Source organism: Acinetobacter gerneri DSM 14967 = CIP 107464 = MTCC 9824 (genome assembly GCF_000368565.1).
GTDB lineage: Bacteria > Pseudomonadota > Gammaproteobacteria > Pseudomonadales > Moraxellaceae > Acinetobacter > Acinetobacter gerneri.
On the sequence record NZ_KB849538.1, the window covers coordinates 1 to 57,095 of the forward strand.

Consider the following 57,095-nt stretch of genomic DNA (forward strand, 5'->3'; position numbering starts at 1 on the left):
TTTTTTTCAATGATCAACTAGCAAAAATCCACACAAGTTGTTCTTCATAATCTCTTAATGATCTTCTCGATGATTCGTCATCATCAAGCTAGGTCGGCTATATTACTCTCTTAATCCAGAAAGTCAACTAGTAATTTCAAATTATTCTAAACATCTTAAACTCAATCAATCTATTCAACTAACTGATTTCTAAGAAGTTTTAATCTTCATCACCGCCGATGGATGTGCATTCTACAGGATTTTCGGGGGCTTGCAAGGGTTGTTTCTCAATATTTTTTTCGTCTGTTCAGTTTTCAAGCCAATATAAACATAAATCATTGTTTTTATTATATTATTTATTTTATAAAAATTTAAACTTTTGTTTATACTTTGAGATAAGCCAAAATCATTTTTGATATTTCCTTTTTAAGCTGTTGTTCTTCAATAAGAAAGTTGTTATTACTTGCATAACGCATCATGGTAAACAGCGTACTATTGATAATGACAAATGATTTATTTTTTAAAATATCGAAACTCCATTCTGGAAAGTAACGATTAAAAACATACATCCCGATCTCTAAAAAATGCCTTTCAAGCACTTGTGCAGCTTCTGAGTTGTTATAACCATGCCAATTTTTCAATACTTCTATAAAAAAACCACCATCCGCTTTCATCATGTCAAATCCAAACTGGATACTCAGCGGCACGACCTCTTCTAATTGGATTTCCCCTTGCTGCATGACCATCTGTTTAAGCATCAATCCTAGATTTTCACTTTTCCTGAGCAGTAACTCTTGGATGATCTCTTCTTTATTTTCAAAATACTGATAGATCGAACCAATACTCACACCTGACTTTTCTGCAATTTTAGGCGTTGTGACTTGTAGTAAGCCTTGTTCTGCAATACAGCGCTGTGTCGCTTCTAAAATATGATCGACAATCACTTTTGCACGTTGTTGTTGTGGTCTTTTTCTCATTTTATCTGCAACTTATAAATGCGAATTGAATGCGAATAAACATTCATATTAGAGTTTGATTAAATATTAATCAGGTTTGACTCACAATGCAAACGATCTCTATTCCACACCGCTTAGCGTCCTTTAAGAAGATGCAACAGAATAATTGGAAAACTCAAATTCTCAGTTTTATTTCCAAGCAAAAGCTGCAACCCTCTTATGAAGAATATCTTTCCCTGAATCAAGCCTTACAAAAAGGTGATGAACCGATGGATCATTTGCTGACGTGGATCATGAAAAATCCCAAGGAACATCGGAAATATTTTGAGATTGCGCTTTATCAAGGTGTGGAGCAACTTCCTCATCCTATTCCTGAACTAAAGCAATTTTTTGATTTGGTTGAAACTCCGCCGACTTGGCTTGATCAACAAAAAATGCAAAATGCCGTGCAATTTTCAAATCGTTTAGGGATCAATAGTGGTTTTATTTTAAGAGATTTATCTTTAATGATCGGTTATTTGTATCCCGGTTTTAATCAGCCGCTGATTTTGACTGGTGCTCTAAACAAGCAGGCAAATAAACGCTTGGCTGAAACCACAAAATGGTGGATTGATATAACAGAGCCAAATGCTTTTGAGCGTTTCAATAAGGGTTTTACCTCAACGATTTATGTGCGTTTTATCCATTCTTTAGTCCGTTATCATTTGGCAAAATCTGAAAAATGGGATAGTGAAACATGGGGATTGCCAATCAATCAATATGATCAGGCCATGACCAACATCGCGTTTAGTGGCGTGTTATTACTCGGTGTGCGGGCGCTGGGTATTATTCCAGATAAGCAGGAAGTCGATAGTTTTTTACATTTTTGGAAATATGCAGGCTGGTTAATGGGTATAGATGAACAATGGTTGGTAAATAAAGAATCTGAGGGCTGGAAACTGCTGTATTGGATGACATTTGCCCATCCAAATCCTGATGAAACAAGTATGGCACTGGGTTCAAGTTTAGCCAAAGAACCTTTTGACCGTCCTTATATACATTTTAAAGAATTGAATCGCAAATTGGCATATCGTCAACATTTGTCGATTACTCAGTTTTTCTTGAGCCGAAAAAAAATGCAAAATCTGGGATTAGAACGTCAATCAGTCGCATGGTTTGCTTATTATTTATTGGCAAGAAATGTTTTGCTTTATACGGGCGCAAAACATTCTCAAAAACTAGATGCGCTTTTACAAAAAAATGGTCGTCGCATGCAAAAATTGGGCTTTACCCTTTATCAAGGTGAAAATACTCAACTTGCAAGTATGCATCAGTAAACTTCGAACACCATATTGACTGATACTTTGCGCTATGTCGCGTGTTCTAATCGGTATTTATAGATATTGAGCACAACATCGCTAAATTCTTTTAAAACATAGCGTGTCCATAAATCGGCATACCAATTGACTTCTGTAGAGAGTCGATAATCTATTCGTAAAATCATTTTTGTTTGGGTTGGACTCAAGGCTTGTAATTGATAATCTGTGGTGAGCAAATTGAAATATGCTCCACCCATTTTTAAATGATCATCAAGTGAACCCTTCGGAAATGATTCATCGGTAAAAATATAGTGCCATGCCAACTTGTTCGGTGCTTCGGACTGAAATATTTTTTCTTGAAAATGTATGCCACGTTGCCAATAGATCTGACGCACCAAGCCATTTGGAGTACTTTCCGTCATTCCAGAGACTGGTTTTGGAAAGCCCATCGTAAAGATCGGGCTATATTTGATTTCTTCAGGCTGAATATTTTGAATGTTGTTGATTGATGCAAATACAGTTTGAATAGGCGCATTTACGATAATTTCTTTTTGCGTCACACCATTTCTAATCTGGGTCAAATCTGGAAAAAATAACAAAGCCACTAGTGGTAATAGTGCTATGGAATAAATCTTCTTATAAGGTTTCCAAAGCTTACGGCACAATGCTCGCATCGCTAGCGCACCTAAAGTCGCGCAAAGCCAATAAATCGGAGCTGCCATAATTAAACAGATCACCCCTTCTCTTAAAAAGACCGCCCCCACAACAATGACACCGAGTACTATATAGAATTGCTGTAATAACGTTTTTTTCAACGCCTGCGGTTGCCAAAACGTCCAGAAATATTCCGTTACTGCTCCGATACTTAAAGGCAAGAATATCAAAAATGCTGTTGTTAGCATCTTTTCTTGATCTAGTGCCAACAAGCCAATCAAAAAGAAATAAATCAGTATGACGCTAAAAAGTGGTAGCCATTTGATTAAGTTGGAACGAAATGGATACTCTTGAACGATCTCCATGCTAGGCTTATGAAATATAAGGCATATTAACTTAAACTCAGGCTGTTCAATCGCTTGATATACACGAATATCATCAATCCCCTGAGCTTTTAATTGTGTCCTCAAATCATTTTCAAAAGTGGGATTCCATTCTGCATTGGCGATAGAACACTCACCATATTTCTTCAACTTATCTATATAAATTTGTATATTTTCAGACATTTAAATTTGCAAAAATTTTATTTTTTTCATTATGGCAGAAATCATTGTGTATAAACAATGATCTCTGCATATTTAGTTAAATCATGACTCTAAGTTGATCAGCAATTTAGAATTTCATGCTCATACGTGCCCAATAGTTGCGCCCGATATTATCAAATTGTTCACTTGCAGCAAAACCAAAGCCTGCATCACCCGCCTTATTGAGATGCTCGGTGTAAGCTTTATCCAAGACATTATCAATACCAACCGCCACATCAACATCTTTGGTCAGACTATATGACGCATTTAAAGATAATGTATTGAAAGCCTTACTTTCGCCTAAATCATAACCCACGATATTACCCTGATTTAGACTAATACGATCTTGCTTGGCAACCACACGCCACAATGCACCTAAGGTATATTTATCATGCACATATCGCACATTGAAACGTCCTTCCAAAGGTGCAATTTGCGGTAATGCTTTGTGGTCCGTGGTATTTTCACCATAGGCATACATCGCACTTAGATCCGCTTGTAAATGCTCAGTAAATTGATAACCCACTCCTGCTTCTGCACCTGCAATCGTTGCATCGACATTTTTGGAAATCGTAGGATTACTCATGCCAGACCCTTTCTTTGGATCATAAGTCATCAAAATAAAATCATCGATTAAACCAACATAAACCGATGTCCAAGCATTCCACGCTCCATGATTGATTTGGCTCCCCAAATCAAGCTGCAGAGTTTTTTCATTGTTGAGATTTTTAAATGCCGAAGTTCCTGCAACTCGATAATTTGTACGCATGATTTCCCAGTAATCAGGCACACGCTCTACATAACCTAGTCCTATATAGTTTTTTAAACCATGCTCAGGATTTTCATTTTCAAAACGGATAAAGGCACTTGGTAGGGTTTCTTTACGGCTCAAGTTCGTATTTAAATTGTCAATCTTGACTTGGTCTGCTCGCGCACCAGTCACCAATTTATTTTCAGGATTAAAAGTATAAGTTAACTCACCAAAAGCACCATACGATGCAAAACGCATATCTGATTTAAATGGCATATTCCCTTCTGGCATCGCATACATAATCATGTCGCCACCATGTTTATTGAACTGCGAATCCACACCAGTAATTAAACTGAATTTATCCCATTCTGTGGTCATGGCGAGTCTTGAGTTTAAAGTACGGCGCGTGACTTCCATCGACATTTTATTGGGAACTTGCATAGCCATTGAACCCATATCATGTCCACCCATGTCCATGGACATATTATGCCCCGAATGTCCACCATGCCCACCGCCCATGTCCATCGATGTCATCGGAGGAGTACGTAAGCTAAAATTATCCATGATGTGATCGTTATAACTATAGTCAATCTGACCTTCGATTTTTTTGATCACATTGGTGATATTTCTCTTTTCAAAATGCAGACCTAAACTTTCACGTGCAAATTGCGAACCATCCATTGAACGGCCTGCATATTCAGCTTCACCATCTGATTTACCTGCGCGCAGTTCTACCCAAGTATCTTCATCTGGCGTCCAACCGAGTGCTAGATCAGCATTCCAACGTTCCCATGATGATGGGATTTTTTTACCGTCACCATCTTTATAGCTATTTGACTCTGAACGATTGGCATTTAAACGAACATATTTTGTTTCATCACCTAATGCGGCTTCAACATTGTGATCAATACGGCCATATGAACCAATCAGGACACTTGCCTGACCACGATAAGGTTTATCTGAAGTTAAATGTTCTGGTTCACGTTGAAAAATCACAGTTGCAGCAGAACCAGTGTTGGCATATTGAACAGTTTGAGGACCTTTGATTACGGTAATTTTATCGAAACTTTCAGGCTGAATATAAGACGTAGGCGCATCCATACGGGCAGGACAAGCACCTAAGTTTTCAGTACCATCCGTCAAGATTTTGATACGAGATCCAAACATCCCACGGAAGGTGACATCACCATTGGTTCCACCATTTTTAATGGCATTAAAACCCATAATACTTTTTAAATAATCCGCACCATCGGTCGCGGGTACAGGCTGAATCGGTTGCTTTGGATCTGCATGAATAATCAAACCATTATCAGCATCGGCGCTTTGTGCGGTCACGACGATCGGCGCAAAATGCGTTGGACTTTCTTGATCATCGGCTGCAAAAGCCATTTCAGAATAAACCAAAGATAAAACAATAGCCGTGAGTGGGTGCAACAAGAATTGAGGCTTAACCATAACAATCTCTTTAAAATCATAAATAAAATAAGGCTAGAGACAATGAAGTCCCGAAAATAAATGCTTTAAAAAAATAAAGCCCTAGATTTATGCAAAGATTGGCGGTGCACGCCCCTGTGGAATCAGGAATAAACGCTGTAAAACAAAATAAACATGTTTAAAGGCTTTTTGAAATGCCAATAAGCGAACCTGTATACGCACCAAAACTTCTTTGACTTCAAGTTCTGGTGGCATGATCAAATGCCCATAAACAGTACAATACTGACAGGCATGACCCAATTCATGATGATGATTTTGTTCAGTGTTTTGAGCCACTTGCAACATTTGTGTATCAGCTTCAGATCGACTTTGATCTAAATGATGATGCGTATGTTGACTGGCTTGTGGAGATAAAGTCCCTTGATCTGCATGACTATGCGAATGAGAAACTTTAGATGCTTGGTTTGAAGATGGGTTTACTTGTAATAACGCATGGGTAATAGTTTCACAGACCGGCGAAATTTGATATTTTTCCGGAAGCAAAGGCTGTAAAAAAACAGCTATCTGTAAAAATACTGCAGCAAATCCTAGCCACAATCCCATTCGCAAACGCAAATATTCATCCTCAACCTTTTTGAGAGCCGAGTATAACAAAGCCCAATCGAAATTGGGCTATTCTAAAGGATGAATTTTCCAACAATTTATTGATGAAAAATTAACTTATTGAAGTTGCAACGCATTCACAATAAATAAAAAAATTAAAGTAAAAAAATCTTAACGTTTTACTGCAACTTTATCTTTTTGACGTTGGCGCACTGTTTTTTCCACTTTTTCACGGGCACGTTGGCGTTTTAAAGGGGACAAATAATCAACGAATAATTTACCATTTAAGTGATCTAATTCATGCTGAATACAAACTGCGAGAAGTCCATCAGCTTCTATCTCAAATGATTGACCTTCAAGGTTTTTTGCCTCAATTTTTACACGTGACGGACGCTCAACTTTGTCGTATATTTGGGGAACTGAAAGACAGCCCTCTTCATACGGCTGCGTTTCTTCTGTAAGTGGGGTAACCTTCGGGTTAATAAAAACCAGCGGTTGATTTTTTTCTTCAGATAAATCCATCACGATTAACTGAATATGGTGATCGACCTGAGTAGCAGCCAAGCCTATACCTGGCGCTTCGTACATGGTTTCAAACATATCTGATGCAAGCTGACGAATTTCATCGTTCACCTCATCAACGGGTTTGGCAATAGTACGCAGACGGGGATCAGGAAAACTTAAAATAGGTAATAAGGCCATGCTGTATCCTCATTGGCTATGCCATTGAATTAGAAAATAAATGAAGAATTGACTTCATATTAAAAAGAAAGTGTTGCGTTAATTATAACGCAAATAAGTCTGATTTTAGGAAATATGATCATGAAATCTATTTTCAACGGCACAGTTTTTGGTGCCTTGGGGTTTAAAAAAGTTCAATTTGCAGCGGTATTGTGTGCAACGCTTGGTTATATGGTGAGTCCATCCTGTATAGCGAGTCCAAATACACCACCAGCAACGCTCAAAGCCAATGCACCGCATGTCTATCTCGTCAAAAAAGGTGATACTTTATGGGATATTTCCGGGAAATTTCTCAATAAACCGTGGCGTTGGCCTGAGATTTGGGCGAGTAACAAACATGTGAAAAATCCGCATTGGATCTATCCGGGAGATCGTTTGTTATTGTGTTCCCTCAATGGTCAACCGTTGATTGGCAAAGATGAAGGTGACGGTTGCACAGGCATTATCCAGCGTTATACGGGGAAAACATCATATAAAGTCTATCCTCAAGTCCGCATCGAAGAACTTGAGCATAGTGTGCCTGTAATTGCACTACAAAATATAAAACAATGGCTCAATCAAAATATCGTGATCAATAGTCAATCTATTGAAAATCTACCCTATGTACTCGGTAGCGAAGACCATCGCCTAATCACAGGCAAGGGGCAAAAAATTTATCTACGAGGTGAAGGTGTCAAAATCGGACAACGCTACAGCATTTTCCGTCAAGCAGCACCTTATATGATTCAAGATATACAGGGTAGAAAAACCAATGCAGGGATTGAACTCATACAGGTCGCAGCAGGTCAAGCTGTTGAACAAAAAAATGATATTAGCACCCTAGAAATCACCGATAGCTATAACCAAGAGGTGCGTAAAGGCGATTTGGTTTTACCAGAATATCAAGCAGAATTGCCAAGTATGTTCTACCCGACCAATAAAAATGAAGTTGTTGCAGGTGGCAAAATCATCCGTGTTTTGGGTTCGATTAGTCGAGCAGCTCAGCATAGTGTGGTCACAGTCGATCGTGGTGTGCTAGAAGGTGCTCAGACAGGGCAAGTTTTTGCGATTTATCAACGCGGTGAAATTGTACAGGACCCTAAAACCAAGAAAAATGTACAACTACCTGAACAAAAAATTGGTCATTTAATGCTTTTTAAAACCTTTGACCACCTAAGCTATGCTTATGTTTTAGATAGTCGTTTACCGATAGAGGTTGGCTCTACCCTTCAGTCTGTTTATGACGAAGAATAAAGGTTGATCGCTATGATTGACCTAAACCAACAGCAACGTGAATACATCCAATTATGGTATTTACTACAACATTCTCTGTCTGCATTTTATAAATTGCAGACACATTTTAGTTCTGTCAGTTCAGCGCTTGAACCTGCCCATTTGCTTCAATGGTCCAAGCTTGGTCTGCACAAAAACCATCTTGAAAGACTTCAGGAATTTTCAAGTCAAGAAGGACAAACGAAGTTTCAACAATGCTTGACGCTGATTGAAAAACACTGTGACTTTATCTGTTTGGATAATGAAAATAATTATCCCAAACAACTACTGGCCTTTTCCGATCATCCTCCGATTTTATTTGGTAAAGGTTCACTACAAAATCTTTCACAACCACAAGTAGCCGTTGTCGGAAGTCGTAAGCCTAGTCCACATGGTAAACAGGTGGCTTATGACTTTGCTTATTATTTGAGTGAAAAAGGTTACTTTATTACCAGTGGTTTGGCTCAAGGAATAGATGAAGCTGCACATATGGGTGCACTGAAAAAACAACGAGCAATCGCAGTGGTCGGCACAGGACTAGATATGGTCTATCCCAACCAAAATGCTCCTTTACAGGCACAAATTCTAGAAAATGCAGGTACAGTGATCAGTGAGTTTTTACCAACCACAAAGCCACTTCAACAACATTTCCCACGGCGTAACCGCATTGTTAGTGGTTTAAGTTTAGGTGTATTAGTCGCTGAAGCTGCTCAGAGTAGTGGTTCCCTGATTACGGCAAAACTCGCAGCCGAACAAGGCAAAATCGTATTTGCAATCCCTGGGCATATTTATAGTGAATACCATAAAGGATGCCATCAACTGATCCGCGAAGGTGCGATTTTGGTTGATCATCCAGAACAGATTATCGAAGACTTAGCCTTACCCGCACAGTGGCAAAAACAAGGGCAAATGCGTGAGACCACTGAAGAATCAGAAGAAATTTCAAATGACCATTCACAAGAAATTAGTCAACCGATAAGCCAAGATATACCCGAACATTTATTTAATATTTACCAAGAATTGGACTGGATCGGCATAGAAATTGATCAACTTGCAGCAAAATTAAATTTTTCTATCGCAGAATTAACAAGTCATCTCATGGAGTTAGAACTTTTGGGGCTATGTATTCAACAATCAGGATTGTACTTACGTTGCCGTAAATTGTATTAAGGTTCACAATAGATGCCTTCTTCCACTCAAATGAACAAGGTGAATTTCCATGATTACAACCTCTGTTGCTGAAGCCGCTGTATGTTTAAAACAAGGCAAAGTCTTAGCATATCCAACAGAGGGGGTATGGGGTTTAGGTTGTGATCCACACAATGAACAGGCATTTTTAGAAATTTTGCGACTCAAGCAACGCCCGATCGAAAAAGGTGTGATTTTACTGGCAGGACACCTCAGCCAAGTTGAACATTTATTAAAAAATCTACAAGAAGATATACGCCAGCAAGTCATCGCAACTTGGACCAACCGCAGTCCAACTGAACGTGCGACTACATGGCTGCTCCCTGCTGATGAAAGTATTCCAACATGGATTAAAGGTGATCATCAACAAGTTGCTGTTCGCGTGACCACTCACCCACTGTGTACTGCATTATGCAATGCTTTCAATGGCTATATCGTGTCTACAAGCGCAAATCCTGCTGGCTTAGAACCTGCTCGCTCTTTGCAAGAAGCCAATCAATATTTTGCTACAGAATTGGATTATTTAAATGGTGATCTTGGTTTAAGTCGCCAACCCAGTAAAATTATTGATGCTTTAACTGGGCAAGTTATTCGTGCTTAAAAATACATCTACACATGTTATTTTTTAAACAGCTTCGACCCAAAAAAAATAAAATAAATATCGCGTTAATAAGACAATATTTTACCCAAAAAAAAGCTCAGCCATAGGGTATGGCTGAGCACAAAAAAGGATGTGTTATCACATCCAGAGGGTCTAGAATATCGCACTTTTCACATGAGAATGATCATGTTTTCAGCGTAGAAGTATTATGCAATAAATACGTTTTTAATACAATTAGTCCTCTAATATCATCATCTTGCCACTTTCAATTTTCAACCAGACAATCAAAATCGGTGTTTAAAATAAGTATTTATATATAATAAAAAAATTAAAAAATAATGATAATTTTTCAACATATTTTGATTAATTAATGGATAAATTAAGTGAATTTTAACTTGTTTATTTGGTTAAAATTCACTCAAATTTACTTTTCTATGTAAAGTTTTATTAAGCTATCACGCTGTTTTTAGCTGTTTAACGGTGGATTTTTTTTGAGCCAAAATAATTCCCACTAAAATGACAATTCCACCAATGGTGTGATAAACCGTCCAAGATTCATTCAACCAAATATTGGCAATGATTGCAGTAAAAATAGGCATTAAATTCATAAAAATACTAGTACGAGTCGGTCCTAACTGTTGTACAGCAATCATCCAAAGCAATGGTGCAATCAACGAAGGAAAAATCCCCGCATATAACACGCTCGCAACGTTGTCTGTGTTGATCGGATCAAGTCCCAACCATGCGATAAAAGGTAAATGATAGAGCAACGCAAAAGCGATTTGGACGTATAAACTCAGCATCAAAGGTACGTGCAATTGCCATTTTTTTAGAAACACGCCATAAAATGCGTAAAAGAATACGGCAAAAATCATGATGATATCGCCCCAGTGCTGCCCCAATTGCAACAAACTGGAGAAATTGCCCTGCCCCATGACATAGAGCAATCCCATAAAGGATAATATTCCACCAATAATTGAAAAACGATTTGGAATTTCTTTTAAAATAATCAAAGAAACTAAAATGGTGAAAACAGGGATAAATGCATTAATAATCCCCATATTGGTCGCCGAAGTATGGTGGGCGGCGGTATAAGCCAAACCTTGATAAAGCACCATTCCAAAAGCACTGAGCACAGCAAATTTAAAGAAATACTGACGAATCAACGCTTGCTCTTTCCATGCTTTGCCGAGCATAAATGGAGTAAGGATCAGAAATGCAACCAACCAACGATAAAAACTAATACTGACAGGTGAAATATAGTCAGCAACATAGCGAGTCACAGTGATATTCAGTGACCAAATCAATACTGCAATTACAGGCAATAAAAATGCCCACCACATCAATTTTGAATTCGCTTTCATCATAGATAGTCACTGTCAGACGAGATGAGGATAATTATCATCTAGGTCTGAATTAATTGATATAAGGTATTTCAGACATTGCTATGGAGAATACGACATTAAATAAAATGCTTTTCAAATGTTTCCCAAAGCCTCATCGCATGATTGACCACATGCTGTAACTGAGCTTCGGTCATACCATCACGTGCCTGCATAGAAAGCCCTTGTGCCAAGGTGCAATAAAAATCAGCTATTTCCTCAATTTTACTTTGAGCACCTACATCACCCTCTTCAATGCCTTGGCTCAAGCGTTGATACATCATCCGTTTTACATTTTGTCTTTTTTCAAGCAAGTCCTGCTGTAACTGATGATGCTGTTCAGCACAATTCATGGTTGCAACCAGCAACATACAACCTTTAGGTTTATCTGGCTGTGATAATTTTTTTACATTTTCATGTAGATAAAGCTCAATCGCAATCTTGGCTGTTTTGGCCTGTTTAAAAATGGAATCAATGGCACAAGCTTCATTTTCCAGATAATAATCTAAGCAGCGATAAAACAACTGGGTTTTGTCCCCAAAACTACTATAAAGACTCGGGGCTGTAATGTTCAGTGCTTGTAGCAAGTCCTGCATCGAAGTCGCTTCATAGCCATATTCCCAAAATAACAGCATCGCTTTTCGAAGCGCTTCTTGCTCATCGAAACACTTTGGACGACCACGCTTACGTTTGACTTGAGTCGGCTCTGGTTGGAGATGCTGTTGATTTTCTGTTTCTGTCATAAACTTCACATATATTTTTATAACAATCATTATTAAATTAATTGACAGTCAAAAAAAACTCAAATATTTTATTTTTATAACGATCATTATCAAATTAAAACACCCCCAAAAAAATCCTCCAAAGGAGTCTGATCCATGACAGATGAAATAACCCAAACTGATCAAAGTGCCCCCAGCAAAGGTAGCTGGTTTGCCTTGATCACTACGGCAATCGCTGCCTTTGTTCTTGTAACAAGTGAATTTTTACCTATAGGTTTGATCAATGAAATTGCCAAAGAATTGGAAATATCCATTGGAACAGCAGGCTTGATGATTACTTTACCCGGAATCATGGCGGCGATTTCAGCAGCATTTTTACCTATATTTGCCAAAGGCTTAGATCGTCGTTATTTGCTTATCATACTGACGATGACCATGATCATCGCCAATGCAATCACTGCGATTTCCACAAACTTTACGATTTTGCTGTTGAGTCGATTTATTCTTGGTTTTGCAATCGGTGGATTTTGGGGAACGGCGATCGCTCTCAGTGGTAAACTTGCTCCAGCGCATCTGCATATTTCAACTGCGACCGCAACGATTATGTCTGGTGTAACCCTAGCGGCAATTTTGGGCGTACCGATTGGAACATGGTTGAGCAATTTTTATGGATGGAGAAATGCTTTTGCGATTACAGCAGTATTGGGTGTGTTTGCATTAATTTTTGAAGTTTTATCCTTACCCTCACTCAAACCACAATCTTCATTAAAATTCAAAGAATTACCAAGTCTATTTAGAGTTCCCAAAGCTCGCCAAGGCATGTGTATCATCTTCTTAATGGGCTTTGCACATTTTGCTGCTTATAGCTATATGACACCATTTTTCAAAAATGTAGCAATGTTTGATACAGCACAAATTAGTCTGTTATTGCTCATTTATGGTATCGCAGGATTTTTAGGAAATGCTTTTGCTGGATATAGTGGCAATATCAATGTGCGTTATACTTTTGCATTTTTGGCAGCATGTTATGTCATTGTATTTTTTGGATTTCCAAGTTTCGCAACCGAAATTTATGCTGCATTTATACTGACTGGGCTTTGGGGTTTTGCTTTTGGCGCATTTCCAACCACAGCCAATGTCTGGATGTTTGTGCACGCTCCTGATGCCGTCGAAAAAGGCTTACCCCTCTTTGTTGCGACATTTCAGATCATGATCGCGACTGGCGCACTGTTTGGTGGTTACATCATTGATCATTTTAATGCGAATATTTTGCTTTATAGTGTTATTTCATTTATTTTCTTGGCTTTACTCTCTATTTTCACGATAAGCCGAGGCTTAAATAATCCCAAAATTGAAACGATCAATCTATGTTGTGACAACTCTGGTTCATCCTAAAAAATATGACTATAGCGAAACTCAATCATCTTATTTCTATCGAAGAATTTTTCTATCAGAAAAATGATATTGTCACGCCACATTCAAATTTGTGGGGTGACTTCAATTTTAGTTTGAACGGTACTTTAGAGTTCCATATCGCAGAGCAAAAATATTTATCTCCTCCTAATTATGGCTTATGGATTCCGCCACAAGTTGACCATTGTTGTACTGCCTTTGAAGAACAATTGACGCACTATGTGTGTATCCGACTGCATCCGAGTTTGTGTCACCGCTTATCTTTCGATCCGAAAACGCTGAGTATTCGCCCGTTTTTCAGACAGCTGATCAAAGAATGTTTGGAACAAAAAAAATCTGGCTTGGGACAAAGTGACTACTATGAGCATCTGCTTAGAATTGTGCTTGATCAACTTGAAATGATGCCGAGCTATGATCATTATTTGCCACAAAGTCATCATCCGATTTTAAAACCCGTTTTAAGTGCTTTAGCGGATCCGAACTTGCTCAATAAAAGTTTACAGCAAGTGATTGAAAGTTTTGAGTTAAGTGAACGACATGTATTACGTTTATGCCAGCAAGAATTGAAAATGTCGATTTCAGAATGGCGTAATCGCGCAAAAATCATTTATGCCATCAGCCAATTACAGCAAGGTAGCAGTATTAAAAAAATTAGTTTTGAACTCGGCTATCAGCATAGTTCTAGTTTTATTGAATTTTTCAAACGATACACATCACAAACACCGTCTCAAATCAAAATGCATAATTCTAAAAATAGTTAGAATTTATTTAAAATAGCATTTCAACTATCTAAATAAGCAAAAAATACTCAATGCCTAGTGCCGATATAGAATACTAATAAAAAACGATCTAAGCTTTTTATCTATTTGGTTTTTATATTTATTTACTTTTTCTAAATAGTTTTAAAATTTATCCTTATCCTAAATAGAATATAAATTAATCATTAATTCTGTAATTAACTATTGTCAAGCGCGGTGTAGTTGTGGCATTTTGATTTCGTGATGCTTTTTTCACCTTTTCAATTTTTGATTGAATTTGCATATCAAAAAATCAGTCTATTACGATATTTTAAACAGGAAAACATAATGAAAAAATTATTAATTTCAACACTATGCGTAGCTTCTCTTGCTTTAGTTGCTTGTGATAAGAAACCTCATGACAACAACGCTAGTGGTGCTGGAACAGCAACCACTGCCCCAGCGGTACAATATAGTACAAACAATAATGCCGACATCAAAAGTGATTTAACCCAAGTTCAAACTCTATCAAATACTCGAGCGCAGGAAGCCGTCAATTTCCAAACTGAGATTATGAAATCTGCTCAAACAGGTGATCAAAATGCGGTAAAAGATACTGTTAGCAAAATGAAATCATTTGTTGAAGGCTTTAACAAAGATCTAGATAATCTGACTTTAAAAAGTTCTGAAGTTGATAATTTTAGAAATAAAATGAAAGAAACCAATACCATCAGTATTGAAATGGCTGAAGCAGGTCTTTCTAGCCCACCTGATATGAACAAAATCACTGAATTGCAGAAAAAGGCTGCTGATAATCAAAAAGAAATGTTAACGATCATGCAAACGCTGCAAACCAAAGCCAACGAAGCAAAATAATTTAAATCTGATCTAAATAAAATTTAAATTGAAAAAGCGAGTTTTATACTCGCTTTTTTTATTAGGAAAATTATTGTTTTTCTCGCAGTATTTACTTGAAATGAACAATAATCGCTTGTTCTAGAAATCATTTAATTATAAAACAATAAACAGCAACTACACTTTATCTTAGGACTTAAAATGGCGACTTCAATTTATAATATTCCAGTCAAAACAATTGATGGAACAGAAATCAATTTAGATCAGTACAAGGGCAAAGTCTTGCTACTCGTCAATGTTGCATCGAAATGTGGTCTCACTCCACAATACGAAGGTTTAGAAAAACTCTACCAAAACCAAAAAGATCAAGGATTAGAAATCTTAGGTTTCCCTGCGAACAATTTCTTAGAACAAGAACCGGGTTCGGATGATGAAATTCAACAATTCTGCTCTGTGACTTATGATGTGCACTTCCCGTTATTTTCAAAAATCTCAGTGGCTGGCGCAGATAAACACCCGCTTTACCAAGCATTGATCACTGCTATTCCAGAGCGTATCGGCGAAGGTCCTTGGTGGAAAGACCTTGTAGACTACGGTCTAACACCAAATCCAAAACCAGAAGTTTTGTGGAACTTTGAAAAATTCTTGATCAATAAAAATGGTGAAGTTGTTGCACGATTTGCACCTGATATCACTGCTGATGACCCACGAATTCTTGATGCAATTGAAGCTGAGCTAAAAAAATAAGCTTAATTTTAAATAATTATATAAAAAGGGATAAATCATTTATCCCTTTTTTATGGCGTGGAAATCATCAATCTTGGCGGCAACTTGCACTAAAAATTTAAAATTCAATGTTACAAACTGTTATTCATTTGCAATTCTCTGCATTTTCTCCACATTTAAAAGATATAGTCAAAATCATATTAAGTTTCCAATGAATGATGATGAAAAAACTATTACAAGGAGCTGTGCTTCCATTTGTAATTTTTAGCTCAGGCATGTTGCTTTTAGGTTGTGATCAAGCACGTGAACCGCATGATGATGCTGCACAGATCGAGCAACATTCAGACCGTGCTTCTGATCAGACAAGTCAGGATCGCTCATCTGTAGAAACTGAAGCGAGTTCTCGGACAGATTTAAAAAGCGGAAATATGTTCTACATCGCACGTGATGTTGCTGATATGCAACTCAAAACGGGTGATTATGTGAAAAAGCTTGAACAAACGCAAAATGATTTGCAGCAAGCTTTAGATCAAAAAGATCAGCAACAATTGCAAAAAACAGCTCAAGATTTGCGTGAACAATTGCAAAATTTTGATCGTGCTTTGAATGCTTTAAATCTAAAAAGCCAAGAAGTCGATTCGATTCGTAGTGAGGTTTTAAAAGCGAATAAACAAATGCTCAATTCTTCGTTTTTAAATGGTGAGATAGATTTAAGCAAAGTCAATTTTGATAAGATTCAAAAGCAAATGAATACGATTCAAAGAGATATGTTACAACTTGCAGCGATGTTAATTCCTAGCTCAAGTGAAGAAGACAATCAAAATGATGCTGATCGCTGAGTTTTAAAATAAAACATTGATCAGCAGTATTTCATATCATCATGACCTCGATTTTTGTCATGATGATTTTTTTTGCCTTGAAAATACTAAAATAATGAGAGTAACGTTGAATTAAATATTGATAAATTTTGAGACCCTATTCAGCTAATTTTTGGATACGATTAGCATAAGATTCATGTGCTTTTTTATCCATTTTATTCAATATACGACGATCATTAATCAAACGTCGTCCCCCTTGCTGCATCCAACTCGGCAACAATGCATAAAAGCCATACGCAGTATGCAAATAATCGGGTACTGCAACAAAAAGTTTAGGCTTGATCAAGGCATGCGCAACAGCATCTGCCACTTGTTCAGGACTGACCGTCGGGATAATTTTGCCCGCTTCCTCCAAACCTGATGTCAACTCAGTCGAGACTTTGGATGGCATAATCACCGTAAAATCAACACCACTATCTCGATAATCACCTGCGACCGCTTCTGTTAAACCCACAACCGCAAATTTCGTACCTGAGTAGACTGCTGAACCTGCCAAAGCAAAACGCCCTGCGAGTGATGCGACATTGATAATATGACCTTTTTTCTGAGCAAGTAAGGTTGGCAAAGCACTCTGCATACCGTAGACTACACCGCGAAAATTAATATCAATCTGAGCATCGGCAAGTGCTGGATCTTCATCCAGAAATGCGCCCATCGGCATAATACCCGCATTATTGATCAGGCTATAAAGGCTGCCATAATGTTGAATGCTTTGATCAATAAAAGCTTGGAAACTCTCTCGATCTCTAACATCAAGCTGAAAAGCTTTTGCACCTATTTTATTTGCTTCCGCTTGTGCCAAATCGATATCTATATCTCCAATCACAACCTTCACCCCTTCGGCAATGAGTGCTTTTGAGATACATAAGCCGATACCTCTGGCTCCACCTGTGACTGCAACGACTTTGTCTTTTAAATTAACTTTTCCCATTTTTATACTCTTATTGTGATTTTATTTTTTGTGAATTTTCAGGTACATAATCAATTAAATATTCATTTAAATTAAAGCGTTTAAGTTGCTGTTTCAATTTAAACGTTGTCCATGGCCAAGCTGTACTATTGCGTCCATTACGATCTAAGAAATAGCTTTGACAACCGCCTTTATTCCAGACTGTATGCTGAAGTGCTGCTTGTATTTTTTCATTATATGGCTTGATCAATTTTGGATCTGGCTCAATGGTTTGAATCCCTTGATCAATCGCTTGCTTGATCGCATCGACGATATAAGGTAACTGCGCTTCAATAATAATAAACGCCGATGAACTCACTGCGACATTTGGACCAAACATCAAAAATCCATTTGGACAAGCCTCCACCATCGTCCCTTTATACCCCTCTGGGCTGCCCTGCCATACATCAGCCATCGACTGACCAAAACGGTTATAAACACGTTTGGCAATTGGCGGTTCTGCGATTTCAAAACCTGTCGCTAAAATGATGATATCAGCCTCTGTCTGCGAGCCATCCTCTGCGATCAAAATATTTCCTTGAACTTCAGCCAAAGCACTAGCAATCACTTCAACATTATTTTGTGCCAGCGCAGGATACCAATTGTTAGATTGCAGTATTCGCTTACAACCAATAATAAAATTTGGTCTTAACTTTTCACGTAATTTTTTATCTTTTATCGTTAAATTTAAGTGTAATTCTGCCAGTTTTTGAAATTGTTTCATTGCTGCAGGACTTTGCAAACCCCCATTAATACTTTCAAAAACACCATAAACCCCGCCACGTAACAGTCGTTGGGTCAAAGGCAGATACTTAAACAACGCTTGAATTGGTTTAGGTAAATTGATATCTGACTTCGGTAATATCCATTGTGCAGTACGCTGAAATACCGTCAATTGTTTAACAATGGGTTGAATTTGTGGAATAAACTGAATCGCCGAAGCTCCAGTTCCAATGACTGCTACTCGTTTTCCTGTTAAATCAAGATCATGTCGCCATTGTGAAGAATGAAAAATCTGCCCTGAAAATTGATCTATGCCTTTGATATTTGGCAATACAGGTTCATGCATTGGGCCACATGCCATGATACTAAATTGGGCTGTAAATTCTCCCTGATCAGTTTCAATGAGCCAATTTTGCGTTTCATCTGACCATCTCGCTGAAATCACTTCTGTATTTAAACGCACGTGCGGCATGATATTGTATTTATTGGCAATATTTTGTAAGTAATCCTTAATTTCTGCTTGAGGTGCAAATACACGACTCCAGTTCGGATTGGGTTCAAAAGAATAACTATATAAAGATGAAGGGACATCACAAGCGCAACCTGGATAAGTATTTTCACGCCAAACCCCTCCCATTTCATGTGCTTTTTCAAGCAAAATAAAATCATGAATGCCCGCTTCTTTGAGTTTTATCGCAGCACCAAGTCCTGCAAATCCTCCACCAATAATCACAATTTTATGATATTCAGAAGCATTGTTTTTATTTGAATCTATCATGTTATTTTCGATCAAAGAATAAGCGACTGGAATACAATGTCAAAATCGGAATGACTTGTCAATTTGCAAAAGTGACGATATATTGTTCAAAAATGATCATAATTGCCTATGAATGATTCAATTACGCTTAGTCGTGCTGAACGACAAAAAATACAGTTACAAAACGAGATTATTCACGCTGCTTTTTTAGAATTTTCAGAACGTGGTTATCACCAAACTGCTATTTCAGATATCGCAAAAAGGCTAGGGATCGGACATGGCACCTTCTATCGTCATTTTGAAAATAAACGCGATATTTTAGAAAAAGTGATTGTTGATACCATGTTTAAAATCAATCAGCTTCTCTCAGGTGAAAATGCACCTCAAGCTGTAAATAATTTACAAGAATATCGCTTACAGTGTGAAAGAATCGCAGAGCAATTTATTGAATTTGCACGTGAAAATCCACGTACTTTAAAGCTTATTTTGCTTGAAGCAACTTCGATTGATACAGAAATGACCCGTTATATACAAAATCTGCTCGAAGTCAGCGGCTTGATGACTGCAAACTATTTACAAAATGGGGTTCAACTCGGATTTTTAAGAGAAAATTTGGATGTTAACTCTACTGGACATGCCATCATTGGGATGATCACCAATGGCGCTTTGCTTTTTTTAGCAAACCCCGATGATATAGACGCTTTGCGACGTTATGCACAATCAATCATTGAATTGATTGTCACGGGTATGGCAAATCAATCTGCTTAACTTATGGATTCCAAGCCGTATTGCAACGTTTATCCTGCCCTAAAGCCCATTTTATATCATGATTAAACCTTGTTTTCGGATCTGGATAATCTGACGGTAAAAATAAAGTGAGCCGAGTTTTATCATCTGCTATCGCTTCTAAGGTTACTTTTGATAAATAACGTCCATCCTGATTACGCGTAAATAAGGTTCCCATTTCAATAAAATCTTCAAGTTTATTATCGGTATAAACCAGCTTGTCATTTGTAGTAAATGCCACGCAATAATGATACGCTCGCTTAAGATTTTGAAATGCCTTGCGATAATCAATATCGATCTCTTTGCTTATCCCATTGTCGACAGCATTTGCAACCAACGCGGCTTCTGAAGCCTGACTTGGTTCTGAAATATAGAGTTGCTGACATGCTACGCCCGATAAAGCGACACAAATGGTGATGATTCTTTGAATGATCATTTTCCACTCTTCTAAGAGGTTTTAATCTAGCTTAAATATAAATCGAAAGAGATGCTATATTTTGCGTATTTAGATAAATTTGACTTCGTTATTTACAATTTCTGCAAATTCATCACAAAGTTCTGATAGTAATATTTTTTAGATATATTAAATTATCTTTAGATTTAATAAGTTTCTTTCATACAAATAATGACGTCATTTTGAAAGAAACCTGATAAAAATTTTAGAGCCATATACATGGAGATCAAAATGGAAAATAACGTGATTTATAACATTACTCCCATCGAATTCCGCTTAGATTTAAAAGATCCATTTTTATTTACAGCACATCATGTTGACCATTTTCCAGCAGCAAATAAGGATATGGGACCTGCTTTTGAACCAACGATCGATGAACCTTATCGCATGTATTATGGTGATATTGTTCCGGGTTTTCCAGAACATCCGCATACAGGATTTGAAACCATAACTTTGGTCGAAAGTGGTTTTGTAGACCATTTTGATTCTTTGGGTAATGGTGGGCGTTATGCAGCTGGAGATGTACAGTGGCTGAGCACAGGCAATGGTATTGAACACTGTGAAATGTTTCCCCTAATTCATCAAGATAAACCCAATACATTTGAGCTTTTTCAAATTTGGTTCAACTCTTCAGCAGAACAAAAGAAACAAGATCCAGCCTATAAAATGATGTGGCGTGAACACATTCCCCATGTAAGCCTTAAAGATTCACATGAAAATAATATTGATATTCGCGTAATTTCTGGTGAATTTAACGGGAAAGATGCTATTCCTCGTCCAGCTCACTCTTGGGCTGCTGCCAAAGAAAATAACGTGAATATTTACATGATGACTTTAGATGCTCATGCGGAAATCGTCATGCCTGCTACAACATCAACATCAACACGTTTTGCCTATTTTTATCAAGGTACAACATTGAATGTTGAAGGTGAAACGGTGCAATTTCGTCATTTGATCGAGCTTAAATCTGATACAGAAATCCATTTAACAGCAGGAGATCATGAAGCACGTATCTTATGGCTAGAAGGTGAGCCAATTGGAGAACCTGTGGCAATGCGTGGACCTTTTGTCCTCAATAGCGATCAGGAGCTTAATGATGCATTCCGCCGTTATCGTGCAACACATTTTGGTGACTGGCCATGGTCTAGTTCAGCACCTGTGTTTAAGCGCGAACAACCCCGTTTTGCCAGTTATAATGCTGGAGAAATCAAAGAATTTCCTGAACAATCTTAAAGATTTTGCTTACGCCAATCTTGATAAGCGGCCTGCATGGCTGCTTTTTCTTGTTCGGAAACTTTGCGACTTTCTAAATTGCTAAAATTTCCACGGTAAGTTTCATCAATGAACTGTTTGCTTAATCCTTCGATACTTGCTCTACCCTGTATTTTATAGTCTGAAATTTCATGTGAATTTAGTTGAATGTCCCAACAGGAAACAACCGAGCTCATATCCACAGCAATACTCAGAAAATACTGTTCTTGTTGTTGGTAGAGTTCCCAAAAATGCGGTTCTTGTTCAATAAGCTGCATATGCATTCACTCCGAAGTAATGCTTTAAAATACTGAATTTTAGTGTTCCGCGCATATGCGACTTTAGCACATCTAATATTCGAGGATATTTGAGTACAAAGCTTAGACATGTTTTAATCTTAGACAGCTCCAATTATTCATCATAAATATGCAACTTATTATATTTACAGGCCTTCAAGCTTCGGGAAAATCGACATTTTATAAAGAATATTTTTATAAATTACATTTGCGCATTAACCTAGATATGTTGAAAACACGCCATCGGGAAAGTTTAATTTTTAGTGCCTGTATAGAAAGTAAAACTAAATGTGTAATCGATAATACCAACATGAGTAAAACTGATCGTGCTCGCTATATTCAGCAAGCTAAAACTGCTGGATTTAGCATCATAAGCTACTATTTTGAAACGGATTTACAATCTACTTTAGTACGCAACAACTTACGCTCAGGCAAAGAAAAAATTCCTGAAAAAGGTGTAGCGGCTACACTAAAAAGGCTCGAAATTCCAAGCTTAGATGAAGGATTTGACGAAATTTACAAAGTAAAAATTTTAGGAAATAATGAGTTTTCTATACAATTAATTGATATAAAAGAAGAACGTAATGAGATTTGATGATTTAGATAAAAGGCTTCGCGTATTTGAAACTGCTTATGATTTTTGTATACCTCCCGAACAATATATCGTTGTACGTTTAGATGGAAAAGGTTTTACCAGATTAACCAAAGATATTTGGCAATTTGAAGCACCATTTGATGTGCAATTTAGAGATTTAATGGTGAATACCACTGAACATTTGATGAATTGTGGGTTTAATATTCTTTATGGCTATACTCAAAGTGATGAAATTTCACTTTTATTCCATCCTCAAGAAGAAAGTTTTAATCGTAAAACTCGCAAGATTATTTCCATATTGGCAGCTGAAGCTAGCGCTAAATTTAGCTTAATGCATCAACAAATCGCTATATTTGATGCCCGCATTTGTATTTTACCGGATGCAAAAGTAGTTAAAGACTATTTCCGTTGGAGACATGAAGATGCTCATCGTAATGCTTTGAATGCTCATTGTTATTGGATGCTAAGAAAAGAGGGCGAATCAATTAAAAATGCAACCTCGCAAGTTAAAGGGTTAAATCGCCAAGAAAAGCATGATTTATTATTTAGTCGAGAGATTAATTTTAATGATCTACCTTCATGGCAAAAACGAGGTGCAGGACTTTATTGGCACGATATAGAAAAAATAGGTTTTAATCCTAAAACAAAACAAGAAACTAAATCTGTCCGTCGTCAAATTTTTAAAGATTATGAGTTGCCATTGGGTGATGATTATAGTCAGTTCATTCAAAACTCTTTCTTAACCCCATAAAAAAACCACCCTTTCGGGTGGTTTTCAATCTCGAACCGTCGATTACATCGCGCGGTTTTTGATTTTGCGGATAGTTTCGAGCTGACCTGCGATCTCTGCAAGAGATGCAAGCGCAGCAGCAGAATCCAATTCGCTTTTTTGGTTTGCAAGCAAAGCTTCAGCATTTTTACGTGCTTCTAAAATTGCTGCTTCATCCAAATTGTCAGCACGGATTGCAGTATCTGCAAGAACCGTAACAACATGCGGTTGAACTTCTAACACACCACCTGATACATAGACAATTTCTTCTGTACCATTTTCCAACTGAACACGAATCGGTCCTGGTTGAAGCAAAGTTACAAGTGGAGCATGACCAGGCATAATACCTAACTCACCACCTGCACCTTTAGCGATCAACATTGTAATTGTGCCTGAGTAAATAGACTCTTTAACACTTACAACATCACATTGCATAGTCGACATGAGATGATCTCCTTAAATTAGAGTTTCTCAGCTTTAGCAATCGCTTCGTCAATTCCACCAACCATATAGAACGCTTGTTCTGGAAGGTGATCGTATTCACCAGCCAAAATACCTTTAAAGCCACGAATTGTTTCTTTAAGAGGTACATATTTACCAGGAGCACCTGTAAATACTTCAGCTACATGGAACGGTTGAGAGAAGAAACGTTGAATTTTACGCGCACGGTAAACAACTTGTTTATCTTCTTCAGACAACTCATCCATACCCAAGATTGCGATAATGTCTTTAAGCTCTTTGTAGCGTTGAAGAACGTTTTGAACGTTACGTGCAATGCTATAGTGCTCTTGACCAACAACTAATGGGTCTAATTGACGAGAAGTTGAGTCAAGTGGATCGATCGCTGGATAAATACCAGAAGATGCGATGTCACGGCTCAATACAACTGTTGCGTCTAAGTGAGCGAATGTTGTAGCTGGAGATGGGTCAGTCAAGTCATCGGCAGGTACGTATACAGCTTGGATAGATGTAATCGAACCGTTCTTAGTTGACGTAATACGTTCTTGAAGAACACCCATTTCTTCCGCAAGTGTAGGCTGGTAACCTACTGCAGATGGCATACGACCTAACAATGCTGATACTTCAGTACCCGCAAGTGTATAACGGTAGATGTTGTCGACGAATAATAATACGTCACGACCTTTACCATTTTCGTCTTTTTCATCACGGAAATATTCAGCCATAGTCAAACCAGTCAACGCTACGCGTAAACGGTTACCTGGTGGCTCATTCATCTGACCGTAGACCATTGCTACTTTGTCAAGAACGTTAGAATCTTTCATTTCGTGATAGAAGTCGTTACCTTCACGAGTACGTTCACCAACACCAGCAAACACAGATAAACCTGAGTGAGCTTTAGCGATGTTGTTGATCAACTCCATCATGTTAACGGTTTTACCAACACCAGCACCACCGAACAAACCAACTTTACCACCTTTCGCAAACGGGCAAAGTAAGTCGATGACTTTAATACCTGTTTCTAAAAGGTCAGTAGAACCTGCTTGTTCTGCATAAGAAGGTGCTTGACGGTGAATCGCCCATTTGTGTTCAGTTTCAACTGGACCAGCTTCGTCTTGTGGACGGCCTAAAACGTCCATGATACGACCTAAAGTTGCTGTACCTACTGGCACAGAAATAGGCGCACCTGTGTTGCTTACTTGAAGACCACGTTTAAGACCTTCAGTAGAACCCATGGCAATAGTACGTACAACGCCATCACCAAGTTGTTGCTGAACTTCTAAAGTAGTTTCAGTACCGTCAACATGGAGAGCGTCATAGATCTTAGGAACACTGTTGCGTTCAAACTCGACGTCGATAACCGCGCCGATGATCTGAATGATACGACCGCTACTCATTGCTGTCTCCTCAATTCAAATTAATAGTGTTAAACGGCAGCGGCACCGCCAACGATCTCGGAAATTTCCTGAGTAATCGCGGCTTGACGCAGCTTGTTGTAAATAAGTTGTAGGCTTTTGATGAGGTCACCTGCGTTATCCGTAGCAGCTTTCATTGCTACCATACGTGCAGATTGCTCACATGCGATATTTTCAATCACACCTTGATAAACCATAGACTCGATATAGCGAACCAATAAACCATTTAAAAGCTCTTCAGCTTCTGGTTCATAGATATAGTCCCAACCGTATTGACGATTGAGGCTTTCGCCGTCTTTTGCTGGAGCTAAAGGAACAAGTTGTTCTACTTTAGGCTGTTGAGTCATTGCATTAACAAATCCGTTCGAAACTAAATAAATACGATCTAGATCGCCTTTATCGAACGCGTCAAGCATAACTTGCACAGAACCAGTCAACTGCTCTAAATCTGGTGCATCACCGATTTGAGTTGTAGCCCCAAGCACTTTACCGCCGTAGTTTTTAAAAAACGAAACCGCTTTTTGACCAATTAAAGCAAATTGAACTTCAATTGATTGCTCTTGTTGTTTTTGAACGTGCTGAACAACTTTTTTGAACAAGTTAATGTTCAAACCACCAGCAAGACCACGGTCAGAAGAAACGATGATATAACCCGCACGTTTCACTGGACGATCGATCATGTAGCGATGCTTGTATTCAGGGTTCGCTTGTACCAAGTGAGCAATTACACGGTGCATATTTTCGGCATACGGACGGCCTGCAGCCATACGCTCTTGCGCACGACGCATTTTAGAAGCAGCTACCATCTGCATCGCACGCGTAATTTTCTGCGTGCTTTTGATACTAGCTACTTTGGCGCGAATTTCTTTTAAATTTGCCATATACGCTTAACCTAGTATTCGAAAGCCCTTTCAAGCTTCCGAAGGTTGATCCGTGAACCAAACCAACTAAGTCTTTAACAAATAAAGATTAGTAAGTTTGAGTCGCTTTGAAGCTTTCAATACCTGCTTTGATTGCCGCTTCGATGTCTTTGTTATAATCACCAGTTTCATCGATTTGTTTCATAAGAGCAGCATGTTCTGAACGGAAGAACGAGATCAATGCAGCATCAAAATCAACGATTTTGTTTACAGGAACGTCAGCCATGTAGCCTTCGTTTGATGCGTAAACAGAAACAGCTTGGTCAGCAATTGAATATGGAGCATATTGTTTTTGCTTCATCAACTCAGTAACACGTTGACCGTGTTCAAGTTGTTTACGAGTTGCTTCATCAAGGTCAGAAGCGAACTGAGCAAACGCAGCCAATTCACGGTATTGCGCTAAAGCGGTACGGATACCACCAGACAATTTTTTGATGATCTTAGTTTGAGCAGAACCACCAACACGTGATACAGAAATACCAGCGTTTACAGCAGGACGGATACCCGCATTGAATAATGATGTTTCTAAGAAGATCTGACCGTCAGTAATCGAAATTACGTTCGTTGGTACGAATGCAGATACGTCACCTGCTTGAGTTTCAATAATTGGCAATGCAGTTAATGAACCAGTTTGGCCTTTAACTTCACCATTAGTGAATTTCTCAACGTATTCAGCAGATACACGAGAAGCACGTTCAAGTAGACGTGAATGAAGATAGAACACGTCACCTGGGTAAGCTTCACGACCTGGTGGACGACGTAAAAGCAATGAAATTTGACGGTAAGCAACAGCTTGTTTAGACAAGTCATCATAAATGATTAACGCATCTTCACCGCGGTCACGGAAGTATTCGCCCATTGTACAGCCAGCATAAGGAGCTAAGTACTGCATTGCTGCAGGATCAGCTGCTGCCGCTGCTACAACAGTCGTATACGCCATTGCACCAGTTTCTTCTAACTTACGTACTACGTTAGCGATAGTTGATTGTTTTTGACCAACAGCTACGTATACGCATTTAATGCCAGAATTCTTTTGCGCGATGATTGCATCGATTGCCATAGCTGTTTTACCAGTTTGGCGGTCACCGATGATCAACTCACGCTGACCACGACCAACAGGAATCATTGTATCTACTGATTTATAACCAGTTTGTACAGGTTGGTCTACTGATTGACGCCAAATTACGCCTGGTGCTACTTTTTCAACAGCATCAGTTAATTTTGCATCAATTGGGCCTTTACCATCAATTGGGTTACCCAAAGCGTCTACTACACGGCCTAAAAGTTCTGGACCAACCGGAACTTCTAATACACGACCTGTGCAACGAGCTTTTTGACCTTCTTGAAGGCTTAAGTAGTTACCTAAAACAACGGCACCCACTGAATCCTGTTCTAGGTTCAGTGCCATACCAAATAAGCCGCCGTCGAATTCGATCATTTCACCGTACATTGCATCAGCAAGGCCGTGAATGCGCACAATACCGTCAGATACCATAACAATGGTACCTTCGTTTTTAGCGGTCGCGCTGGTGTCCAGATCGCCGATACGCTGTTTAATGAGCGCACTGATCTCGGATGGATTCAGTTGTTGCATTGCGCTATACCTCAATCTTTTTAAAGTTCAGTCTTCTTTATACGCGATAATTTTTTATCAATAATTACGCAAGAAGACGTGTCCGCATTTTTTCAAGCTTGTTAAGCGCAGAATCATCTATCACTTGGTCGCCTGCACGAATAACAACACCAGCAATCAATGCTTTGTTTACTTCAACAGTTACGTTGACAGCACTGTTAAAGCGTTTTTCCAACGCTTTTGCTAGAGTTTGTTCTTGTTCTGCACTCAAAGGGAATGCAGACTCAATCACGACATCAACAGTATTGTTATTTTGTGATTTAAGTTGTTCATATTCTTCTGAAATTTCAGGAAGCAAAGATAAACGATCGTTATCAGCAAGCAAGGTCAAGAAGTTAGAAACTTCTTTAGATTGCGAATCACCTAAAACTTTAGAGAACACACCCACTTGTTCAGCAGGAGTCAACTCAGGACGATTTAAATAAGCGGAAAATGCTTCATCTTGCACCGCTGCACTAAGCAATTGTAATGCTTGTGACCAAGAGTCAGTCGCACCTTGCTCAGAAGCATAGGCAAATGCTGCTTTAGCGTACGGGCGTGCCAACGTCAAGAGTTCAGCCATATTTCGCCTCGCTTATAGTTTAGCAGCCAGCTGATTAAGCATGGCATTGTGAGCTTCTGCGTCAACTTGTTGGTCGAGAATTTTCTCTGCACCAGCAACTGCAAGAGCAGCAACTTGTTGACGTAATTCTTCACGAGCAGAATTGATTTCTTGATCAACAGTCTCTTTCGCTTGTTGACGAATACGCTCACCTTCAGCTGACGCTTGAGTACGAGCTTCTTCTACCAATTGTGCTGCGCGACGGTTCGCTTGTTCGATCAATTGAGCCGCTTGTGCTTTTGCTGCATCAATTTCTTGCTTAACTTGCGCTTGCGCGTCAGCAAGATCAGCTTTCGCTTTTTCAGCAGCATTTAAGCCATCAGCGATACGACGCTGACGCTCACTAATCGCATTGATTAGTGGTGGCCATACAAACTTCATGCAGAATGCGACGAAAATCGCAAATGCAATCGCTTGGCCAATCAATGTGAGGTTGATATTCATTGCTATTCCTCAATAGTGGTTAGGAATTAGACTGATTATCACGCAAACGGGTTAGCGAAGATGAAGAACAAACCAATACCAACGCCGATCATAGGCACAGCATCAAGAAGACCCGCGATTAAGAACATACGAGTTTGAAGTTGTGGAGCTAATTCTGGTTGACGAGCTACAGCTTCAAGGAAGCGACCGCCCAAAAGACCAAAACCAATAGCCGTACCCAAAGCACCGAAAGCAATTAAGATAGCAGCAGCGATTGCAACTAAACCTGGAACGATAGACATGAAAAATTCCTCAGAGGTTAGGTTTATACCAATTAAATTAAAAAACTTTTACCTAACCATCATGTGATAGTTAGGCATTACCATTAATGTTTTTCGCTTGCCATGCTTAGATAAACGATGGTCAGCATCATAAAGATAAAAGCTTGCAGAGTGATAATCAAAATATGGAAAATCGCCCAAGGCACAGACAATGCCCACTGGATCCAGAATGGTAATAATGCGATCAAGATGAAGATTAATTCACCTGCGTACATGTTACCGAAAAGTCGGAGCGCCAATGAGATCGGACGTGCAAGGAAAGTCACCAATTCCAAAAGTAAGTTAAATGGAATTAAAAGCACTTTTGCAAATTTGTTGCTTGGATTAAATGGGTTTAATGCCAACTCACCTACGAATCCACCGATACCTTTTTCACGAATACTGTAGAAAATGATAAGAGCAAATACAGATAAAGACATCCCTAAAGTGATGTTAGGATCTGTAGTAGGTACGATTTTGAAATACACACTGTGCGGATCCATTCCAAATACACCACTACCGATAACAGCAGCAAGATGAGGAATAAAGTCTACAGGTACTAAGTCCATTAAGTTCATGAGGAAAATCCACACGAAAATGGTTAGTGCCAATGGTGCAATCAAACGTGACTTCCCGTGGAAAGTATCACGAACGCTTGAGTCAACAAACTCGATAATCATTTCAATTGCTGCTTGGAATTTAGTTGGTACACCTGCATTCGCAGCTTTCGCAACACACCAAAATAGCAAACAGAAAATCAGACCAAGTCCGATAGACCAACCCATTGAATCCAAGTGAATAGCAGTGAACCCCATATCGTGAGCTTCTTCAGCACTCTTAGCCAATTTCCATGTACCGTCTGGCATTTTGCCATAGGTCATATTGGTCAAGTGATGCTTGATATACTCGGTCGAAGTAAGGGCATGTTCTTCAGCAGCCATAAATCACACCTGGTCAATGTCAATTACTAAAAAGAGTTAAACGAATATCGCGTGCTGCTTGATATCTCGCCTCTCTCCCAAAATCATTCAATTTCTGCTGGGCTCATTCTTGTTTTGGTAGTCTGGATGCCCAAAACGGTGCAACCCACGACATGGCTTGAACGAGAATAAAACCACAAAACAATGCAACCGGTGACAACGGTTTTACACTGCTTAAAATCAAAATAAATCCAACGATCACTATCGCCATTTTGCCCCACATTCCTCGATACATGTTCGTGAGAACCTGCTTTGAAGCACGTGCGCCTGCCGCTCGAAACGATTGCCAAGAAAAATAACAACTCGCCAGCCAACAGACAAATGCACCAAGTGCTGCACTCAAGGCCGCAGTTGAGTCTTTCAGGACCCACGCTATCAAGGCTGAAACAGGTATCATTATTGCTTGCAAGTAGACCAAAGCTTTCGCTAATCGTCGGTCAATCATGCGACTAGTTTGGCTCATTTTCTATCCACTTACAGCACAAATGCTTGACAAGTTTAGCTGATGATCGTTTTTAATCGCAGGCATTATAGAGTTTGACCCCTGAACTTGCAATCTTTTCCCGACCTTAGTCGCGTTTTTTTCAAGGTTTGTGTTGCTTTTGTTGTGTACAATTGTAGCTCATTTTTGCATCATTTTCGTGCATTGAGTACACAGCGCTGTGTTTCTAAAGCTAATTTCTTCCAACCCGCTACAAAATCTTGATCTGCGGTCATACTTTCATCGACTGACTGGAAAGAGATTGGCGCTAATTTTTGATACTGACTCGCACTAGCACTGGCTTCAGCAAGTAAACACATTTTTTTGTAAGCTCTTGTGTCATTTAAATATTTTATCTGTGCAATGGTCGGTGCAACATGTGGATCATCCGTTAATGCACCAGAAAACTTCAAATTAAGTGGTCTTTCTAGGTATTGGTAAGCATCATGAAATGACCAATATGGGCGTGCAGCGCCTACCCCATTATAACTTTGTGAAATTACCAACATTTCTTTAGCGAATGCTTTTGCATTGTTCCAATATGTATTTTTATGTTCTGGATGCTGTTGAGAGCGTAATGCTGCTATAAAAAATCCAATGCGTACGGCGTTGTTAGGATCTAACCAAACATGTGTGTCCACAGAATCTTTAATTGCAACACCTCGTGTTGTTCTCAAAGGTAAGGTTTGTATGATGCCTGAGTCTAAAATAGATACGGCATTTACATTATTGCTCAAGACTTTCTCAAGCGGTGCTTCATGTGCCTTACCCATCCAAATGATCAATGATGCATTTTGGATTGATTTCCGGTTTTGCGGTGTCAGTTGAACATCATGTCCAGATTGATTTTTGAGTAACAATTCTGGTTCTTCTACACCTTGGGTAATTTTTTTTGCGATCAAATAGATCGGATGAATTGAAACCACAAGCGGTGCCTGCGCCCAACTTATTGTGGTAAAAAGTGCGCATAGACAGAAGATATATAGACGGGACATGAGTTTAAATAACTACCTATTTGAATAATGTTATAATATAACAAAAGTCAAAAAATGACTATGCCATTCGTAAGATGATGTTGCTTCGTGTTAATATTCACCATTCTTTCTTATCTGAAGAATCTCTGAGGTCAATTATGAGCTTATGTTCTCATGCGCATCACAACAGCCTGCATGGTGTCCACGATCACCATAATGTAGAGGCTCGCCTGCTCGAAGCAGAACAGATTTGTGCCAGCGCTGGTGCTCGATTGACCCCTTTACGAAAAGAAGTTCTTGAACTTATTTTAAATGCGTCTAGTCCAATGGGGGCTTATGATCTTTTAGCGAAAATTAAAAGCTCATCAGACCGCCCTGCTGCCCCACCGACGGTATACCGCACTTTAGAATTCCTTTTAGAGAAAGGTTTGATCCATCGACTCACCTCTATAAATGCCTATATTCCATGTTGTCACCCTCGCGAAGGACATCAGGCAGTTTTTCTCATTTGTACTCAATGTCAAACTGTCAAAGAAGCATCAGCACAAGGGGTCATTGAGGAACTAGATCAACTCGCTAAATCAGATCAGTTCAATGCTCATCATAGTATTATTGAGATTTCAGGAATATGTCAGCAGTGCTCGAAACCAGCATAAAAATACCCCTCATCGAGCTTGAACATATTTGTGTCCGCATTGATGAACGCGATATTTTAAAAAATGTTGATTTTTCAATTTATGAAAAAGAAATTATTACGCTCATTGGTCCAAATGGTGCGGGTAAATCAACTTTAATCAAAGTATTGTTAGGCATTGTCAAAGCCAACTCTGGAATAATCAAAGCACATAAAAATTTGAAATTTGCTTATGTTCCTCAAAAATTCAATCCATCACATAGCTTACCGTTACGCGTAAAAGATTTATTGGCGCTTGAAAAATGTGATGCAAAAATAAAAGCTGAAATCATTAAAGATACTGGCATTGCCAAGCTGGAAAATTCAAAAGTTCAGCAACTTTCAGGCGGTGAACGTCAACGTGTTTTATTGGCACGTGCCCTACTCCGCCAGCCGAGTCTTTTGGTTTTGGATGAACCGATGCAAGGTTTAGATATTCAGTCTGAAGCCGAACTTTACGATTATGTGCGTAGCCTGCCTGAAAAATATGGTTGCTCGATTTTAATGGTTTCACATGATTTACAATGGGTTATGCAAGGCACGGAACGTGTGGTGTGTTTAAATAAACATATTTGCTGTAGTGGCCTGCCATCGACCGTGCAACAAGATCCTGCTTATTTGGCACTTTTCGGTAATCAGCGTGCTTTTTATCAACATCATCATGATCATTGTGCACATGGTGATAGCGCAACACCTTGCCAACACGACTCACGCCCTCATATCCACCCTGAACCGGAAGCTTAAGCAATGATGGAATGGTTAGAACTATTGTTGCCTGCTTGGATTATGGGCACTTTGTTGGTGTTTTTAACAGCTCCTCTCGGTTGTTTAATGTTATGGCGTCGCATGTCTTTTTTTGCAGATACCATGGCACACGGCACATTATTGGGTGTTGCTATCGCTGGGGCATTAAGCTTGCCTATGTGGGTCGGAGTCACCTTTTTAGCTCTGCTTTTGGTCGCAATCTTATGGGTATTGCATGATCCCCGTTTGCCTAACGATGCCTTGTTAGCATTATGTTCTGCGACTTTGCTTTGCGCGGGTTTATTACTGATCCAACATTTACCTAGCTTAAGACCAGAATTGTTAAGCTATCTTTTTGGTGACTTGCTCACGATAGATTGGGTCGATTTACCGATTTTCGCTGTCGTCATCGCATTTGCCCTTGCTATTTTATACAAATATTGGCAGGCACAAATTCAGATCGCCATAGATCCTGATATCGCAATCAGTGAAGGGGTCAATGCAAAATGGCAACGCCTCGTTTTTATGTTGTTGCTTGCCTTATTTACGGTCTTGGCTCTACGCGCAGTAGGTTCACTGTTGATGGGGGCTTTATTGGTTATCCCTGCTTTAACTGCTCGCCTAATTTCACATTCTCCTAAACAAATGGTGCTTTGGGCTTTTGTCGTTGCTCAAATTGCGATTACTATTGGTTTATGGTCAAGTGCTGGTTTAAATATCTCTACAGGATTAAGCATCGTACTCTGCATGGCGATTATTTTCGCTATTATTTTTGCAGTTCAGAAAGTTAAAAAAATGAGCTAATACTCATTTTTGATTTCTATTTTTAAAGTGATTTTCTAGTTTTTTAGAGTTAAAACTTCTATTTAGTATCTGTAAAATAAAAAATCAACTTAAGTATACTATCGCGCCCTGCGACAGGAAGTCGCTCATGTGGCAAGGGCTACAGGGATGTATGCCCATTTGCCACATAGGGCCTTTTGCGCTACTTTTGGCCAGACAAAAGTAGCAAAAATTGCCTACGCAAATTAATCAAAATTTTAATGAAAAGAATAGGCTGTATGGCAGTTATATTCAAAACTTGGCTTAGAGAACAAATCTAAAAAATTATTGATGCACCAAACTCAACAAACCCGCCGCGCAACTAAATAAAATCGCAAAGGTTCGATTCATATATTTCTGTTGTTTTGGTGAGGTCAAAAGACGCAAGACTTTCGCGGCAAGTCCTGTATACCCTGCCATTACGATCATATCAACCGACACCATCGTCACAGCCATAATGACATATTGAATCCACTGTGGTTTTGCTAAATCTAAAAATTGTGGCAAAACAGCCAATAAAAATACGATGGCTTTTGGATTACTCATATTGATCAAAAAGCCATGAAAAATCAGCATTGGAATCGTTTTTGCATGCTTTTCAGCTTTAATTTCAATATTTTGTGTCGGTGCACGCCATTGCATAAAAGCCAGATACAATAAATACAAGACACCAAACCATTTCACCAGCATAAATGCCCAAGGCGTCGTTGCAAATAGCACTCCAACACCTGCCGCGACGATGGAAATTTGTACCAGAAGTGCTAATTGCAAGCCAATCACATTCCAATAACCACGGCGAAAACCAAAATTTAAGCCACTCGACATTGAAGCAATCGCACCTGCACCTGGAGAGATACTAATCACCCAGCACGCAACAAAAAAACCAAGCCAAAGTTGGAAGGACATAACAAACGTAGTGATAATGGAAAAATCACATTATAAGCCGATCTGACAGATTTCAAACGCTTTATTTATTGTGCAAAATAATCGGCGCAGTCTTTGCAAGCTATGTTAGCATCAAAGACTATCAAGGATTTAATCGCCAAAAGTTGCTATCGAAAAGAAATACAGGAGCCAGCGTAGAAATGACAGCCCAATCTGTAATCCTCCCTTTACCCTCAAATCATGCTCGTTTTATCGTAATTCGTTTAAAAGATCTCTCGATTGAAGGCTTAAAAAAACAACTAGATGACCTCTTTAGTACACGTGATCGACTCATCACCCAACATCCCGAAGCAGAGATCAAGACTTCTGTTGCTTTTGGACCTGAGCTTTGGGGCAAATTATACCCACATTCACCAGCAGGATTTAAACAACTCAATCCTATCGACAGCTCATTTAACATGCCTGTAGAACCTGCTGATGTACTGATTCATATTGCAAGTGCACGTACTGATATCTGTTTTGCACTGAGCCAAAGTTTCTTTGATGGCATTCAGGATCAAGTCGAAGTTTTGGATGAACGTGTATGTTTCCGCTATCTAGATGGACGCGATCTGACTGGTTTTATTGATGGTACTGAAAATCCGCAATTCCCAGATGACCGTGGCGAAACAGCTCTTTTAGGTGAAGATTCAGGTATTTTTGCAGATGGGTCATTTGTTTTTGCACAGCGCTATGCACATGACCTTGAAAAATGGAAACGTCTAAAAGTAGATGCTCAAGAGCATGTCATTGGACGTACCAAACTAGAAAGTATTGAACTTGATGATGATGTAAAACCTGAAAACTCACATATTGCACGTGCAGTTATCGAAGATGATGAGGGTGAAGAGCTTGAAATTTTGCGTCATTCTCTACCTTATGGTGATGGTCAAGGTGATCAAGGTTTATTTTTTATCGCTTATACCAAAGACTTAACTCGGATCGACCGTATGTTAGAACGTATGTTTGGTTCAAGTGGTGATGGTATTCATGATCGTCTATTGCACTTTGTAACAGCAATGGATGGAGCTTATTATTTTGCTCCAAGTGAAGAACTACTCGAAGAAATACTTGAAGATTAAAGTAAATATGAATATCCCCCACCCTCCCTTTGCTAAAGAAGGGATGGGTGGATTTCATAAATCTTCAATAAGACAGCATTATTCAGATAATTTTTTATAGCTTAGATACGGCAAGGCTGTGTGATTTTCTTAGTCACCAATGGACGGTCAAAATCATCTAAAATCAACGTAAAGTTTGAATGATCATCAAATTTTGACTCATCTTTAAAAAAACGATAAACACTCACACCTGATGGCAACACACTAAATTCTTTAGCTTTTAAATTTGCAATGACTTTCTTTTGTTTTGAAAATAACTTACGTGCAATGATCTGCATTTTCTCACTATCACTTTCAATTAAACAATTAGTTTTAGGATCAAAAGCAATCAATTCTTGCGTGCCATCTTCCTTATTGGGTGCAATAAACAAGTGAATTTGGCAAGGTGATCCACATGAACTTTTCATGTAAAAAAGCTCAGAATTTATCTTCTTAATCATAGGTGACTTTGCATAATCTAAAACAACACTTTTCTTGCCATTTAGGTCAGAATAAATCTTACATTCAAATTCATTTTCATCTGTGCATTTTGAAAATACATTAAATGTTTGTGGTGCAGCATATACAACCGCCCCTCTCCCGAGCAAAAGACATAAGGTTAAAAATGCAATAATCTTATATATTTCACGCATTATGGATGCACCTTACACTCATTTTTTATATGATATTTATCTAATTCATGCCAGTCTTTGTTATAAAAAAGAGTGTACATCGTTTCCTCTTTCTCTTTAGAAATCACATCCCAAGCATAAATATCCTGATTAACCTTATGTACTCTGTACTTGAGATCACTATCTCGGATTGAGACGATAAAATCATTTTTTGACTTGGTAATCGAACGAATTGGGTATTCATTTCTTTCCATATAAATAAATGAAATTGTTTTTTTATTTGCATCATAGTAAAAATTTGCAGGTCTATTTATACCTTGATCTGCAAACTCAGAACAAATATAAAAATATGCTCCTTTATCCTTATAGGCATGCAAGATTTTTTTAGACGCAAATATTTGGTTAAACTCGGAAAGTGCTGAATCTTGCGCATAGACTGAGCTCGAAACAAAGCAACAGAATATGATTTTAGCTAAGTTTAATTTTCTCATTTTTGGCTCAATATTTTTCTTAATGAATCATGATCATCGTATTTGATATCGTCTATCAGATAACATTCTTGTTGCTGTTGCATCACAAAATCAATGAATTGAGCACTCGGTTGAAAATTTATTTTGACCGTTACAACTTTTGGACTTGCTTGCAGTATTTTAATCTGACTATCTTCGGGTTCATCTTGAGCATTACTCAAAATATTAAAACCCAGATTGCATTCACCTTGGATTTTCGCAGCACATTTTTGATCTTTGATCAATAAATCGACCAGTTTCTTCGAAAAATATTGCGTTAAAATCGCAGGTTTTTGACTGGAAATGTCTTTTGCATCTATATTTAAAGGATAATTTTTATATAGTGTTTTCACCAAATCTTGGCTACTTTTAAAGCAAGTATTTGGGGCAGCATGGCTCGACAGTGAGCTAATCACCACTGCAAAACCAAGAAATATTTTTTTCATATTTAACCTTTTTTCTGTTATTTGCTTAAATCATCATAAGAAAAATTTTGCATATCAATCGCTCTTTTCTGTAGGTATACACTCAAATTTTTAATCAAATTAGGACTTTGCCCCACACTGGCACACTTCAATTCAACACCATTTTTATTGGCATTTTTATTTCTTATATGTTGATCCGTCGCAAAATCATAATGTCCCATATCTCGAAAATAACCAAACATATTGCCTTGCACATCTTGAATCACCCATAAATCACTGCTGTCATGTTGATAATGTGCTTTATAGATCGTATATGTTTTTTGCTCAGAACGAATCTGCTGACATTCCCCTGTTGCAAGCCATTGCTTATTTTTAGGGTCTAAACCCATTTTTTTGAGTAATTCAGACTTTTTAGGATCATCCCAAACATCTCGGCAAGACACTACTTTTTCTTTTTGAATATTGATTTGTATGTTTTTATTTTCATTCCAAGTCTTTTCACATGAATTTTCCGAGGAATGATCATTTGCATAAGTCGCAGCACTAAGACTGAGTGTGAATAAAAACATTTGAATTTTCATTGTATGAATCATCTTTTAATTGTAAAAAATAAGGAGCCATTTCAGCTCCTTATTTTAAATGAATTGATAAATAATTCACCAATTAAAATTAGAATGGCACACGTTTATAGTGACGGTACTCTGGTTTCCAGAAATTCTTCTCGATATTTTCAAGTAAAATCTCATCACTTACGATTGGTGCAACACCATCTGCCATTGCAGCTTTCGCCACTTGAAATGCAATTTTCTTAGACACTTCTTGCAAGCTATCTAATTCTGGCAACAAATCCGCATCTGGATCTTGTAGTTTTGGTGAACAATCCGCCAAAGCTGTACTCGATGTCATCAACATATTGTCTGTCACACGAGTGGCGTGACAAGCAACGATTCCCAAACCAATACCTGGGAAAATGTATGAGTTATTACATTGGCAAATATTGTAAATCTTACCTTGATAATTGACTGGTGCAAATGGACTACCCGTCGCAATCAAAGCCTTACCATCTGTCCATTGAATAATGTCAGCAGGCACAGCTTCAACACGTGAAGTTGGATTTGAAAGGGGTAAAACGATCGGACGTTCACAGTGTTCTGCCAGTGTTTTAATAATCTCTTCGGTAAATAATCCCGGTTGACCCGATACCCCGATCAAGACTGTAGGTTTGACATTTTTAACCACATCAAGCAATGAGATCATGCCTTCAGCATCAGCCCATTTGGCAACAGTTGCAGTTTTTTGTGCCAACGGTACTTGGAAATTGACCAAATTTGGCTGATTGTCAGTAATCAATCCAAAACGATCTACCATATACACACGCTCACGTGCTTCGGCATCGGTTAAACCTTCAGCCACCATTTGTGCAATGATTTGTTCCGCAATACCACAACCTGCAGAACCAGCACCTAAAAATGCAATTTTTTGATCTTTTAGCTGTTTACCTGCCGCACGACTTGCTGCGATTAAACTACCCACAGAAACAGCTGCTGTACCTTGAATATCATCATTAAAACAACACAATTTATCACGATATTTTTCTAGTAAAGGCATCGCATTTTTTTGTGCAAAATCTTCAAATTGGATCAACACATTTGGCCAACGACGTTTGATCGCCATCAAAACCTGATCGACGAAATCATAATATTCATCGCCAGTGATACGTGGTTGACGCCAGCCCATATAAATTGGATCGTTGAGCAGTTGCTGATTGTTGGTTCCCACATCAAGGGTAATCGGCAAAGTATAAGCAGGACTAATACCACCACAAGCAGTATAAAGTGAGAGTTTTCCGATTGGAATACCCATACCACCGATGCCCTGATCGCCTAAACCTAAAATACGTTCACCATCGGTAATCACAATCACTTTCACATTACGGCGATTGACGTTTTGCAAAATATCATCAATATGCTCACGATCTGGATATGAAATAAATACCCCACGATGGCGGCGATAAATATCAGAGAATCGTTGACATGCTTCACCCACAGTCGGGGTATAAATGATTGGCATCATTTCTGCGAGATGCTTTTCGATCAGGTAATAAAACAGTGTTTCGTTGGTGTCTTGTATATTTCGTAAATAAATGTGCTTATTGATATCTTCGTTAAAATTACTGAATTGTGGGTATGATCTTTGGTGCTGTTCTTCGATCGTTTCAATCACATGTGGGAGGAGTCCATGTAAGTTAAAACTACTACGCTCTTCTTCAGTAAATGCTGACCCTTTGTTTAAAAGTGGTAGCTCTAGCAGGGTGTAACCCGCGTATGGTGTATAAAGTGGGTGTTTTGATTTCAAATTTTCGCTTGTCATTTCCTATCTCATTTATATGGACGATGATGCAATGACTGGAGTTTTTGCTACATGCTGCATCTTCATCTGGGTATAAGCTTAAGCCTTTTTCAGACAAAACAGGTATTTTTAAAATTTATATTGAAAACCTTATCATTTTAGTAGGTGATAAGTTCAGTTTCACTATTTTAAAACTATTTAAATTAGATAATGTTACAGATGAAAAATATGCGTTAGACTGTAATTTGAACAATTTTAAAATATAGAATCCGGAACGGACATGATGAATTTATTGAAATTTTTGGGGATTTTCGGCCTCATGCTGAGCATGATTTCAGGCTGTCAAACGATCAATAAGAGCAAACAAAAAGTTACAAGTATCTTGCACCCAAGTGACAAAGCGCCTGAAATTGACAAAAAAGGCAGTGTCGACGTCAGTAAAACCACGCAAGAGCAGATGGACAAACTCGCTGCCAACATGCCGATTGGACAATGGGTTTATATCGAAAATGAAGCTCAAGGCATCTATAAACTACAAAATAAAGCCCAAGACGGCGCGCTGCTTTTTATGCGTCTCAATTGTAAATCAGCAAATCAAAAACAGGGTTTTATTATCCAAAACAAAGATGGGCTTGAAGTCTTGCGTTCTAGCGATGAAAAAGCAGGTCAAATCCAAGTTTTATTGGACAATAAAAACTATATCAATCCTTTTGAGGGGCATAATGCCAAAAAAATTGAAATATTTAAAACAGCTTTAATGAAAGCCCAAGTGATTAAAATTTATAATGCGACAAATTTATATATTTTTAAAAATGCCAAAACTGAATTGTTAGATAAAGCTGTAAGTTGTCGAGATTAAATATTTTTATGGATGAGCAATTAGACGTTAAGTAAATTATTGCTCATTTTAAAGCTATTTTTTCAATATAATCATAGTGCTAGTATTATTTTAAGCGTATAAATGATTTGGCTTAAATCTATATTTTAAAATCATCAAAATTAAATGATAAAGTTAAAGCTAAAATTAACATTAAATTAATCTGCATTCGATACAAATGCTTTTACCTAAAGCAAGCGAAATTTGCTATATTTAGCGTTTTTCTGCGACATTTATTTTTCGATAGATTATGAATACGGCAATACAAGCAGCACTCGATCATGCAGTTCAATCCCTCCAAGCAGCAGGGGTAATTCCATCTGACTGGAAAAACACCAGCAATTTAACACGCACAAAAGACCGAAGCCACGGTGATTTTGCGTCAAATATTGCGATGATCGGCTCAAAAGCTGCGGGTATGAAGCCACGTGATCTCGCGACTCAAATCCTAGAAAACTTACCAGAAGTGGCTGATATTTCTAAAGCAGAAATTGCTGGTCCTGGTTTTATCAATTTCTTTTTAAATGCCGATCAGCGTTTTACTGTACTTGATCAAATTCAAGCACAACAAGATCAGTACGGTCGTACCAATGGCAATGCTGCAAAAAAAATTCAAGTCGAATTTGTCTCAGCAAACCCAACATCAAGCCTGCATGTCGGTCATGGTCGTGGTGCAGCATACGGCATGACTGTTGCAAATCTATTGGAAGCGACTGGCGCTAAAGTTGAACGTGAATATTACGTTAACGATGCGGGTCGTCAAATGGATATTTTGGCAACTTCTACCTATTTACGTTACCTTGAGCTTTGCGGACAAACATTGGTTTTCCCAAAAAATGCTTACCAAGGTGATTATGTTAAAGAAATCGCGCAAAGCATTATTGATAAACATGCTGATGCTTTTGTTCGCCCTGTTGCTGATGTATATAAAGATGTCCCTGAAGACGTTCAATATGCTGAAGAATTAGATGCAGAAGGCAATAAAGTTGTTCTCTCTGGCGATAAAGAAAAACATATTGATGGTTTGATTCACAACTCACAAAACTTAGTCGGTCAAGGCTACCGTGTGTTCCATCAAGCTGCTTTGCATGCCATTTTAGATGATATCAAAGATGATCTCGGTGAATTCGGGGTAACTTTTGACAAATGGTTTAGTGAAGCAACATTGACTACAAAAATTGATGAAGCATTGCAAACGCTTGATCAACGTGGTTATTTGTATGAAAAAGACGGGAATATTTGGTTTAAATCAACTGAATTTGGCGATGAAAAAGACCGTGTAGTGAAACGTCGTAATGGGCAAACCACTTATTTTGCTTCAGACATTGCTTACCATTTAAATAAATTGCAACGTGGTTATACCGACCTGATTGACATTTGGGGTTCAGATCACCACGGTTATATCGCACGTGTTAAAGCTGCCATTGATGCAATGGGCTTTGATTCATCAAAATTGACCGTACTATTGGTTCAATTTGTTAGCTTGTGGCGTGGCGGTGAGATGGTTCAAATGTCATCTCGTTCAGGTCAGTTTGTGACTTTGCGTGATTTGCGTAAAGAAGTAGGCAACGATGCTGCTCGTTTTTATTATGTAATGCGTAAATCTGAACAACACATTGATTTTGATTTGGATTTAGCAGTATCTCAAAGTAAAGACAATGCTGTTTATTATATCCAATATGCGCATGCTCGTATTTGCCGTATGCTTGAAAAAGCAGCCAATACGGGTGTTAACTTTGATGCTACACAAGCTCGCCAATTTGCAGCTAAACTCGAATTGGAAGCAGAAGCGGAAATCTTAGCAAAACTTGCAGCTTATCCAGAGATCGTAACTCGTGCAGCAAATAACTATGAACCACATCAAGTGGGTAATTATTTGAAAGAGTTGGCTGCCCTATTCCACGGTTGGTATAACGAGCACAAAGTTTTGGGTGATGATGCAAAATTGACTCAAGCACGTTTGTTGTTATCTGTAAATGTTAAGCAAGTATTGAAAAATGGTTTAGAACTTCTAGGTGTTTCCGCTCCTGAGACCATGTAAGCAAAGCATCGCTTTGCATGGTCGCAAGACGAGAGCTATGCTCGAAGTAAAAAACCATGTAGGCAAAGCACTGCTTTGCATGGTCGCAAGACAAGAGCTGTGCTCGAAGTAAAAAACCATGTAAGCAAATCACTGCTTTGTGCTATAGATCTAGTGCAAAGCAGTTTTTGAAATGAAAAGGGTTGATGTGGTTTTATTTTGCGTTTTATCAAAGCTGTGTAGGCAATGACAATAAACAATAAGAGAGGGTTATTTTAGTGTTTGGAAAAGTACAACGCGGTGTTTCTGAACGCCCGAATAAGCCAAAGAAACCATTAATACCTAAATGGCTAGGCACACTCGTGGCTATTTTGGTTATATTGAGTATTGCGGTTGCTTTGATGTTATGGAAACCTTGGGCTCCTGTTCATCCTAAAAATGATGTGACTTCAAATCATTATCAAGAAGATACCAATAAAGACTACCGCTTCTATGACTTATTGCCACAACAGCAAGTTACGCCAATCCCACAACAAGCGGTTCCTGAGAGTCAAACTCAAAGTCGCCCGATTATCGTAGAAGCGCCTGACCATTCTCAACAAAGCAGTAGCTCTGCCGTAACAAGCAGTGATGATGGTACAGCCACACCGCAAGTTCGTCAGAATTCTTATATCTTGCAAGTCCGCAGTTATAATGATCCAGATCATGCAGATGCACGTCGTGCTGAGATTATTCTCAATGGTTTATCTGCTGATGTACTCAAAACGACTGAGGGCGGAAAAACATGGTATCGCGTGATTTCTGGTCCATATGATACTTTGGATGCTGCGGTCAATGCTCAGCAAGCTTTGCAACATAGCGGTATTGATTCAATCGTTGTAAAACGCTAATTGAGTTTGATTTCATATCAAGGCAATCATCAGATTGCCTTTTTTTATGATGAGGATATTTTTGCAGAATGTTTAAGAAAATATTTTGGCTGTGCAAATAAAATCCAATTTCCCAATAAGATAAATAACACGCCCAGTACAGAACTGATATGCCAATGATAATTTTCCCAAAAGGTTGAAATAAACAAAGCAACCAATGGAAATAATAAAGTGCTATATGCCGCCTGCCCTGCACCGATTCTGGCAATCAACATAAAATATAATGAAAAACCAATAATTGAACCAAAAATCGCCAGATACAATACAGCCAAAACACCTTTTGTAGATAAATCAGGGATAAAGTTTTGTTTCAATAGTAGCGCGACGATCCCCATAAATAGCGCACCGTATAACATGCCATAGGCATTGGTAGTAAATATATCTTTGTGATGATTTTGATGGCGTAAACTGATCATATTTCCCAAAGAAAAACCATAAGTTCCGAGCATACATAATCCAATCGCCGACAAGGTCTGCCAATGCAATTGAGTCGACACAATATCATGCCAAAATAGCGCGCAGATTCCGATTAGTCCGCATATCGCTGCTGGGATAAATGACTTGGATATTTTCTTTTTAAAAAATAAATAACTGTTAATCGCATTAAATAAGACCGCCATCGAAAAAATAACAGACTCTAACCCGCTATTGATATATTCGACTGCTGTATAAAAACAGATAAAATTGAGTCCAAATACGCATAGACCTTGCAGCATACAAAAATAATGATCCTGTAAAGACAGTTTTTTTAAGCGTTTACTCAGCAGTAAAACCACAAACAATCCCAATGCTGCAATCGTAAAACGCCAAAACACACCCACAGCAGGACTAAACACACTCTGCTGTGCCGCAATCGCAATCCATGTTGTGCCCCAAATCACCACTACGGCCAGATAAAGTACAGCATTCATGTTTATTTCCTCACAGTTTATGCCTTATTTTGATCTAAGCTAGATCACTAAATCTTCATTAAACTTGTGCGGATTTACATTTTCTTGTGATTATTTTCGACTGTTTTTTGTTTTAATCATTTGAGTTGGTTAAACTCAGATCAGTATATGGCGATTGACTAAAAACAATGAACTATCAAACCATACAGCAACTGCAGCAGCATAAAGCACAACTGATTGATACCACGATACTTGGATCACACATGCAACTTGCTGCATGGAAAAACCAACATGATTTGGTCAGTGTTTGTAGTAACCACCATACTTTGAGCCTCTATGTTGAAGGTGGCTATGAAAGCTATCGTAAAACGCCTTTAGGTTGGCGAAATGGTGGTGCTCCTGATCGTTTTTGTTTGATGCCTAAAGGGCAAGAATCGACATGGGATATCCGTGGCGATTTGACTTTTGTACACCTGTATTATACCGATCAACATTTACGTGAAACGGCATTAAAAATTTGGGATAAAGAACCATCATTTATCGAACTAAATGAACAAAATTTTGTTCCTGATCAGTCGATTACACTATTATATCGTCAGTTTTTATTGAGCTGTGATTGGCAAGATAAAAGTAATCAGTTACAGCTCAGTTCTACCGCGACCTTATTGCTTAATTATTTACTTAAAAATTATAGTAATGTGCAATGGAACCTTCCCACAGTTACTGGAGGTTTAGCACCATTTTTACTAAAACGTGTCCAAGAATGGATCGAAGATCATTTGCATCTTGGATTGATCATCGCCGATCTGGCTCAGCAAACGGGATTGAGTGAATATCATTTTGCACACATGTTTAAACAATCTACAGGTTTGCCACCGCATCAATTTGTTTTGCAAAGACGCTTATTGCGTGCGCATGATTTGATTGTATCGAGCCAGCTCAATTTGACTGAGATTGCACTATGTTGTGGCTTTAGTTCGGCAGGACATTTTAGTGCCCGATTTAAACAACATTTTGGTTACAGCCCATCTTCATTACGTAAAAATACAACTCAAAATCAATGCTAATCTCAACGAATTTATAAAATAAAAAGGAGGGTTTTATCCCCTCCTTTTTATGAAAATACTTACCAACCCCAACATGTTCCTGTTTGCGGTTTACCACATTTGGCATATTTCACAGCATACCACAAACTACCACCTGTACGCGGTGTTTGATCTTTTTTTACTTCATCACGATTTAGATCATCAAAAGCCGAAATCGCATCGGTTGTTGCTGAACCTTTGGCTGCATTTTTTTCTAGCTGGATCGCGCCCATATCTTTTGCAGTAAATGTACCGTAAATAATATCCGTTTGAGGCGTTGTACCCATCAAAATAGAATACTGTGCAATCGCGGCTTGATAAGAGATTGGATTGCCCGAAACACTCAGATCAGATTTAATCGTCGCTACGCCAAGGACATCTGTTTCAGCATAGTTTTTTACGTCACTATGATAATAACTCAAAGGCTGTACAGCCCCTTTTGCGATTTGTTTGTTATACCAATCTTCCCACAAAAACTCAGTATAATCTGCTGCAGTAGGTAACTTGGTATAACCAATATCACGCGTAAAATATACCAAAGAGCGATACGGATTATTTTGCATACCATTCGGATTATCTGTAGATAATAAACCTAAATTTTTCGGTAACTGCTGATAAGTAATGCTTTGATTTTTACCATCTTTGAGCCAAGCCTGATTGTTTGCAAGCAACTTATTCCAAAACTCATTTGCATTTTTTATATCACTATAATTTGCAACAACTTTTACCCAAACTTTGAGCTGACCACCACCATCAGGCAATTCTCGATACTCCGTCATGGTATGGTGTCCATCGGTCAGATATAATTTGCCATCATAACCAACAACAACTGTTTTCAAATCTTTGTCTTCGGTTCCCGGCTGTTCTTGACAGCCAAAAGTGCTCAAATCCTTTAAATTGGCTTTTTGCAAATCAGCAATTGAAGCAAAATCATCACGTCCTTTCGCCCCGATTGCCTCACAATAGTCACTGAATTTTTTACCAATGGTTTTATTTAAATAAACCAATTGATTCTTTGGATCAGCTTGCCAAGTCGGGCGATTTGGATCACCTTGCCAGCGTCCCAATTTATAATAAATTTGGTCATAACCCACTGCACCTTGGGTGGGAATCAGATCATCAATCACCACTTGCACCACATCACCTGCTTTTGCTGTCAAAAAGCGTTGATCACGCTGATCAACTGGAGGTTTTGGCGTCGTGATGACGGTGCTTTCTTTACTATCGTTACAAGCGCTCAAACCCACAAAGCAGCTTAAAGTCAGTGCTAAAATCGACATGTTATGGCTTATGTTTTTCATTTTATGGCGTCAGTGAACAAAATAGCTCATTTTCACTGTGGAATATTTAAATCGTATGACGATTAATCAGAGAATTAATTAAAAAATAACTTTGAATCAAAGTTCAGCTTTGAGATTTTGCTGTAAAAAATGCTCAATATGAGCAGAGACTTGATCCGCATACTCATAAGCCAAATCATGCTGCCCCTGCTCGATCACCACCAATTCGGCATGAGCCAATTTTTGCTGTAAATATACAGCAACAGCGACTGGACTAATCGGATCACTATCCCCCCAGATCAGTAAAATTGGGCATTTTATTTCATGTAATTTTTCATCTAAATATTCAGCATGTTCCACAAACCAATCAGGGACCTGAAAGGTATTTTTATATTCCTCGCGCCAATCCTTCACATCAAATCGAGAAAGATCTATGCCACCAGAAGTTGCGACTAAAACCAGAGCCTGTATTTTTTCAGGCATTTGTAAAGCAGCTTGTACCGCAAAGATTCCACCCATAGACTGTGCGATCACAACAGCGTTTTGAGGAATTTGCCTTAAAACATACTGCTGTAATGTACTAAAAGATTTGATATTTTCCTGTTCAGGATGCCCTCCAAAACTCGGGTAAGCGATGACATGTTTATGTTTAAAAGATAACTTCTGTAGCACAGGCTGCCAGAAATCCGTACTTCCCGATGCACCCGGTAAAAAGATCAGTTCTGGCTCTGTCGACATTTTCATTCTTTAAAATCACTTTATTTTCAAGGTACTGTATTGTCAAAGTACGGTATTTAAAAATCTGCTTTTTCCTGTGCGCGTATAAAAGCAGGACGATGCTGGATTCTTTCAATATAACTCAGCATGTTCGGACATTTCTCCTGTACGCGTTCTCGCATCGCAATTACTGGAAAACTCATCTGAATGTCTGCAAAGGAAAAATCACCTGCAAAATAATCATGCTCAGATAAATATTGTTCAATAAAGGCAATATGATCCTTTAAACGTGGATTGATAAAGCCACCTTTGACCCCTTCTACAATTTTCTTTGCAACAGGTTTTATGAGAAAAGGAACATGTTTAGGGACATTGCTCATGACCAAATTCATCACCAATAAGGGCATCAGCGAAGCTTCTGCATAATGCATCCAATAACGGTATTGCATACGATCCACTGTATTTTGTTGTTTAAATTTTTGATTAAGGTCATATTTTTCTTGTAGATATTCTAAAATAACTGCAGATTCAGCCAACGTTAACTCACCATCCGTCAAAATCGGTGCTTTACCTAGCGGATGTATGGCTTTTAACTCTGGCGGAGCTGCATAGGTTTCAGTTCTTTTATAATATTTAATCTCATAATCCACACCCAACTCTTCTAGTGCCCAAATGATCCGCATCGATCTAGAATGTTGCAAATGGTGTAATGTAATCATCAATATCGTCCTATTTTATGCTCAGATAAAAAATGGCATTTCCTAAAAAATGCCATTTACTGCGATTAAGCGATTTGAGTGTGAATTTCCAAGCTTCTTAGCAAGGTCTTGGTCACGGGTGTTTTACCACTGATTTCCAGTAATTTTTGCTGAATTTCTTCACTTGGTGGAGTACTAAAATGCAGACGACGCTCGATCCATTCTGTACCTTCTTTATTTGCATGGAACTCTGCAGATACTGAAAATTCACCAATATCAAAGCCTTTATGCTTGGCATACATCCGCAATGTGATCATTGTACAAGAGGCTAAACCCGCTGTAATAAAGCCATACGGCGCAGGACCTGCATCTTGCCCTCCAAGACTTTCAGGTTCATCAGTCAACATATGATGTTGTCCTGAAGTGATTTCACCTTTCCATTCCTGAGCGGTAGATTTTGCCGTTGAACTTGCAACTATTCCCATGAATATTCTCCTTATTTTGATGGACGCATACTGTCAGGGAAAGTAGGTGCTTCAAGTCTTGGTCCATCGTAATCAGGAATTGAACCAAAACGTGCATCTTTATTGATCCACTGTTCACGTGCATGACGTAATTCTTCTTGCTCACGACCCACCAGATTCCACCATAGTAAAATCGGTGTTTCAAAAGGCACACCACCGATGAGCAATAAACGGCTACCTTGATGTAATTCGATATTTAACTCAGAAATTCCCGGCTCGAGGACCACCATATTTTCATCAGTCAATTCATGTCCATTGACTGTTGCTGTACCTTCCAAAGCCAAGAAACCGTATTCATATCTTGGATTTAACTGCAATTTTGTGCGAGTAGATTCCTTGGCGATCAAGTCCACACCCAACAACTCAGTGTGTACCTTGACTGGCGATTGGGTTTTCATAAACTCGCCGACGAGGACGGTAAATTCAATTTGATCCTGCTCAACCACAGGCAATTCTGGGTAATGATCAAACTGTGGTGCCATATTTCTTTTTTCATCAGGCAAAGCAATCCAAAGCTGTGCAGCATGCATATGTGTTTCGCTTTCAGGCGCAACCTCGGTATGCGAAATGCCATAGCCTGCCGTCATCAAATTGACTTGCTTCGGACGAATAAGTTGTTTAGAACCAATGCTATCCGTATGCATCATGGTCCCTTCGATCATCCATGTAAATGTCTGCAAACCCATATGTGGATGCGGACCAACGTCCAAACCATCCCCTTGAGGGAATGTCACAGGACCTGCATGATCCAAGAAACACCATGCGCCAATCATTCGTTTATGACGACTCGGTAATGCGCGTTTAATGACTGTGCCTTTGCCTATTTCCGCAGATCGGATTTCAAAATCCTGAATATATTGATTGACGTATTTTTCGCAATCATCTGAGTCGGAAATTTCAGTATAGTTGGTATTTGTCATGTTTTTATCCTGAATTTTACGTTGCCAAATGACGTTTATTTTTCATCATTTATCATGTGAATTATCCTAATAGATAAACACGCTAAGACATACATATAACTTAATACGCTGAATCATATATATAGGACAATAGGAGTTTTGTTTTTGTTGTAAACAATGATTTTTCTAAAATTAAATATTCAAATAATAAAAAAATGCAGATCAAACAAAATGCAGATCTACATAATAAGACTAGCCTTGTTTTGATGCTGGTGGAGCGACGAGAAGCACACAAATTTTACGGACAACGGGCAAAAAGATTAAAACCGTTGGATAGGCAATTAACCAAGAAAACAGCCAAATCGAAAACCATTTTGCAAAAAAATCTTCACTCCAGCCTAAATTTTTCCACAAATTAATCATCGAAATCGTTGCGCTCATCAAACCCGATAAAAACAAGGGCATGATCCATGGCAATGTTTTTGCAGGTAATTTTGGAATCACACCGAGTAACTTATGCGCATTTTTCGACATTCTTAACATTTCTCATCATTTAAAAATAGGATCATTGATTTTTGGCGTGCTGTTTTAGATTTTTCATAAATTGTAAAAATGCGGGATGAAAATCTTGAAATAAAACATGCTCACGATTTTCTAACATGACTTCACTAAAGAGCTTTAAACCGACTGCAAATGCTTTGGTCGTTTCCTCATCAAAGAACTTTGCCGCTTGAAGACGTTCAACGATCTTAAAAATGTCATCATGATTGCCAACATCAAAGTCTAAGTTGTCGCTATACGTCGATGGCTGTCCTTTTGCATCTTCTAAATGTTGTACAGTCACGTGATATTTATGTTGTTTCATAGTCATTCTCTTAGTTCGATTTGAACTCGATGTCGAGTAAATCTGCATTGAATTGTTTAAAAACTTTTTGTAAAGACAAAATCAGGGATTGGTGATCAACACAGGATAAATCTGCACACTTCAACTCTAAAGTCTTGATCTGGTGTTGGACTGGCAAAGTGTATTTTGATTCTCCTCGGGCAAATGGATCTTGTGAGATCATTCCCGTGATTTCTAAATCATTAATCACACGATATACAGTAGCCAAACTGATTTTATTGTCTTCTTGGTAGAGCTGTTGATAGATCTGCTTTACCGACATTTGCTGACGTTGTTCAGATAAAATTTTCATGACCAGAACTCGTGCCTGAGTAACTTTTAGTCCCACACGGCGCAGTTTGTGTTGTATTTCGATCGTCATCTTCCACCCTTACAAAGCACATTTAGTGGCATCATAAACGCCCAATTTCTACTGCAGCTTGATCAATATTTTCAGCAATTTTTCGGATTTTTTCCGCATCCAGTTCCTTCGAACCTAATTGTAAACGTAACGCTGTTTTTAGATTTTCCATAGCTCGATGGATGTCTAAGAACTTGTCATTACTTTGAATTTCACGTTTTGTTTCAAGCTTTTCAAGGAGCTGTTTGATCATATCTCCACGTTCTTGAAGGCGTAATTTTCCAGCTTCTGTAATGTGATATTGCTTGCGATCGGCTCCGCTATTTTCTGTAGCAATCAGCCCCATATCTTCCAAAAAGCTTAAAGTCGGATAGATTGTTCCTGCACTTGGTGTATAGCCACCGCCAACCAATTCACTGATTTCTTTAATGATTTCATAACCATGTTTCGGTGATTGATTGATCAGATAAAGGACCAAACCTTTCATTCGACCCGATTCAAACAGTCTGCCTCGTCGCCCACTATGTGGTCGTTCTGCAAAACTGTCTCCTCGTTCAAAATCCGCTCGTGAATGCAATTTTCGTTGTAATCGCATACTCATCTCGCTTATATCGATTAATTTATGCTTATTAAGATATATCTTAATATATCTTTTGTCGAGTTAAGATATAACAATATTTTTTAAGATATTGAAAATTTAGGATTTAAATATTTTGAGATGTATCTTAAGTAAGACAAGATATAAAAAAGGACGCTGATGCGTCCTTAAAAGCTTTCTTCATCAAATCGATCTTGATCTATTCTATAAATATGAAAGCTTCTTTCAATTTGAACACCTAATCCAAATTCTATCATCAGAGTTGTTAGTAGCTCACCATTAATCAAAACAATATCTGAATTTTTGGCAGTTTCTTTTGCACCACTACTAAAATCAGATGTAGTAATAAAGACTCCCTTTTTTGCCTTTTTATCAGTCAAAGCTCCTAAAAATTTATGTATTTCAGGTCTATGTACTATATTTTCCCAACGTTTTGCTTGAATATAAATTTTATCTAATCCCAAGCGGTCTTCACTAATGATACCATCGATCCCGCCATCATTTGTTTTTCCAATAGCTTTAGCCGCATCTTGATGAGACCCGCCATAGCCCATAGCAACCAATAAATCTACCACAAGCTTCTCAAAAAACTGAGGCGAGTTATTTTTTATTAAATTCAAAAGTTCTGGTTTTAATGAGGAAATCAGTATATTTGATGTTTTATCTATAATTTCTTCAGGTGTTTGAGTCTTTTCAATACTTTTGATTTGCTCATGTAAATTATCTGTCTTCAAATTTTCAGAATTACCTAATTTAAAATCAGAAAAACCTTCAAAATCCATTAAATATTCATTAGTGATCGAATTAAGTTTAGATAAATCAATATTTCTACCTAATTGACTTAATTCACAGAATGCTCTTTGAGGTTGATTAACTAAACCTGCTTTGACTAAATATGTTTTTGCCCAAGATACCCTATCTCTAAAAATATTTTTACCACTAGGTAATGTCGTAGAAAGTTCTTCTTCCGTTAATCCTGATCTTAATGCCAACATTTCTGCAACAACTGAAATTTTAATAGCTTTCTGTTGCTCAGATAATAATTTCATCAACGGCAACATCAATTGATCATATGTTGGTAAAGTCATAGGAGTTTTTGAAAATATTTTAATAAATTATATACAAAAAAAGAGCGCCTTAGCGCTCTTTTAAACATTATTTTTTTCACTGCCGCGAGCATAGCTCTTGGCGTAAAATCGGCAAAATGCGTTGCATTTTGAAAGCCCGATTTTACTCCCATTCAATCGTAGCTGGTGGTTTAGATGAAACATCATAAACCACACGAGAAACATCTTTGATTTCATTCATGATACGTGTTGAGATTTTATCAACAAGATCATAAGGAAGATGAGCGAAACGTGCTGTCATAAAGTCAACAGTCTCTACTGCACGAAGCGCAATTACCCATGCATAACGACGACCATCACCAACAACACCAACAGATTTCACAGGTTGGAATACAGCAAAGGCTTGAGCTGTTTTGTCATACCAACCACTTGCACGAAGCTCTTGCATAAAGATGTCATCAGCAAGACGAAGAATATCAGCATATTCTTTTTTCACTGCACCCAAGATACGCACGCCCAAACCTGGACCTGGGAATGGATGGCGATAAAGCATTTCATGCGGTAAACCTAAAGTTGTACCTAGACGACGTACTTCATCTTTAAATAAATCACGGATTGGCTCAACCAATTCAAAAGCCAAATCTTCTGGTAAACCGCCCACATTGTGATGCGATTTGATCACATGAGCTTTACCTTGTTTGCTTGCAGCAGATTCGATCACGTCAGGATAAATCGTACCTTGAGCTAAAAATTTCACGCCATCAAGTTTACGTGCTTCTTCAGCAAATACTTCGATAAACTCACGACCGATGATTTTACGTTTTTTCTCAGGATCAACTTCACCAGCAAGCGCAGTCAAGAAACGCTCTTCTGCATCAGCACGAATCACGCGAATACCCATGTTTTTAGCAAACATGTCCATCACTTGCTCGCCTTCGTTCAAACGAAGCAAACCATTATCTACAAATACACATGTCAATTGATCGCCAATCGCACGGTGTAAAAGTGCAGCCACTACAGATGAATCCACACCACCTGAAAGACCTAAAAGAACTTTTTCATCGCCGATTTGTTCACGTAATTGTTGTACGCGAAGCTCGATGATATTTTCAGAATTCCAAAGACCACCACAACCACAAATTTTGTGAACAAAGTTTGAAAGAAGTTGTTCACCTTGCGCTGTATGAGTCACTTCAGGGTGGAATTGAACCCCATAAAAACGACGAGTTTCATCAGAAACTGCAGCAAATGGACAACTTGGCGTACTTGCAGTCACTTTAAAGCCAGCAGGAACTTGTGCGACTTTATCACCATGGCTCATCCAAACTTTCAGTTGATTGTTGCCATCGTCCAAATCACCGATCAATTGATCACGTGCTTGAATATCAACTTCAGCATAACCAAATTCGTGAACAGTGCCTGCTTCTACTTTACCGCCCAATTGTTCTGACATGGTTTGCAAACCATAGCAAATACCCAATACTGGCACACCTAAGTTAAATACAACTTCTGGCGCGCGAGGACTACCTTCTTCATGAACACTTTCTGGTCCACCTGATAAGATAATACCGTTCGGGTTAAATGCACGAATGTCTTCTTCAGACATATCAAAGGCATACATTTCAGAATAGACACCAGCTTCACGTACACGACGCGCAATCAGCTGACTATATTGAGAACCGAAATCCAAGATCAAGATACGGTCTTGGGTAATTTGAGTATTGGTAGTCATGACAAACAACTATGCAGGGATCGGAAATAAGCGCTGTATTCTAGCATTTTTATTCACTTTACGCATATCTTTCGTACACGTTTAACGATCCGCACTTTAGGATAAATTTTAAATAAAAAAATGCATAAAAAAAGCGCCCGAAAGCGCTTAATTTTCATGTTATTTTTTGAGTAATAAGGCAAATTATTTTAAATGTAATATTTCAATCTCTTATTTCAAAACGGCTTCAAAACTGTTTTTAAAACCTTATTTTTCAATAAAATGATCAAGACTCAATTTACCCGCACCTTGCAACATAAGGAAGAAGAAACCACCAGCCATTGCAAAGTTTTTCATGAAATTGATCGCATCTTCAGCACCATGATGGAAAATAAAGGCAGTGATAATACTAAATACACCTAAGCCGAGTGCTGCAAAGCGAGCTTGGAAACCAAATAACAAGGCTAAACCACCACCAAATTCAACTAAAATAGTGACAGGTAATAAGGCAGCAGGAACACCCATCGATTCCATATATTGAGTCGTTGCGGCATAAGCTGTGATTTTTCCCCAACCTGCAACGAGGAAAATATATGCCATTAAGATACGGGCAATCAGGGTGATGACTGCGTTTACTGTTGGTTGTTGAACTGCATTTTTTACTAGAACATTTGGGTTAAACATTTTCTGACCTATATTTGAATTTTGCTTAATCGATGAGCACATAATAAGAAATTCATTTATGAGATACAGCCCTATAAAAAAGACTTGTTGTTGCAAAAATAGAATGATAATTGTTGTATTTTTTTGATATTTGATACTGACTTTAGTAGATTTGACTGCTAGGATTTAGGCACACTTTTGCGCTACTTTCATACCATGAACTTGTTTGATTTTATATTACACGTAGACCAACATCTTTCTGAATTTATTACAAATTATGGCACGTGGATTTACGGAATATTATTCCTGATTATTTTTGTTGAAACTGGTTTAGTGGTCATGCCCTTTTTACCGGGTGATAGCCTACTCTTTGCCGCAGGTGCTTTGGCTGCTTCTACTGGCGCAATGAATCCGTGGTTACTTGGCTTTATCCTATTTGTGGCTGCTGTCTTAGGTGACACGCTCAATTATCATATTGGCAAATTTATTGGTCCACGTGTTTTTGAAATGCACAATCGTTTTATCAATAAAGAACATTTGATGAAAACGCATTATTTTTTTGAAAAACATGGCGGTAAAACGATTATTATTGCGAGATTTTTACCGTTTATCCGTACCTTTGCGCCATTTGTAGCAGGTGCAGGAGAAATGCATTATCGCAACTTCCTTATTTTTAATATGGTCGGTGCGGCACTTTGGGTGGGTTCATTTGTCACCATTGGTTATTTATTTGGTAATTTACCAGTGATTAAAGATAACTTCACACATTTGATTTTCGGTATCATTATTTTAAGTGTATTGCCGGGCATTATTGGTTATATTCGCCATAAATTTTTCAATAAAAAACAGAAAGTGACTCAAGACAGTAAATAATTTCAATTAAATAAAAGTATAAAAAAGGGCTGAAAAATCAGCCCTTTTTTTATTTTGTAACGACTTGTCGTTTTGGTACATAAGCGCAGTTTTTAAATTGAGCTGCTTGTGAAAGCGCATCCTGCTGACCGTATAAACGTGAAAGCTCAGTATTTTTAGTATTTGAAGATTGTCCCATGTTGACAGAGACTGATGGTCCGAAGCCCCAGCCTCCACGTCCCCAACCACCGCCTAAGCCAACACCAACGCCCATACCTGTTCTTTTTGCAGGTTGTACACCATTATCAATGATTTGCTGAATACGGCTAAATTCACTCGATAATTGGGCACAATTGTATGCTTGATACTGAGTTGGCGAAACGTAAGTTGGTTTAACCGTTGTCGCACATGCACTGAGTAATAGTGCGCTTATTGCCAAAAGGCCTAAAGAATTTTTTTTCATAGCAAACTCAAACTTATTGTTTCTCTATCTCATTGAACAATAATTGATAGCTCTGCGTCAATTTATGTTCTGGTGATAAATAAATAAGTGGTTGATTTTTATGATGTGATTCTTTCATCAAAACAGATGGTGGCAACATGCTCTTGAGTACTGGTAGGCCTTCGTCTTTCAATTGTTGAACAACTTCACGTGGCAATCGAGCCTGAGCTTGAAATTGATTGACCACGATACCTTCTATTTCCAAGCGATCATTGTGATCATCCTGCGTTTCGATGACATTTTCGATGAGCGTTTGTAGTGCCCGTTTAGAAAATACATCACAATCAAACGGAATCAGTACTCGATCAGCCGAAATCAACGCAGATAAGGTAAAAAAGTTAAATGCAGGCGGAGTATCAATATAAATACGGTCATATTGCCCAATCAATGTTTGCAATGAATCACGTAATTTATAAATCTTATGTTTGGCTTCTAGGGCATGCTCTAAAGCACCTAAAGTCGGGCTAGCAGGCAATACATCGAGGTTTTTGAAGTTTGATTGATGAATATATTGGCTAAAATCTTTATTTCGAGACTTCAAGATCGAACCGAGCGCATTTCCAATCAGCCCTTTTTGTTGAGTCGTGCCCAATACATCTTGGAAAAAGTTTTCGATATTGGGTTCAAGTGCAGTTTTATCCGCAGAATAAGTTGCCGATTCACCTAAAATATATTGGCTAGAATTGGCTTGAGGGTCTAAATCAATCAGCAATGTTTTTAAATTTTGCTTTGCGCTGATTGCCGCTAGATTGACAGCAATACTGGATTTTCCTACTCCACCCTTTTGGTTAAAGACCACACGTGTAAGCATAATTCCCTCAA

Annotated in this window: 64 protein-coding genes; 22 read left to right on the top strand and 42 right to left on the bottom strand. The window is 38.4% G+C overall.

All coding sequences use genetic code 11. The annotated features are described in order from the left end of the window. Window positions 1–362 precede the first annotated feature (362 nt). Window positions 363–956 (bottom strand): TetR/AcrR family transcriptional regulator, encoded by a 594-nt coding sequence (locus F960_RS03395; protein WP_004858185.1) that lies wholly within the window; start codon window positions 954–956, stop codon window positions 363–365. 86 nt (window positions 957–1,042) lie between these two features. On the opposite strand from F960_RS03395, the gene F960_RS03400 reads away from it, so the two are divergent. After that, a complete protein-coding gene (locus tag F960_RS03400; RefSeq protein WP_004858188.1) occupies window positions 1,043–2,251 on the top strand; it encodes an oxygenase MpaB family protein in 1,209 nt (402 codons plus the stop codon). A 32-nt stretch (window positions 2,252–2,283) separates the two neighbouring features. Here F960_RS03400 and F960_RS03405 read toward each other — a convergent pair whose 3' ends face one another. The 4 genes from F960_RS03405 to def all read right to left on the bottom strand — a co-directional run bounded on the left by F960_RS03405 (window position 2,284) and on the right by def (window position 6,961). After that, window positions 2,284–3,453: a hypothetical protein gene (locus F960_RS03405; RefSeq protein WP_004858190.1), complete on the bottom strand. Its 1,170-nt coding sequence runs from the start codon at window positions 3,451–3,453 to the stop codon at window positions 2,284–2,286. 106 nt (window positions 3,454–3,559) lie between these two features. Continuing rightward, on the bottom strand, window positions 3,560–5,677 hold the full coding sequence (locus tag F960_RS03410) for a TonB-dependent receptor domain-containing protein (protein ID WP_004858193.1): 2,118 nt from the start codon (window positions 5,675–5,677) through the stop codon (window positions 3,560–3,562). Between the two features lie 87 nt (window positions 5,678–5,764). Continuing rightward, entirely contained in the window at window positions 5,765–6,259 is a 495-nt protein-coding gene (locus F960_RS03415) for a DUF2946 family protein (protein ID WP_085945808.1), read from the bottom strand. 171 nt (window positions 6,260–6,430) lie between these two features. Beyond that, complete coding sequence (gene def / locus F960_RS03420) at window positions 6,431–6,961, bottom strand: peptide deformylase (protein WP_004858200.1); 531 nt, start codon at window positions 6,959–6,961, stop codon at window positions 6,431–6,433. 120 nt (window positions 6,962–7,081) lie between these two features. On the opposite strand from def, the gene F960_RS03425 reads away from it, so the two are divergent. Genes F960_RS03425 through tsaC form a run of 3 tightly spaced genes read left to right on the top strand, consistent with a single transcriptional unit; the run spans window position 7,082 to window position 10,040 of the window. Further along, window positions 7,082–8,233 carry a LysM peptidoglycan-binding domain-containing protein gene (locus F960_RS03425; RefSeq protein WP_004858202.1) on the top strand — a complete coding sequence of 384 codons (1,152 nt, stop codon included), beginning with the start codon at window positions 7,082–7,084 and terminating at the stop codon, window positions 8,231–8,233. A 12-nt stretch (window positions 8,234–8,245) separates the two neighbouring features. Beyond that, the gene (gene dprA / locus F960_RS03430) at window positions 8,246–9,421 is read left to right on the top strand and encodes a DNA-processing protein DprA (RefSeq protein ID WP_004858205.1); all 1,176 of its coding nucleotides are present in this window, start codon (window positions 8,246–8,248) and stop codon (window positions 9,419–9,421) included. Between the two features lie 49 nt (window positions 9,422–9,470). After that, complete coding sequence (gene tsaC / locus F960_RS03435; protein WP_004858207.1) at window positions 9,471–10,040, top strand: L-threonylcarbamoyladenylate synthase type 1 TsaC; 570 nt, start codon at window positions 9,471–9,473, stop codon at window positions 10,038–10,040. Between the two features lie 455 nt (window positions 10,041–10,495). On the opposite strand, the gene F960_RS03440 is transcribed toward tsaC, so the two are convergent. Both F960_RS03440 and F960_RS03445 read right to left on the bottom strand, forming a co-directional pair. Beyond that, window positions 10,496–11,404, bottom strand: coding sequence for a DMT family transporter (locus F960_RS03440; RefSeq protein WP_035373026.1), 909 nt, complete (start codon window positions 11,402–11,404; stop codon window positions 10,496–10,498). 98 nt (window positions 11,405–11,502) lie between these two features. Beyond that, on the bottom strand, window positions 11,503–12,165 hold the full coding sequence (locus F960_RS03445; protein WP_004858212.1) for a TetR/AcrR family transcriptional regulator: 663 nt from the start codon (window positions 12,163–12,165) through the stop codon (window positions 11,503–11,505). Window positions 12,166–12,300: 135 nt separating this feature from the next. Here F960_RS03445 and F960_RS03450 point away from each other — a divergent pair, with 135 nt between their 5' ends. The 5 genes from F960_RS03450 to F960_RS03470 all read left to right on the top strand — a co-directional run bounded on the left by F960_RS03450 (window position 12,301) and on the right by F960_RS03470 (window position 16,714). Next, the gene (locus F960_RS03450; RefSeq protein ID WP_004858215.1) at window positions 12,301–13,539 is read left to right on the top strand and encodes an MFS transporter; all 1,239 of its coding nucleotides are present in this window, start codon (window positions 12,301–12,303) and stop codon (window positions 13,537–13,539) included. Between the two features lie 5 nt (window positions 13,540–13,544). After that, entirely contained in the window at window positions 13,545–14,318 is a 774-nt protein-coding gene (locus tag F960_RS03455; protein WP_004858218.1) for a helix-turn-helix transcriptional regulator, read from the top strand. A gap of 324 nt (window positions 14,319–14,642) precedes the next feature. After that, complete coding sequence (locus F960_RS03460; protein WP_004858222.1) at window positions 14,643–15,170, top strand: PM1805 family lipoprotein; 528 nt, start codon at window positions 14,643–14,645, stop codon at window positions 15,168–15,170. A gap of 180 nt (window positions 15,171–15,350) precedes the next feature. Further along, complete coding sequence (locus F960_RS03465) at window positions 15,351–15,896, top strand: glutathione peroxidase (RefSeq protein WP_004858223.1); 546 nt, start codon at window positions 15,351–15,353, stop codon at window positions 15,894–15,896. 200 nt (window positions 15,897–16,096) lie between these two features. Continuing rightward, entirely contained in the window at window positions 16,097–16,714 is a 618-nt protein-coding gene (locus F960_RS03470) for a PM1805 family lipoprotein (protein ID WP_020846593.1), read from the top strand. 136 nt (window positions 16,715–16,850) lie between these two features. On the opposite strand, the gene F960_RS03475 is transcribed toward F960_RS03470, so the two are convergent. Then, entirely contained in the window at window positions 16,851–17,684 is an 834-nt protein-coding gene (locus tag F960_RS03475) for an SDR family oxidoreductase (RefSeq protein WP_004858228.1), read from the bottom strand. A gap of 10 nt (window positions 17,685–17,694) precedes the next feature. Beyond that, complete coding sequence (locus tag F960_RS03480; protein WP_004858231.1) at window positions 17,695–19,203, bottom strand: flavin-containing monooxygenase; 1,509 nt, start codon at window positions 19,201–19,203, stop codon at window positions 17,695–17,697. A 108-nt stretch (window positions 19,204–19,311) separates the two neighbouring features. Between F960_RS03480 and F960_RS03485 the strand changes: the two genes are divergently transcribed. Beyond that, on the top strand, window positions 19,312–19,950 hold the full coding sequence (locus F960_RS03485) for a TetR/AcrR family transcriptional regulator (protein ID WP_004858234.1): 639 nt from the start codon (window positions 19,312–19,314) through the stop codon (window positions 19,948–19,950). A 1-nt stretch (window position 19,951) separates the two neighbouring features. Here F960_RS03485 and F960_RS03490 read toward each other — a convergent pair whose 3' ends face one another. Beyond that, window positions 19,952–20,404, bottom strand: a complete 453-nt coding sequence (locus F960_RS03490) for a hypothetical protein (protein ID WP_004858235.1) — start codon at window positions 20,402–20,404, stop codon at window positions 19,952–19,954. Between the two features lie 249 nt (window positions 20,405–20,653). Between F960_RS03490 and F960_RS03495 the strand changes: the two genes are divergently transcribed. Further along, window positions 20,654–21,655: a pirin family protein gene (locus tag F960_RS03495; protein ID WP_004858238.1), complete on the top strand. Its 1,002-nt coding sequence runs from the start codon at window positions 20,654–20,656 to the stop codon at window positions 21,653–21,655. On the opposite strand, the gene F960_RS03500 is transcribed toward F960_RS03495, so the two are convergent. Continuing rightward, window positions 21,652–21,951, bottom strand: a complete 300-nt coding sequence (locus F960_RS03500; RefSeq protein WP_004858239.1) for a hypothetical protein — start codon at window positions 21,949–21,951, stop codon at window positions 21,652–21,654. The two genes, F960_RS03495 and F960_RS03500, sit on opposite strands and share 4 nt — an antisense overlap. Before the next feature lie 148 nt (window positions 21,952–22,099). Between F960_RS03500 and F960_RS03505 the strand changes: the two genes are divergently transcribed. Both F960_RS03505 and F960_RS03510 read left to right on the top strand, forming a co-directional pair. Next, on the top strand, window positions 22,100–22,564 hold the full coding sequence (locus tag F960_RS03505) for an AAA family ATPase (protein ID WP_004858242.1): 465 nt from the start codon (window positions 22,100–22,102) through the stop codon (window positions 22,562–22,564). Then, window positions 22,554–23,315, top strand: a complete 762-nt coding sequence (locus F960_RS03510) for a tRNA(His) guanylyltransferase Thg1 family protein (RefSeq protein ID WP_004858244.1) — start codon at window positions 22,554–22,556, stop codon at window positions 23,313–23,315. Before F960_RS03505 ends, F960_RS03510 begins: the two co-directional genes overlap by 11 nt. A gap of 42 nt (window positions 23,316–23,357) precedes the next feature. Here the strand turns inward: F960_RS03510 and F960_RS03515 are convergent, their stop codons facing one another. From F960_RS03515 to F960_RS03560, 10 genes are all read right to left on the bottom strand, one after another. Continuing rightward, entirely contained in the window at window positions 23,358–23,777 is a 420-nt protein-coding gene (locus tag F960_RS03515; RefSeq protein ID WP_004858247.1) for a F0F1 ATP synthase subunit epsilon, read from the bottom strand. 17 nt (window positions 23,778–23,794) lie between these two features. Then, the gene (atpD, locus tag F960_RS03520) at window positions 23,795–25,189 is read right to left on the bottom strand and encodes a F0F1 ATP synthase subunit beta (RefSeq protein ID WP_004858250.1); all 1,395 of its coding nucleotides are present in this window, start codon (window positions 25,187–25,189) and stop codon (window positions 23,795–23,797) included. A 29-nt stretch (window positions 25,190–25,218) separates the two neighbouring features. Then, a complete protein-coding gene (gene atpG, locus F960_RS03525; RefSeq protein WP_004858253.1) occupies window positions 25,219–26,088 on the bottom strand; it encodes a F0F1 ATP synthase subunit gamma in 870 nt (289 codons plus the stop codon). Between the two features lie 88 nt (window positions 26,089–26,176). Beyond that, window positions 26,177–27,721, bottom strand: coding sequence for a F0F1 ATP synthase subunit alpha (gene atpA / locus F960_RS03530; protein WP_004858256.1), 1,545 nt, complete (start codon window positions 27,719–27,721; stop codon window positions 26,177–26,179). A 64-nt stretch (window positions 27,722–27,785) separates the two neighbouring features. Beyond that, a complete protein-coding gene (locus F960_RS03535) occupies window positions 27,786–28,322 on the bottom strand; it encodes a F0F1 ATP synthase subunit delta (protein ID WP_004858259.1) in 537 nt (178 codons plus the stop codon). Between the two features lie 12 nt (window positions 28,323–28,334). Further along, a complete protein-coding gene (locus F960_RS03540; RefSeq protein WP_004858262.1) occupies window positions 28,335–28,805 on the bottom strand; it encodes a F0F1 ATP synthase subunit B in 471 nt (156 codons plus the stop codon). Window positions 28,806–28,843: 38 nt separating this feature from the next. After that, on the bottom strand, window positions 28,844–29,086 hold the full coding sequence (atpE, locus tag F960_RS03545) for a F0F1 ATP synthase subunit C (protein WP_004858265.1): 243 nt from the start codon (window positions 29,084–29,086) through the stop codon (window positions 28,844–28,846). Window positions 29,087–29,169: 83 nt separating this feature from the next. After that, window positions 29,170–30,045, bottom strand: coding sequence for a F0F1 ATP synthase subunit A (gene atpB / locus F960_RS03550; RefSeq protein WP_004858268.1), 876 nt, complete (start codon window positions 30,043–30,045; stop codon window positions 29,170–29,172). Between the two features lie 103 nt (window positions 30,046–30,148). Then, window positions 30,149–30,547 carry an ATP synthase subunit I gene (locus F960_RS03555; RefSeq protein WP_004858271.1) on the bottom strand — a complete coding sequence of 133 codons (399 nt, stop codon included), beginning with the start codon at window positions 30,545–30,547 and terminating at the stop codon, window positions 30,149–30,151. A gap of 170 nt (window positions 30,548–30,717) precedes the next feature. Beyond that, complete coding sequence (locus F960_RS03560; protein ID WP_004858273.1) at window positions 30,718–31,560, bottom strand: metal ABC transporter substrate-binding protein; 843 nt, start codon at window positions 31,558–31,560, stop codon at window positions 30,718–30,720. 137 nt (window positions 31,561–31,697) lie between these two features. Between F960_RS03560 and F960_RS03565 the strand changes: the two genes are divergently transcribed. Genes F960_RS03565 through znuB form a run of 3 tightly spaced genes read left to right on the top strand, consistent with a single transcriptional unit; the run spans window position 31,698 to window position 33,760 of the window. Beyond that, the gene (locus F960_RS03565) at window positions 31,698–32,195 is read left to right on the top strand and encodes a transcriptional repressor (protein WP_004858275.1); all 498 of its coding nucleotides are present in this window, start codon (window positions 31,698–31,700) and stop codon (window positions 32,193–32,195) included. Next, window positions 32,168–32,956 (top strand): zinc ABC transporter ATP-binding protein ZnuC, encoded by a 789-nt coding sequence (gene znuC, locus F960_RS03570; protein WP_004858278.1) that lies wholly within the window; start codon window positions 32,168–32,170, stop codon window positions 32,954–32,956. The genes F960_RS03565 and znuC overlap by 28 nt, the downstream gene beginning before the upstream one ends. Window positions 32,957–32,959: 3 nt before the next feature. Further along, entirely contained in the window at window positions 32,960–33,760 is an 801-nt protein-coding gene (gene znuB / locus F960_RS03575; RefSeq protein ID WP_004858281.1) for a zinc ABC transporter permease subunit ZnuB, read from the top strand. A gap of 303 nt (window positions 33,761–34,063) precedes the next feature. Here znuB and F960_RS03580 read toward each other — a convergent pair whose 3' ends face one another. Next, a complete protein-coding gene (locus F960_RS03580; protein WP_004858286.1) occupies window positions 34,064–34,684 on the bottom strand; it encodes a LysE family transporter in 621 nt (206 codons plus the stop codon). A 179-nt stretch (window positions 34,685–34,863) separates the two neighbouring features. On the opposite strand from F960_RS03580, the gene F960_RS03585 reads away from it, so the two are divergent. Beyond that, a complete protein-coding gene (locus tag F960_RS03585) occupies window positions 34,864–35,784 on the top strand; it encodes a Dyp-type peroxidase (protein WP_004858289.1) in 921 nt (306 codons plus the stop codon). A gap of 101 nt (window positions 35,785–35,885) precedes the next feature. Here the strand turns inward: F960_RS03585 and F960_RS03590 are convergent, their stop codons facing one another. The 5 genes from F960_RS03590 to F960_RS03610 form a co-directional block, all read right to left on the bottom strand. Beyond that, complete coding sequence (locus F960_RS03590) at window positions 35,886–36,455, bottom strand: hypothetical protein (protein WP_004858292.1); 570 nt, start codon at window positions 36,453–36,455, stop codon at window positions 35,886–35,888. After that, entirely contained in the window at window positions 36,455–36,925 is a 471-nt protein-coding gene (locus F960_RS03595; protein WP_004858293.1) for a hypothetical protein, read from the bottom strand. Before F960_RS03595 ends, F960_RS03590 begins: the two co-directional genes overlap by 1 nt. Further along, the gene (locus F960_RS03600; protein WP_004858296.1) at window positions 36,922–37,389 is read right to left on the bottom strand and encodes a DUF3828 domain-containing protein; all 468 of its coding nucleotides are present in this window, start codon (window positions 37,387–37,389) and stop codon (window positions 36,922–36,924) included. Before F960_RS03600 ends, F960_RS03595 begins: the two co-directional genes overlap by 4 nt. Window positions 37,390–37,406: 17 nt before the next feature. Continuing rightward, on the bottom strand, window positions 37,407–37,949 hold the full coding sequence (locus tag F960_RS03605) for a hypothetical protein (protein WP_004858299.1): 543 nt from the start codon (window positions 37,947–37,949) through the stop codon (window positions 37,407–37,409). Between the two features lie 88 nt (window positions 37,950–38,037). After that, window positions 38,038–39,738 carry an NAD-dependent malic enzyme gene (locus tag F960_RS03610; RefSeq protein WP_004858302.1) on the bottom strand — a complete coding sequence of 567 codons (1,701 nt, stop codon included), beginning with the start codon at window positions 39,736–39,738 and terminating at the stop codon, window positions 38,038–38,040. A 259-nt stretch (window positions 39,739–39,997) separates the two neighbouring features. Here F960_RS03610 and F960_RS03620 point away from each other — a divergent pair, with 259 nt between their 5' ends. The 3 genes from F960_RS03620 to F960_RS03630 all read left to right on the top strand — a co-directional run bounded on the left by F960_RS03620 (window position 39,998) and on the right by F960_RS03630 (window position 43,504). Then, the gene (locus F960_RS03620) at window positions 39,998–40,576 is read left to right on the top strand and encodes a YfjT/YkfB family phage-associated protein (RefSeq protein WP_004858305.1); all 579 of its coding nucleotides are present in this window, start codon (window positions 39,998–40,000) and stop codon (window positions 40,574–40,576) included. 268 nt (window positions 40,577–40,844) lie between these two features. Beyond that, window positions 40,845–42,635, top strand: a complete 1,791-nt coding sequence (argS, locus tag F960_RS03625; RefSeq protein ID WP_004858306.1) for an arginine--tRNA ligase — start codon at window positions 40,845–40,847, stop codon at window positions 42,633–42,635. A gap of 257 nt (window positions 42,636–42,892) precedes the next feature. Further along, window positions 42,893–43,504 (top strand): SPOR domain-containing protein, encoded by a 612-nt coding sequence (locus tag F960_RS03630; RefSeq protein ID WP_004858309.1) that lies wholly within the window; start codon window positions 42,893–42,895, stop codon window positions 43,502–43,504. 44 nt (window positions 43,505–43,548) lie between these two features. On the opposite strand, the gene F960_RS03635 is transcribed toward F960_RS03630, so the two are convergent. Beyond that, a complete protein-coding gene (locus F960_RS03635) occupies window positions 43,549–44,454 on the bottom strand; it encodes a DMT family transporter (protein ID WP_004858311.1) in 906 nt (301 codons plus the stop codon). Window positions 44,455–44,621: 167 nt separating this feature from the next. On the opposite strand from F960_RS03635, the gene F960_RS03640 reads away from it, so the two are divergent. Further along, window positions 44,622–45,500 carry a helix-turn-helix domain-containing protein gene (locus F960_RS03640; RefSeq protein ID WP_035373018.1) on the top strand — a complete coding sequence of 293 codons (879 nt, stop codon included), beginning with the start codon at window positions 44,622–44,624 and terminating at the stop codon, window positions 45,498–45,500. 59 nt (window positions 45,501–45,559) lie between these two features. Here the strand turns inward: F960_RS03640 and F960_RS03645 are convergent, their stop codons facing one another. From F960_RS03645 to F960_RS03700, 12 genes are all read right to left on the bottom strand, one after another. After that, a complete protein-coding gene (locus F960_RS03645) occupies window positions 45,560–46,798 on the bottom strand; it encodes a ParB/Srx family N-terminal domain-containing protein (protein ID WP_004858315.1) in 1,239 nt (412 codons plus the stop codon). Window positions 46,799–46,915: 117 nt separating this feature from the next. After that, window positions 46,916–47,542 carry an alpha/beta fold hydrolase gene (locus F960_RS03650; protein WP_004858318.1) on the bottom strand — a complete coding sequence of 209 codons (627 nt, stop codon included), beginning with the start codon at window positions 47,540–47,542 and terminating at the stop codon, window positions 46,916–46,918. Window positions 47,543–47,592: 50 nt separating this feature from the next. Continuing rightward, the gene (locus F960_RS03655) at window positions 47,593–48,234 is read right to left on the bottom strand and encodes a glutathione S-transferase (RefSeq protein ID WP_004858319.1); all 642 of its coding nucleotides are present in this window, start codon (window positions 48,232–48,234) and stop codon (window positions 47,593–47,595) included. A gap of 65 nt (window positions 48,235–48,299) precedes the next feature. Continuing rightward, window positions 48,300–48,698 carry an OsmC family protein gene (locus F960_RS03660; protein ID WP_004858323.1) on the bottom strand — a complete coding sequence of 133 codons (399 nt, stop codon included), beginning with the start codon at window positions 48,696–48,698 and terminating at the stop codon, window positions 48,300–48,302. A gap of 11 nt (window positions 48,699–48,709) precedes the next feature. Then, window positions 48,710–49,657: a pirin family protein gene (locus F960_RS03665; RefSeq protein WP_004858328.1), complete on the bottom strand. Its 948-nt coding sequence runs from the start codon at window positions 49,655–49,657 to the stop codon at window positions 48,710–48,712. A gap of 231 nt (window positions 49,658–49,888) precedes the next feature. Beyond that, window positions 49,889–50,170, bottom strand: a complete 282-nt coding sequence (locus F960_RS03670; protein ID WP_004858329.1) for a DUF2798 domain-containing protein — start codon at window positions 50,168–50,170, stop codon at window positions 49,889–49,891. A 31-nt stretch (window positions 50,171–50,201) separates the two neighbouring features. Continuing rightward, window positions 50,202–50,501 carry a DUF3861 domain-containing protein gene (locus F960_RS03675; RefSeq protein WP_004858332.1) on the bottom strand — a complete coding sequence of 100 codons (300 nt, stop codon included), beginning with the start codon at window positions 50,499–50,501 and terminating at the stop codon, window positions 50,202–50,204. Window positions 50,502–50,511: 10 nt separating this feature from the next. After that, window positions 50,512–50,901, bottom strand: coding sequence for a Fur family transcriptional regulator (locus tag F960_RS03680; protein WP_004858335.1), 390 nt, complete (start codon window positions 50,899–50,901; stop codon window positions 50,512–50,514). Between the two features lie 31 nt (window positions 50,902–50,932). Continuing rightward, entirely contained in the window at window positions 50,933–51,475 is a 543-nt protein-coding gene (locus F960_RS03685; RefSeq protein WP_004858337.1) for a PadR family transcriptional regulator, read from the bottom strand. Between the two features lie 170 nt (window positions 51,476–51,645). After that, window positions 51,646–52,566, bottom strand: a complete 921-nt coding sequence (locus F960_RS03690) for a restriction endonuclease (RefSeq protein ID WP_004858340.1) — start codon at window positions 52,564–52,566, stop codon at window positions 51,646–51,648. A 142-nt stretch (window positions 52,567–52,708) separates the two neighbouring features. Continuing rightward, window positions 52,709–54,277 (bottom strand): glutamine-hydrolyzing GMP synthase, encoded by a 1,569-nt coding sequence (guaA, locus tag F960_RS03695; protein ID WP_004858344.1) that lies wholly within the window; start codon window positions 54,275–54,277, stop codon window positions 52,709–52,711. Window positions 54,278–54,523: 246 nt separating this feature from the next. Further along, the gene (locus F960_RS03700) at window positions 54,524–54,940 is read right to left on the bottom strand and encodes a DoxX family protein (RefSeq protein WP_004858347.1); all 417 of its coding nucleotides are present in this window, start codon (window positions 54,938–54,940) and stop codon (window positions 54,524–54,526) included. A gap of 195 nt (window positions 54,941–55,135) precedes the next feature. Here F960_RS03700 and F960_RS03705 point away from each other — a divergent pair, with 195 nt between their 5' ends. Beyond that, window positions 55,136–55,792, top strand: a complete 657-nt coding sequence (locus tag F960_RS03705; protein WP_004858350.1) for a DedA family protein — start codon at window positions 55,136–55,138, stop codon at window positions 55,790–55,792. A gap of 49 nt (window positions 55,793–55,841) precedes the next feature. On the opposite strand, the gene F960_RS03710 is transcribed toward F960_RS03705, so the two are convergent. Continuing rightward, window positions 55,842–56,234: a hypothetical protein gene (locus F960_RS03710; protein WP_004858352.1), complete on the bottom strand. Its 393-nt coding sequence runs from the start codon at window positions 56,232–56,234 to the stop codon at window positions 55,842–55,844. Between the two features lie 13 nt (window positions 56,235–56,247). Further along, on the bottom strand, window positions 56,248–57,084 hold the full coding sequence (locus F960_RS03715; RefSeq protein ID WP_004858355.1) for a ParA family protein: 837 nt from the start codon (window positions 57,082–57,084) through the stop codon (window positions 56,248–56,250). Between the last annotated feature and the right edge of the window lie 11 nt (window positions 57,085–57,095).

Coding starts and splice junctions, on each gene's coding strand:
- F960_RS03395 (WP_004858185.1), bottom strand. CDS start 956: ATGAGAAAAAGACCACAACAACAACGTGCAAAAGTGATTGTCGATCAT.
- def (WP_004858200.1), bottom strand. CDS start 6,961: ATGGCCTTATTACCTATTTTAAGTTTTCCTGATCCCCGTCTGCGTACT.
- znuC (WP_004858278.1), top strand. CDS start 32,168: ATGTCAGCAGTGCTCGAAACCAGCATAAAAATACCCCTCATCGAGCTT.
- F960_RS03650 (WP_004858318.1), bottom strand. CDS start 47,542: ATGAAAATGTCGACAGAGCCAGAACTGATCTTTTTACCGGGTGCATCG.
- F960_RS03400 (WP_004858188.1), top strand. CDS start 1,043: ATGCAAACGATCTCTATTCCACACCGCTTAGCGTCCTTTAAGAAGATG.
- F960_RS03460 (WP_004858222.1), top strand. CDS start 14,643: ATGAAAAAATTATTAATTTCAACACTATGCGTAGCTTCTCTTGCTTTA.
- tsaC (WP_004858207.1), top strand. CDS start 9,471: ATGATTACAACCTCTGTTGCTGAAGCCGCTGTATGTTTAAAACAAGGC.
- F960_RS03675 (WP_004858332.1), bottom strand. CDS start 50,501: ATGAAACAACATAAATATCACGTGACTGTACAACATTTAGAAGATGCA.
- F960_RS03590 (WP_004858292.1), bottom strand. CDS start 36,455: ATGCGTGAAATATATAAGATTATTGCATTTTTAACCTTATGTCTTTTG.
- znuB (WP_004858281.1), top strand. CDS start 32,960: ATGATGGAATGGTTAGAACTATTGTTGCCTGCTTGGATTATGGGCACT.
- F960_RS03635 (WP_004858311.1), bottom strand. CDS start 44,454: ATGAATGCTGTACTTTATCTGGCCGTAGTGGTGATTTGGGGCACAACA.
- F960_RS03565 (WP_004858275.1), top strand. CDS start 31,698: ATGAGCTTATGTTCTCATGCGCATCACAACAGCCTGCATGGTGTCCAC.
- F960_RS03555 (WP_004858271.1), bottom strand. CDS start 30,547: ATGAGCCAAACTAGTCGCATGATTGACCGACGATTAGCGAAAGCTTTG.
- F960_RS03540 (WP_004858262.1), bottom strand. CDS start 28,805: ATGAATATCAACCTCACATTGATTGGCCAAGCGATTGCATTTGCGATT.
- guaA (WP_004858344.1), bottom strand. CDS start 54,277: ATGACTACCAATACTCAAATTACCCAAGACCGTATCTTGATCTTGGAT.
- F960_RS03415 (WP_085945808.1), bottom strand. CDS start 6,259: ATGGGATTGTGGCTAGGATTTGCTGCAGTATTTTTACAGATAGCTGTT.
- F960_RS03585 (WP_004858289.1), top strand. CDS start 34,864: ATGACAGCCCAATCTGTAATCCTCCCTTTACCCTCAAATCATGCTCGT.
- dprA (WP_004858205.1), top strand. CDS start 8,246: ATGATTGACCTAAACCAACAGCAACGTGAATACATCCAATTATGGTAT.
- F960_RS03505 (WP_004858242.1), top strand. CDS start 22,100: ATGCAACTTATTATATTTACAGGCCTTCAAGCTTCGGGAAAATCGACA.
- F960_RS03450 (WP_004858215.1), top strand. CDS start 12,301: ATGACAGATGAAATAACCCAAACTGATCAAAGTGCCCCCAGCAAAGGT.
- argS (WP_004858306.1), top strand. CDS start 40,845: ATGAATACGGCAATACAAGCAGCACTCGATCATGCAGTTCAATCCCTC.
- F960_RS03455 (WP_004858218.1), top strand. CDS start 13,545: ATGACTATAGCGAAACTCAATCATCTTATTTCTATCGAAGAATTTTTC.
- F960_RS03710 (WP_004858352.1), bottom strand. CDS start 56,234: ATGAAAAAAAATTCTTTAGGCCTTTTGGCAATAAGCGCACTATTACTC.
- atpE (WP_004858265.1), bottom strand. CDS start 29,086: ATGTCTATCGTTCCAGGTTTAGTTGCAATCGCTGCTGCTATCTTAATT.
- F960_RS03595 (WP_004858293.1), bottom strand. CDS start 36,925: ATGAGAAAATTAAACTTAGCTAAAATCATATTCTGTTGCTTTGTTTCG.
- F960_RS03645 (WP_004858315.1), bottom strand. CDS start 46,798: ATGTCGATTTTAGCACTGACTTTAAGCTGCTTTGTGGGTTTGAGCGCT.
- F960_RS03715 (WP_004858355.1), bottom strand. CDS start 57,084: ATGCTTACACGTGTGGTCTTTAACCAAAAGGGTGGAGTAGGAAAATCC.
- F960_RS03465 (WP_004858223.1), top strand. CDS start 15,351: ATGGCGACTTCAATTTATAATATTCCAGTCAAAACAATTGATGGAACA.
- atpD (WP_004858250.1), bottom strand. CDS start 25,189: ATGAGTAGCGGTCGTATCATTCAGATCATCGGCGCGGTTATCGACGTC.
- F960_RS03490 (WP_004858235.1), bottom strand. CDS start 20,404: ATGATCATTCAAAGAATCATCACCATTTGTGTCGCTTTATCGGGCGTA.
- F960_RS03665 (WP_004858328.1), bottom strand. CDS start 49,657: ATGACAAATACCAACTATACTGAAATTTCCGACTCAGATGATTGCGAA.
- F960_RS03700 (WP_004858347.1), bottom strand. CDS start 54,940: ATGTTTAACCCAAATGTTCTAGTAAAAAATGCAGTTCAACAACCAACA.
- F960_RS03515 (WP_004858247.1), bottom strand. CDS start 23,777: ATGTCGACTATGCAATGTGATGTTGTAAGTGTTAAAGAGTCTATTTAC.
- F960_RS03690 (WP_004858340.1), bottom strand. CDS start 52,566: ATGACTTTACCAACATATGATCAATTGATGTTGCCGTTGATGAAATTA.
- F960_RS03470 (WP_020846593.1), top strand. CDS start 16,097: ATGAAAAAACTATTACAAGGAGCTGTGCTTCCATTTGTAATTTTTAGC.
- F960_RS03620 (WP_004858305.1), top strand. CDS start 39,998: ATGATGAATTTATTGAAATTTTTGGGGATTTTCGGCCTCATGCTGAGC.
- atpG (WP_004858253.1), bottom strand. CDS start 26,088: ATGGCAAATTTAAAAGAAATTCGCGCCAAAGTAGCTAGTATCAAAAGC.
- F960_RS03580 (WP_004858286.1), bottom strand. CDS start 34,684: ATGTCCTTCCAACTTTGGCTTGGTTTTTTTGTTGCGTGCTGGGTGATT.
- F960_RS03445 (WP_004858212.1), bottom strand. CDS start 12,165: ATGACAGAAACAGAAAATCAACAGCATCTCCAACCAGAGCCGACTCAA.
- atpA (WP_004858256.1), bottom strand. CDS start 27,721: ATGCAACAACTGAATCCATCCGAGATCAGTGCGCTCATTAAACAGCGT.
- F960_RS03500 (WP_004858239.1), bottom strand. CDS start 21,951: ATGCAGCTTATTGAACAAGAACCGCATTTTTGGGAACTCTACCAACAA.
- F960_RS03560 (WP_004858273.1), bottom strand. CDS start 31,560: ATGTCCCGTCTATATATCTTCTGTCTATGCGCACTTTTTACCACAATA.
- F960_RS03680 (WP_004858335.1), bottom strand. CDS start 50,901: ATGACGATCGAAATACAACACAAACTGCGCCGTGTGGGACTAAAAGTT.
- F960_RS03670 (WP_004858329.1), bottom strand. CDS start 50,170: ATGTCGAAAAATGCGCATAAGTTACTCGGTGTGATTCCAAAATTACCT.
- F960_RS03655 (WP_004858319.1), bottom strand. CDS start 48,234: ATGATTACATTACACCATTTGCAACATTCTAGATCGATGCGGATCATT.
- F960_RS03480 (WP_004858231.1), bottom strand. CDS start 19,203: ATGATAGATTCAAATAAAAACAATGCTTCTGAATATCATAAAATTGTG.
- F960_RS03485 (WP_004858234.1), top strand. CDS start 19,312: ATGAATGATTCAATTACGCTTAGTCGTGCTGAACGACAAAAAATACAG.
- F960_RS03660 (WP_004858323.1), bottom strand. CDS start 48,698: ATGGGAATAGTTGCAAGTTCAACGGCAAAATCTACCGCTCAGGAATGG.
- F960_RS03685 (WP_004858337.1), bottom strand. CDS start 51,475: ATGCGATTACAACGAAAATTGCATTCACGAGCGGATTTTGAACGAGGA.
- F960_RS03600 (WP_004858296.1), bottom strand. CDS start 37,389: ATGAAAAAAATATTTCTTGGTTTTGCAGTGGTGATTAGCTCACTGTCG.
- F960_RS03405 (WP_004858190.1), bottom strand. CDS start 3,453: ATGTCTGAAAATATACAAATTTATATAGATAAGTTGAAGAAATATGGT.
- F960_RS03510 (WP_004858244.1), top strand. CDS start 22,554: ATGAGATTTGATGATTTAGATAAAAGGCTTCGCGTATTTGAAACTGCT.
- F960_RS03605 (WP_004858299.1), bottom strand. CDS start 37,949: ATGAAAATTCAAATGTTTTTATTCACACTCAGTCTTAGTGCTGCGACT.
- F960_RS03425 (WP_004858202.1), top strand. CDS start 7,082: ATGAAATCTATTTTCAACGGCACAGTTTTTGGTGCCTTGGGGTTTAAA.
- F960_RS03640 (WP_035373018.1), top strand. CDS start 44,622: ATGAACTATCAAACCATACAGCAACTGCAGCAGCATAAAGCACAACTG.
- F960_RS03440 (WP_035373026.1), bottom strand. CDS start 11,404: ATGAAAGCGAATTCAAAATTGATGTGGTGGGCATTTTTATTGCCTGTA.
- F960_RS03475 (WP_004858228.1), bottom strand. CDS start 17,684: ATGGGAAAAGTTAATTTAAAAGACAAAGTCGTTGCAGTCACAGGTGGA.
- F960_RS03410 (WP_004858193.1), bottom strand. CDS start 5,677: ATGGTTAAGCCTCAATTCTTGTTGCACCCACTCACGGCTATTGTTTTA.
- F960_RS03495 (WP_004858238.1), top strand. CDS start 20,654: ATGGAAAATAACGTGATTTATAACATTACTCCCATCGAATTCCGCTTA.
- F960_RS03610 (WP_004858302.1), bottom strand. CDS start 39,738: ATGACAAGCGAAAATTTGAAATCAAAACACCCACTTTATACACCATAC.
- F960_RS03705 (WP_004858350.1), top strand. CDS start 55,136: ATGAACTTGTTTGATTTTATATTACACGTAGACCAACATCTTTCTGAA.
- F960_RS03535 (WP_004858259.1), bottom strand. CDS start 28,322: ATGGCTGAACTCTTGACGTTGGCACGCCCGTACGCTAAAGCAGCATTT.
- atpB (WP_004858268.1), bottom strand. CDS start 30,045: ATGGCTGCTGAAGAACATGCCCTTACTTCGACCGAGTATATCAAGCAT.